The organism is Pedobacter sp. SYP-B3415, from assembly GCF_004138205.1.
In the GTDB taxonomy this organism is placed as follows: Bacteria; Bacteroidota; Bacteroidia; order Sphingobacteriales; family Sphingobacteriaceae; genus Pedobacter.
Genome location: NZ_RXNQ01000009.1, coordinates 1 through 55,108, shown reverse-complemented (window position 1 = coordinate 55,108; position 55,108 = coordinate 1). Strand labels below are relative to the sequence as shown.

The following is a 55,108-nucleotide window of genomic DNA, read 5'->3' as shown; positions in this document are numbered from 1 at the left end:
ATTTCAGATAAGGCAAGCAACCGGGGCAGGGCCTGATATTCTATTTTTGACCCGGGTTCGATGTATTCCGTCCACAGGTTAGCCTGCACCCCCTTAATGTATTTTTTCTGGTCATCATTCAATTCCTTTGGTACCGGATCATAACTATAGGCTTTGGTGTAGGGGGCAAAGCCGCCGATGGTTACCGGCTCATCAGGCGAATTGGATTGTTTATGATCAATGTACAAACCCTGCGAACCCGGCGTCATGATAACATCGTGGTTCTGTTTGGCCGCTTCAATACCGCCAGCCTCGCCACGCCAGCTCATTACCGTAGCGTTTGGTGCAAGCCCGCCTTCAAGTATCTCATCCCAGCCGATGATCGATCTGCCCTTGCCGTTGATATATTTTTCTATGCGTTGGATAAAATAACTCTGTAGCTCGTGCTCATCTTTAAGCCCTTTTTCTTTCATCAGCTGCTGACAAAATGCAGACTCTTTCCAATACGTTTTCGGACACTCATCTCCGCCGATATGAATGTACTTTGAAGGGAAGATGGCAATCACTTCATCGAGTACGTTCTGCAGAAAACTGAAGGTGTTTTCACTTGGAACAAAAACGTCATCAAAAACCCCGAACGTTTGCTGAACGTGTTTTCCTTTCCTTGAGCCCGCCCACGCGGTTTTGGGCCCTACAGGCGTATCGCGTTCCGGGAAACAGCTCAGTTCCGGATAGGCTGCGATGGCAGCCGAAGCATGACCCGGCATTTCAATTTCCGGAACAACCGTAATAAAACGTTCTGCAGCATACCTGACAACCTCTTTAGCCTGCTCCTGGGTATAAAAGCCGCTATGAGGCATCAGATCGTTGCCCGTTCCAGGGTAGTGCCCAATGATTGTACCCGCACGTGTACTGCCTACACTGGTCAGCTTCGGATATTTCTTTATTTCAAGCCGCCAGCCCTGATCATCTGTCAGGTGCCAGTGGAATGTGTTGATCTTGTAGGCGGCAAGGAGATCAATGTATTTTTTGATAAAAGATACAGGCTGGAAATGCCGTGAAACGTCAAGCATGGTGCCGCGGTAAGAAAAACGTGGCTGGTCACTGATCTCTGTGGCAGGTACACTCACCACGCTGCCGCTCTTTTCCGGCAGAAGCTGCATGGCCGACTGCACAGCGTAGAACAGGCCTGCACCTTTACCCGTCAGCGTAAACCTGTTTGCTGTGATTTTAATCCGGTAACCTTCCGCAGACAGCTGCTCTGCTCCCTCTTTCGTCAAAACAATCGCCTTCTGCCCCGCAGTGGCAGACTTAACCTCGCGCAGTGCAAAACCGGCATGGCTAACGATGTATGCATTCAGCAGATCGGCCATTCGCATGCCTTCTGCATCTGAGGCAGCAAGTACCGTCGCATTGTCCAGGATGAACTGCCCGCTACCCGGTTTTACCGAAACCGGCATAGGTATAATTCGCGACGTGGCAGCAGACTGCGCAAATGCTCCAGCCGACAGCAGAGCGAGACAAAGGAAGAAACTGATCTTTTTCATTGGTTTGGTGGTTTAGGTTGACTGTTTAGCAGGGCACTCCGGACCTGCCCATTATCTGGTCCGGAAATCTGACCGGGATTTAAATTCAGGCATGAAGATCAAACGCAACAGCTGCTGTGCGATTCAGCTCGGCAATTTTTGCTGCCGGATCTTCTGCTGCAAAAACGGCGCTGCCTGCTACAAAGGCATTGGCACCTGCTTTCTTTAACGCAGCAATGTTGGCAGTATCTACACCGCCGTCTACCTCAATGACCAGCGCTGCACTGCTGCCGCCGGCCAGCTGCCTCAGGGCAGCGATCTTTTTATACGTGTTTGGTATGAACTTCTGTCCGCCAAAACCAGGGTTAACCGACATGATCAGTGCAAGGTCCAGAAATTCCAATACGTCTTCCAGCAGCTGTACGGGCGTATGCGGATTCAGCGCCACGCCGGCTTTGCAGCCGGCAGCATGTATCGCTTCTATTGTGCGGTGCAAATGTGTACAGGCCTCATAATGAACGGTGATCACTTCAGCTCCCGCCGCTGCAAACCTTTCTATATAACGATCCGGATCGGCGATCATCAAGTGCACGTCGAGCGGTTTTCGCGCATGTTTTTTTACGGCCTCAATAACCGGAAACCCGAACGAAATATTCGGAACAAACATTCCGTCCATGACATCAACATGTATCCATTCGGCTTCGCTGTGATTCAGCATTTCTATATCACGCTGCAGATTACCAAAGTCGGCAGCTAATATGGACGGCGCAATAAGGTGTTTCATCTCGTAAATATATGGATTTGCCTCCAACCGGCGTACTTTCTCAGCTATGATCGGTAAACTGTGTGAATCGCATTTAAACAGGACTTCCGGCAAACAGAAAAGCCGCCCGGATTGGGGCGGCTTTAAAATATTAAGCTTTAGGAGCTGCTTCTGGCTTTGGCGGCCGTGGCAGCAACACTTTGCGGGAAAGCTTCATCTTTCCTTGTTTGTCAATATCAAGCAGTTTTACCTTCAGAATCTCGCCTTCCTTAAACACCCCGTCCATAGTTTCAAGGCGTGTCCAGTCGATTTCTGAAATGTGCAGCAAACCGTCTTTACCTGGCATGATCTCAACAAACGCACCGAAAGGCATGATCGATTTTACTTTGCCTTCATATACCTCGCCGATTTCCGGTTTGGCAGCAATGGCACGGATGCGTCCAACGGCAGCATCGATAGACGCCTTATTGTCTGCAAATACTTCCACGATACCTTTGTTGTCAACCTCTTCGATTGAGATGGTTGCACCGGTTTCGCGCTGCATTTCCTGAATGATCTTACCGCCTGGCCCAATCACCGCACCGATAAACTCCTTATCAATAGTAAGTGAAACGATACGCGGAGCATGCGGTTTGAAGTCCTCACGCGGTTCGGTAATGGTTTTAGCCATCTCACCGAGAATATGCAGACGACCGTCTTTGGCCTGGTTCAGCGCTTTTGTAAGCACTTCGTAAGAAAGTCCGTTTATCTTCAGGTCCATCTGGCAGGCTACAATACCGTTTTTGGTACCGGTAACTTTGAAGTCCATGTCGCCAAGGTGATCTTCGTCGCCCAGGATATCTGACAGGATCGCATATTTTCCGGTCTTTTCGTCGGTAATCAATCCCATCGCAATACCAGATACCGGCTCTTTGATTTTGATACCGGCATCCATCAGGGCAAGTGTACCCGCGCAAACCGTAGCCATAGAAGATGAGCCGTTTGATTCAAGAATATCTGAAACGATACGGATGGTGTAAGGGTTTTCTGATGCATCAGGCAGCACCTTTTTAAGCGAGCGCATAGCCAGGTTACCGTGACCGATTTCGCGGCGGCCGGCACCCCTGTTTGGCCTAACCTCACCGGTAGAAAAACCAGGGAAGTTATAGTGCAGTAAAAATTTGTTATAGCCGTTAATGAATGCACCATCGATCATCTGCTCATCGTCTTTAGAACCGAGTGTTACAGATGTAAGTGATTGTGTTTCTCCACGGGTAAATACCGCAGAACCGTGTGCAGCAGGCAGGTAACCTACCTCGCTCCAGATCGGGCGGATCTGCGTGGTGGTACGGCCGTCAAGACGGATGCCTTCATCAAGCAGCAGGTTCCGCACAGCATCATACTGAACATCATGATAGTAATGTTTAGCCAGTGCTTTTCTCAGATCTTCGGTATCTTCAGGCATGTTTTCAAAGAAATCGTTGATGATAGCCGTAAAAGCCTCAGAACGCGCTTCTTTGCTCGATGCGGTTTTAGCAACCTCATAAACCTGATTGTAGGTTTTTTCGTAAACTTCTTTCTTCAGGTCTTCATCATGATCTTCATGGCTGTAAAGGCGTTTCAACGTCTTCCCTGCCTCCTCCTGAAGTTCAAGCTGAACTTTACACTGCTGGCGGATGGCCTCATGGGCAAATTTCAAAGCTTCTACCATTTCTTCTTCAGAAATTTCGTCAGCTTCTCCCTCTACCATCACAATATCATTGGCAGAACCAGCTACCATAAATTCGAGGCTTGCGCGCTCCAGGTCTTTCAGGAATGGATTGATAACAAGTTGCCCGTCAATTTTAGCCACACGAACTTCAGAGATAGGCCCGTTAAAAGGGATATCTGAAACAGCAAGCGCTGCAGAAGCCGCCAGACCTGCAAGGCAGTCAGGCATGATGTTTTTGTCTGCAGAAATTAAAGAGATCATGACCTGTGTATCTGCATGATAATCATCAGGGAACATAGGGCGCAATGCGCGGTCTACCAGACGTGAGATCAGAACCTCGTAGTCAGATAAACGGGCTTCCCGGCGCAGGAAACCACCCGGAATACGTCCGGTAGCAGCATATTTTTCCTGATAGTCTACCGAAAGCGGCAGAAAATCAACACCTGGCTTTGCATCTTTCGCAGAGACCACGGTAGCGAGCAACATCGTGTCGCCCATTTTTACAACAACCGATCCGTCGGCCTGTTTAGCCAGCTTACCGGTTTCAATTTCGATCGTTCTTCCATCGCCCAGGTCGAGCGATTTTGTTATTACATTCATTTAAAATTAATTGTGGCGTGTTTTCCTCTTTCTACACACCGGTTATGTGGTAATTTTTGTTTGCAAAAATAAAAAGCCATTCCGAAAAGAATGGCTTTTGTTTGATAATATTGCGATTACTTAATGATATCCCTAAGCGATAAAGCTTTGATGATAGCACGGTAGCGCTCAATATCTTTTTTGAACAGGTATGCAAGAATCGCGCGGCGTTTACCAACGAGTTTCTGTAGCGATAACTGTGTAGAGAAGTCCTTACGGTTTTTCTTTAAGTGCTCTGTTAAGTGAGCAATACGGTAGGTAAACAATGCAACCTGACCTTCAGCTGAACCGGTGTTGGTCTCTACGCCGCCGTGAGTTTTAAAAATCTCGGCTTTCTTTTCTGAACTTAAATACATTCTTGAATAATATAAAAGCGATTAAAAATTAATTAATTATAGGGTGCAAAGATAAAGCTTTACCTCATTACTTGCAACTTGTTCAGCGAATTAATCGGCAGCCTGAATGCGCTGCAATGCCGGTATGTTCAGAAAACCTTCGCCGCTTCAATATGGCAGCCTGCAGCCCCGTGCTCTGCTTTACTCCGCTGCGCTGCGTGCCCGCGCCGCCCGGGTTTAGCCCACAACGTATCTACCCCGCATACTTCTCAAAAAGCCAAAAAATCAGCCTATCTTTGTTGCACCATGGAAAATAACCAGTACAGCATCTTCGAAAGTGAACTGCGGGTGCGCCCGGACGATATTGATATGTTCAATCATGTGCACAACAGCAAGTACTTTGACTATGTCCTGGCCGCGCGGTATGAGCAGATGGAAAAGGACTACAAAATGCCAATGGAACATTTCCTTGAAAGCGGATTTGGCTGGGTTGTAAAAACAGCTATGGTTAATTTCAAACGCCCGCTGATCCTGGGCGATGTGATTACCGTGCGCACCGGGATCATTACCATGAATGAGAAAGGCTGCCGCGTTCAGTTCGAAATCGTAAACAAAAAAACCGGCAAAGTTGCTTCAGACGGCTGGTTCGATTATGTGATGATCGATATCAATACAGGCAGGGCATGCGCAGTCAGCAGCGACATGATCGCGGCATACGCCATTTAATCGGCTATTCCTGCTTGTTCCGGCAGCCTTCCGCAGATTAATCTACAACATTTTTTCCTGTTTTTAATTATTTTGTCTAAGTTCGCTGCGCTAAAACCGCAATACCGATGACCGTATTTGCAGTCCGTTTGAGGTTCTAACCAACCGAGGACTCCTCCCCTCTTACCACCACCAATGCCCGGGTACTGACGTATCCCATCATTTTTATCTATTTTTTTATTTATTTAACATCCCCCCGTTATGACAAATTCTTTAAAGTCGAAAGGCAAAGTGTCTTCTTTTTTCGAGGTGCTCAGGCAATCGTTAAAAGGTGAAGAAACCGATCTTACAGAAATTGGTATCCGCCGCGCCATCGTACTTCTTGCCATTCCTATGATGCTTGAAATGATCATGGAATCGGTTTTTGCACTTGTAGACCTTTATTTCGTCGGTCACCTGGAACACAGCAGCCTGGCCATTCAGACCGTTGGCCTCACCGAGTCGGTACTTACTGTTGTCTATTCAATTGCCATGGGCATCAGTATGGCTGCCACGGCTGTTGTAGCCCGCCGGGTTGGCGAAAAAAAACCCGAACAGGCGGGTAAATCCGGCATGCAGGCAATTCTGATCGCCGTCTGTATTAACCTGGTGATCAGTGTGCTGGGAATGATCTTCGCACGGGACATTCTGCGCCTGATGGGCGCCAGCCAGGATGCCGCCGAACATGGCCAAACCTTTACGCGCATCATGATGGGCAGCACCATCTTTATTGTGCTGCTGTTTCTGATCAATGGTATTTTTCGCGGCGCCGGCAATGCAGCCATCGCTATGAAAAGCCTTTGGATTGCCAATATCGCAAACATTGTGTTATGTCCGCTGCTCATAAACGGACTTGGTCCGGTTCCCGCAATGGGACTTGAAGGCGCCGCCATAGCTACCACGATCGGACGCGCCCTTGGTGTGGTTTACCAATTGTTTCACCTCTTTGGTTCTGGCAATAAACTGAAGGTTAAACTTAATCAGATCCTGCCTGATTTCGTTCTGATCAGACAGATCGTAAAAATTGCCGCGCCCGGTGTATTTCAGTTCGTAATCGCTTCCTGCAGCTGGATTTTCCTTGCACAACTGGTGGCGACCACCGGGGGCGACCATGGTTCGGCTGGCTACCAGACTGCCCTGCGGCTCATGATGTTTTTCATGTTGCCTGCATGGGGTTTAAGTAATGCTGCAGCTACGCTCGTCGGACAGAACCTCGGAGCCCGACGCATAGACCGCGCTGAAGAAGCAGTCATGAAAACCATGGGCTACAACATCGCCTTTATGGCTGTAGTAATGGTGCTTTTTCTTGCATTTGGCCACCTGTTCGTGCGCATCTTTACAGAAGATATCCAGGTAAGAACAGTGGCTGTGCGCGCGCTGAAGATTATGAGTCTGGGTTTTATCATTTATGGTATCGGTATGGTACTCATCAGCACCTTCAATGGAGCAGGCGATACCTGGACACCAACCTGGGTAAATGTGTTTGCCTTCTGGGCATTTCAGATTCCCTTTGCGTACCTGCTGGCCAAATATTTTGATATGGGCCCTACAGGTGTATTCATTGCCATTCCTGTGGCCGAAGCAGGCATCTGCGTTGCCGCCTACATCTTATTTAAGCGTGGCAGGTGGAAGACTGTGCAGGTTTAAAGTAAAAAAAGACGAGCCTGACCTGGCTCGTCTTTTTCGTTTATAGACAGCCGGCCATAACTGAATACAAACTGTGGACATGTCAGGCACCGGGCAGTATATCTGTTGGCGCCAGCCTTGACTGTCGGTATTACGGCCGCAGCTGCAGCGATATATGTAAGAACTGGCGCTACCTGCCGATCGTTTCGTCGAGCAGCTCGGTATAAAAAGTTTTAAGTTCCACCCCCATAGCTGCCACCTGCTGTGGAATAAAACTGGTTATAGTTTGCCCCGGAATGGTATTGATCTCTATGAAATAAAACTTGCCCGTACCTTCTTCAAGAAAATAGTCGACTCGTACAATACCGCGGCAATTTAACCGGTCGTATATCTTTGTTACGATCCGTTCCACCCGCGCGCGCTCTTCATCCGTCATTCTTCCCGGGGTAATTTCTTCCGTTGCCCCCGGCGTGTACTTTGCCTCAAAATCAAAAAATTCATTCGCCGGAATAACCTCAGTCGCCGGAAGCACGCGAATAACGCCACCGCTCCTGAACACACCGACAGAGAACTCCCGGCCAGAAACAAACTCTTCGACGAGCACCTGGCTGTCTTCCTTAAATGCTTTGTCAAGTGCGGCTTGTAACTCGTCACCACTCTTCACCTTACTCATCCCGATGCTGCTTCCGCCATTGTTCGGCTTCACGAAGTAAGGCAATTTGAGTTTTTCCTTAACCTTCCCGGCAGCGTCTTCTGCATGCATCAACTGTACAGATTCAGCTACGCTGAGCTCTTCAATATCATGAACAATTGCCTTTGTGTACCCCTTATTCATCGTAATGGCAGAGGTCAGCGCATCGCAGGTGGTATACGGTATTCCGATCATATCAAAATAACCCTGCAACTTTCCGTCCTCGCCCGGCGACCCGTGAATGGCAATAAAGACACCATCGAAACGGATTTTGCGGCCATCGATGGTCAGCGAGAAATCATTTCGGTCTACCTCGATTTTAAGCGAATCTGCCGGTTCATAAAACCAGCCCTGCTGGCTTAACATAATTTTATACACCTCGAATCGTGCCGGATCAAGATTTTGTGCAATGGTAGCGGCACTTTTTACAGATACAACCCATTCGCCGGTTGTACCTCCTGTTAACAGGGCTATAGTTTTTTTCATTTGTTTGATACGTTGTCTCGACAAGTGTTACAGCCTGGATACCGGGCCGCTTAATACAGAATGGCCTGTTAATAATTTGGGCTAAAAATTGCTGTGAACAGATGTCGTTTCAAAAATATAAATTAACGCATCAGAATGGTTTGTAGGTGCGATAAAATATTTTAGCCTAAATTTGGGCTCAGAAAGGAAAAAACAGCAGTTTAATGTCAAAATTCGTCGAATATCTTAAAACAAAGTCTTTTAGAAATAACATCCTGGCAGCCATTGCGACCGTGCTGGTTCTGCTGTTTATTGCCTTTTACAGCCTGCGATTTTACACCAAGCATGGGCAGGGACTAAATGTCCCGGCCTTAAAGGGACTGAATTTTTCGCAAGCCGTTGCCAAGCTGGAGGAACTTGGTTTACGCTACGAGGTGGATTCGGTTTATATTATGGATAAACCGCCGGGAATTGTGATTGATCAGGATCCCGATGCCAGCACCTTTGTAAAAGACAACCGTACCATCTACCTGACAATTAATACCGGGCAGGCCCCGAATGTCAAATTCCCTGAAGTCGAATTTAAATCACTTCGGGAAGTCCAGGCCATTATTGCTGGTTTCGGTCTTAAAATGGGCGATACAACTTACCGCGCCGATGTAAGCAGGGATGTTGTACTTGAGGCGCGTTTTGGCGGACAACCCATTCGTGCCGGCGAGGTCTTGCCTAAAGGATCACGAATAGACTTTGTGCTGGGCGATGGCCGCGGAAATGAAGAAGTTGACATACCCAACCTGATGGGGTTAACTAAAGATGAAGCCTTGTTTTCACTGAAAGGTTCCATGCTGACACTTGGCGCCATCACCTATGAAGGCGAAGTCACTGACAGCGCCGCTGCCGTCATCGTAAAGCAGGAACCCACACTTACAGATTCAGTCTTCAAAGTTCCTATCGGCACAAGAATAAATATCACGCTGAAACAACAATAAACCAGAAACACTTTTATGACCCAAACGGAACAACCGAAAAAACCAAAAACCGGAGTAAAGATTCTTTTTGCTGCTGCAGTGATCGTATTGATTATCGGCGGCTATTTCGGTCTGAAACTATATAAAACATATTTTGCCGGTAACGTAACCGATAAGCAGCAATACCTGTACGTGCGCACCGGTTATTCTTTTGATGATGTGCTCAGAGACATCACCATGCAGCAAATTCTTAAGGACGAGGACAGCTTTGCGGCTGCCGCCGAAAAAATGAGCCTGAGAACGGCTATCAAACCCGGGCGCTATCGTTTAAAAAAAGGGATGACGAACCGCGCCCTGATCAATATGCTTAAGGCTGGGAATCAGGACCCGGTAAAACTCAAATTTCAGAATATCCGCAAAAAAGAAAACTTTGCCGCCTATCTGTCAAGGAACCTGGAACCTGATTCGGCTACGTTCATCAGATTGCTTGATTCTACAGATCTGATCAGCAAACACGGCTTCAATACCGAGAATATTTACACCATGTTTGTTCCCAATACATATGAAATGTACTGGAACATTTCTGCGCCCGAGTTTTTTGACCGGATGCAAAAGGAATACGATAAATTCTGGACTACAGAACGTAAACAAAAAGCCAAAGCGCTTAATCTTACACCTGTGCAGGTGAGCATTCTTGCATCTATCGTCGATGCAGAAGCGCTTTTTGATAAAGAAATGCCCATTATTGCCGGGCTTTACCTGAACCGCCTGAACCGGGGAATCCTCCTCCAGGCTGACCCGACCGTAATCTTTGCAAACGACGACTTTACGGTAAAACGGGTTACCAATGCTTTGCTGAAGGTATCTTCACCATACAACACCTATCGTTACGCCGGACTGCCGCCCGGCCCGATTATGATGCCAAGCATACGTGCTATAGACGCTGTATTGAACCGCGACGAGAATGATTATATCTACATGTGCGCGAAAGAGGACTTTTCAGGTTATCATGCTTTTGCTACTACCCGCGAGGAACACGAGAAAAACGCAAAAAAATACCGCGAGGCATTGAACAAACGTAATATTTTCAGGTAATGTATAGCCATTCTACAAAAATCCGGGTGCGCTACGCCGAAACAGACCAGATGGGTTATATGTACTACGGCAATTACGCACAATATTATGAAGTGGGGCGTGTAGAAATGCTGCGAAGCCTTGGCATGACTTATAAATCGATGGAAGAAAGCGGTATTATGCTCCCGGTACTTGAACTGCACTGCAAATTTATCCGGCCGGCGCGATATGATGAGGAACTCACCGTTACCACGACACTAAAGAAGATTCCAGGCGTACGGATTTTTTTCGAATACGAATTGTTTAACGAGCAGCTGGAGCTGATCAACATGGGTTCAACGACACTCGTGTTTGTTGATATGGAAAAAAATAAACCGACTCAGCCTCCGGCTGATTTTATTGAAAGGTTAAAAAAATATTTCGAATAACAGCTGCAAATGGAATGGGTACACCGGCAATTGCTTAAAATCAGGCTATACACTGTGTTCATTGAGTGGACCAAGCATTGTATATTGCCGGGTTTTAGTCCGCTGCCGCTGTACACCGTTGCCACCTTCTTTTTTAAAGAGATAGGCAAAGACTCTCTGGTCAACAAGGCTTCATCTCTGGCGTATAATTTTATGCTGGCCATTTTCCCGGGCATTATCTTTTTGTTTACACTGATTCCTTTTATCCCAAAGCAAGTGGGGTTTCAAAAACAGCTGATGTCACTGATCGTGCTCATTCTTCCTAACAACGCGTTCGAGGCCTTTAGTGAGACACTGGATGAGATCATCAATAAACAGAACGGCCGACTGCTCTCTGCTGGTTTTTTGCTTTCGCTGTTTTTCGCCACCAACGGCGTGCAGAATCTGATGACAGCATTTAATAAATCGTCTTTGATCATCGAAACGCGCAGCTGGCTGCGGCAGCGCATGATTGCACTGATTTTAACGCTGGTGATTGCCTTTTCACTGATTGTCTGTATTGCAGCCATGGCCTTTGGAGAGTTTCTTCTTACGTTCTTAAAAAACGAGCTGGAAATCACAGAAAGTCTGATTACTTATGCCATTGACTTTACGCGATGGGCCATTCTCGGGGTATTGTATTTCACAACGATCTCAATCTTATACCGCTACGGACCGGCCCATGCAAAAAAATGGCGTTTTTTTAGTGCCGGATCCTGGCTGGCAACCATTCTTGCCTTTCTGACAATGTGGGGGTTTTCGTTTTACATCAACAACTTTGGGTCCTACAACAAACTTTACGGCTCGATCGGAACGCTGATCGTCATCATGATCTGGCTTTACCTGAATTCCCTGATCCTCCTGGTAGGGTTTGAGCTTAATGCCAGTGTCGACCTTTCCAAACGAAGCGTAAAAATCATCAAACCAAATTTCAATGTATTCAAAAAAGCTTCCCCTGCGGGTGATAAGCGCTGAAGCAGAGAAAAGTTTAAAGTTGTAAGCTCAAACCTGAAAGTTGGTTATGTCAATCATGTTTGTCAGCATCACTGAGCAGCGACAGCACCACCTCATAAGCCGTTTTTTTCTGCCATTTAGCAATTGTCCAGGCTATAAAGCTGAGTGTAAATATATCACGATTATCAGGACTGTCGAGCTGACGTAAAACCGCTTCTTTGTACGTGTTATCGAATACTACGTCTGGCCTTTTCAAATACTTCTCTACAAGTGAAACGAAGATCAGAACGCGTTCTTCTGAAGTTTTTAGTAAATATTTCTTGTAGCGCCGGCGAAAGCTGTGTAGTCGCGACATGGTGAGATCGATATTCGAAAATTGCGCGTGAACCAGAATCTCCATCAGGTTTTTCCTGATCGTCCACAGCATACCCATTTCTTTCTCATACCAGGCATCGGTCCGGGTCAGTAAAGACAACTGTTTGAGGCTGGCCCGGTCATTACGCAATGCCAAAAACATGGTCAAACAGACACGCAGGTCTTCAACGTCTTCCGGCCTGGACTTGATTTTTCTAGTTGCAAGTGCATCCTGGAGAAGAGAAACCGCCCGCGCTGCAGCACCCGTGTAGAACAGACTAAGGGCTGCAAGCAGCTTGTAGCGAAGCTGAAAGAGCGTGTCGTAACGGCTATCGCTTCTCATCAATGCCAGCATCCTGTCCAGGTAAGCGTCGCAGGTGGCGAAATTCTTTTGTCGAAGATGGAAATTTGCGAGAAAATACAGGATTGATATATGATGGAACAGCGAGTAAGGCTTCCTGTCTGGCCTGTCTTCCAGGAATTTGTTCGTACGGTTTATTAAACGCTCTATCAGCGTATAATTTTGCTGAATAGCCGCATATTCATTCGCAATGAAAAGAATCTGGTAGATAGATTTATAGGTCAGTAGCTCCCGCAGGGCAATGCGGTATTTACGGATCGTTGTAATGATCAGGGCCGTCAGGTTGACAATTTTTCCTTTCAGCTGAATATGCTGCAGCTCTTGCCGTAAAAATGCATAAGCGACATTAAGCCTGGCTTCGCGCAGCATATCAGCCTGATTCGAAGTGAAACGTTCAGAGAGTGTCTCAAAGTTTTCCCCTTCAGGCAGATGGGCATATTGCAGTTTCAGCAAAAGAATTTCATTCAGCAGGTTAAACTGCTCCAGTTCCTCCGCTAATCGTTCAGCTCTACCCAGGCACTTGAAAGCGATTTTGACTATATGGTTTTCTAGTAAAAAACGCCCTACTACAAGTAAACGCAGTGCCTGGTGTGCATCTGAATGATTGCTTTCAAAGATTCTTTGTGATAAGAATAACAGCAGGTTGTCCTGAAATCTTTTGCGCAAGGCATGGTACGCATCTAGATTTTTATCGGGATCGTAAAGGCCTTTCAGACCTGGTATATCGTCAGTTTCTATCAGATTCAGCAAAGCCAGGTTTTTCACATCCTCCCGTTTGTTCCTGCGCTGCAAAAACTGTATGAAGCGCTTTTTATCGGTCTCTGTTAGCAGGTTAAGTAGTTCTGAAAGTGGTTCCATTGACGGCATATAGGATTCGTTGAAGATATACAATTCCTGATATATCGTCAGTAATTAAGAAAGGTTGTGTTTTTCCCGACCCGTGCACACCCGAAATTCGCTTTCATATTAATCACCAAAATCAAATCATTATGGAACCGCTACACAACAGAACTGAAGAACATCCAGGCGCACTTAAACAGGGCGCAACCGTTAAAAATCCATTCAAGCCAACAGCTGCCTTTGTTGGCGCATCCTGGTTCGCACTGCTGACCGGTACAACAGGTTATTGCATTGGTTTATGGAATGCCGCTATGCAGTTGAATGAGAAAGGTTACTATTTCACCATTTTATTATTTGGCTTGTTTGCCGTTATCTCCGTCCAGAAAAGTGTCCGCGACAGATCTGAAGGACTTGCTGTTACCGACCTGTATTATGGCCTGAGCTGGTTTGCCACAATATCTGCTATGATCCTGTTAACCATAGGACTTTGGAATGCGGATATTACGCTGAGTGAAAAAGGCTTTTATGCTATGGCGTTCTGTCTCAGCATGTTCTCGGCCATTGCCGTACAAAAAAATACCCGCGACGCAAAGATGTTTGCCGACAAAGATTTGTAACGTAGCGGTTGCCGCCCCGCAGCGTCTTGCCTGGCAAGCCTGCGGGGTTTTTTGTTAAGGAATGTGGGGTTTTCTTTCTTCAAACGTCCATTTACTTTTTCCTCTTATAATGTTCGATACAATCCGGGTAGCAAGAAAAGTGGTAATCAAGAGATCGCTAAATCAGCAGGCCTGGATCAGCGCATCTGCCGGTATATTTAATACAGCTTACGAATCATACATAAAATTGGTTTTCTTTTTCCTGAGAAAATCTCCGATTTTCTTGAGCGATTACCGAGAACAGCACTAAGTTTATTTTCTGATAAATTCATCTGATCCGTGCGGAATCTGATAGCTTGGAGCTGTTGGAATAAGCCATTGCTTATGATTCTTCGTTCACGATTCAATCGCTTGCCAGAAAATTATCTCCGTGCGAAGCAGATGCCTACCGGACACCAAGGCTTCATCCTAGTAAATTATAAGCATGAAATGCATTTTTTCACCCTCTGTTTGAAGCAATTACCTAAAAAGCGCTAAAAAATAAGGGACTCGGTTTGCAGATTTACCTCTTATTTGTACTTTTGCGGCGGAGAGTTGGCAGAGTGGTCGATTGCGGCAGTCTTGAAAACTGTTGACTGTTACAGGTCCGGGGGTTCGAATCCCTCACTCTCCGCAGAACGTAAAATAGGCCGTCACAACGGCCTTTTTGCGTCTTTAGCCACTAGCGGGGACACAGAAGGGACAAAAAACCTGTCAAAAAAAATGTCTCTAAGAAAGTCTTATAGAAGAGCTAAAATCTATCGTGGCCGTACCGGTTCCCCGACTGAAAAATGGCACGTGTGGTACAGTTATCGAAATCCAATCACACTAAAATTCGAACGGTTCAAGGTCTACGAAGAGCTGAACTACATCAAAGATCATAAAGAGAAGGAAGAGTACGCCAAAGATCTCGTAACAGATACGAACGTCATGCTCCGGATGGGTTATACCCCGTTCGCAGTAGATAAGAGGACAGAGACGCTAATTGACGATGAGAAGATAGCCATCGTCGAGGCTGAGAAAAACAAAGCCGACGATCCGCAGCTTATAGAAGCATTCGAAATCTTTTTAAAAGCTAAGCGCCTGCTCAATCTGGATAGTGATACCATCACGACGTATTGTAGCTACATTTCAAAATTTGAGAACTATCTCTTTACAACCAGGCGTGCAGACATCCATGTGAGAGATTTGACCGCCGGCTTCCTGAAAGATATGCTAACCTGGTTAAGTGACCATCACAAGTGGAACCCGACAACCTACAACAACCATTTACGGTTTTGTGGAACCCTTGCCAACTGGTTCTCCAGGAAGCCCCGTCAATGGGTGAAGAAAGATGATTTTGTGATCAGCAAGGACGAAGAGCTTGAATTCAAAACCGCCAAGCCAATGAAGCATCAGTACTTCGGAGCAACAGTCGCCGACCGGGTAAAGAAGGAGATGATCAAGATCCCGCAGCTGGAGTTCTATTGCAAATTCATTTACTATTCGTGCATGCGTCCTGACGAGATCCGCGAGCTTGTTATTGAAAACGTGGATATCAAGGGCAGGTACATCAAAATTGTTGGAAAAACGAAAAGTAGAACGATTCCCATCTGCGATGAACTTGCCGCTTTGCTCGAAACTCTTAACTTGGATCAGCATCCATTGTCCTCTTTTGTAATTGGAAAGGATGGCCAGACGGCGCGCATAAGGCATAGCGAGGGATATTTTGCCAGGCTCTTCAGGGAGTATATTCGAAAGCCACTTGAACTGAGCGAAAACTTCACCCCCTATGGCTGGAAGCATACCCGCGTAGTGGATCTGCTAAACGCAGGTTATTCAGATGCCGAAGTCAAAAATCTAACCGGTCACACCGATACAGAAAGTTATGATAAATATAAGCGTGACCTTGTAAACTATATGCATACAAGGCTAAGAGGGCAGACGCTCGGATTTTAAAACAGCTTGAAATTATATTGGCCGCTAACCTGCTTTGTAAACCGCTTCGTTTCAAAATGGTACTTGTAGTTCGCATCGAAGGTCATGCGGCCAACTTTTAACCTCAGCCCTGGAAATGCATTGAAAGTGCGCTGATCGATATCATACCCGGCCCCTGCATGAACGCTCAGGCTGATCGCGTTTTCCGGCTGATCAAAGCCAATATAATGAACATCGCTAATGGTGAACCTGGGGTCATCTGTAATAAAGCCTAACCGGTCGCGCTTCTTCCCTAAGCCAAAGAGTCCGGACCTGCGCCAGAACTGCGTAGCGGTAAGACCGAACTTGCCAGATACATCAGCTAATCCGTGATCACTGGTGTCTGCGGGATTTACCGGCGGATAAATTGTAAATGCCAGGTGAGGATCCTTGTAATATTTGATCTGCCGGTTCTTTTCATCAACCGTAGCGCTCAGCTTTAAATTATCGGCCGTCAGCTGTGCATTCAATTGAGTTAGGGATTTCACCTGGTTCTCCTTAATCTCCAAAGCCATAGCAGACGTATCTATAATGTTCTTTTTGCCTTTGAAAACTGGCTTACCTGGAGGCACGGTCTTACCGTCAATATCGTATTCTGATATCTGTCCTGAGGCGGAGACCTGTTTTTTGATTAGGGTTGCCTCAGTATCGATCTGCTTATGGATCTTATTTTCTTTTGCTTTGAAAGCAGCAATCTCCCGCTCGTTTGCTTGAATAGCAAACCACTGATAAATGTTATAGCCGATGGCTACTGCAAGGACTATCCAGCCCAGATATGTTAATGCTTTTTTCATAGTTAGTTTTCTTTGCCCTCGACGATGCGCTTTGCTTTTTCACCCAGCTTTTGCCGTATCGTGGAGTCGAGTTTTTTCTTTTCTACCTCTTGCTGGTAGATTACGCCGTTCTTGACGTATATAGCATCGCGCAGTTTGTCGGAGTTGCCTTTCTCCTGCAGGTAAAGATCCCGCCATACCTTTACTTCTGTTTCACAACCGACTGGTTTCTGAAGCAGCTTGAAGGTGAGGAATACACATACAGAGAAAAGTACCACGGCCGTTGTGGCCCATGGATACTTCTGCATTTTTTCGGGTGTTGGGATCTTGATCTGGCTCATTGATTAAAGGAATTCTACCCGGCTAAGCCAGGAGCGCATAAACTTTTCTTGCTTCTCGTTTTTGTCGGCGATAGTTAGGTACCTGGCGCCCTGCAGTATGTTGAGCACCTTGAACACGAGCTTTGCAGACTTGTGGGTATTGATGGTCTTAAGCGTTGCAGGTCCGATTGCGCCATCCACAGAGATATTTGGATAGTCGACCTGGTTCCGGTTGAGAACATTTAGAGCAGTCTGCAGGAACCTGGCTGCAATCTCAACACCCATATTTACCCCTGTATCAAACATCTCTTCCGCGATGCTCTGATCAACGATCTGATCCAGCTTATTCACATCCCAATAAGCGACCTTGTAAAATGAGCGAACCAGCTCCTGCAGGGATCGGTCATTCTTCATGACTGCGTCGCGCCCTGGCTTACTCTTGTGCTGATCAACCAGGCGCCAGCCTGCCCATGCCGGGTTATGCTTACGGGCAATCCCCATATATGTTTCGCCGCCGGTATCATCTGGATCATTTGCGTATCCTCCTTCGACCACCATGGTCTTCGCGAATGCTGTTTGAAAGTTTGCCATTATGCCAATATTGAATTTAAAATTGTAGTTATAGTCCCGCCCATCTTGATGCCACCGGCATCATTCGGGTGAAGATCATCTGGTAGATAAGTTGCGCGGTTCTCGTAAGTGATACCAGACAATGAGTACATGTCCAGGCACGGAATTCCGAAAATGGCCGCGCATTCCTTGATTACTTCGGAATACTGCTTGAGAGAAAAGCCAAGAGTGTTAACTGTGCCGCGTGGTTCACCGCGCTGGATCGGCGTACAGATCAATACCGGTACCGCGGGATTCTGCTCCCTAAGCACCCTGAATGTATTGTAAACAGCAGAATAAAACTGCATGTCATCATTTAGAACCGCAGCGGAGCCCAAAGGCTTATTTGTCCCATAATCGTTTGTACCTCCAGCGATAAGGATGCAGTCAGGATTCTGACCAACAATCCCGGTAACCCGGCTCCGTATGGTTCCATTGACATTATTTACGTAGCCGCTACCGGATTCGGCACGCATAACAATCGTGCAGCCTGTCCTGGCTGCTATGTTATTGGTAACCCTCAGCTGCTTCATGATGCTGTCACCATCTACAACCACACGTTTGTTCTTTAGCGGACCGGCTGGGACGAAAGTATTAATTAAGGCCTTGGCAATTTCATAACCGAAGGCACTATTATCATAAACGACAAAAGGGTTTATCGCGCTTCGGTTCCGCAGAAACGTAAAGTTGTTTACATGCAGATCGATCGGCTTGCCCGCCCCTGCAGATCCTACCCAGCAGTTCACAACGTACGCAACGGAGTTGGCTGGGAAATCAGCTGTGTTCTTAACTGAGATACATACCCAGTCGCCTGCTATAGCTTCCACCGTACTCAAGGTTTCTGAGTTGGTTTTAGTTGCCCCAACAATGAGTTGAACCTGCGTGAACTGAACCTGCCTCTGCAGTACCGAATTGTCAGACCTGTTGATCTGCATGTAAAACCCTATGTTGGCGACATTGGCGGTGTCAAGGATTTTCTTATTGAACCATGCACTGACAACAACTCGTTCTGCGATACTCACAGGGATTGCCCTGATTGCATATGCGTTCTGACCTGTTGGCGCCGTAACTTTTAAAGCCTGCTTTGGAAACTCGAACGGTAAGGATCCTGGAGAGGGAGCAAATGCTTTGGTATGGTTTGCGGATGGCAATGACCAAAAATCTATATTGGCACTTCCTTCAAACAGTTCGTTGAACCACTTGGTATCAACTGTTAGAAAGGGCTTCAGGTCATCCTTAGTAGCTGCAATCTCCATCACCTGTTCAGTGACAAACGCACTGTTATCATAGGTTCCGTACGGCTTTAAGCTGGATACTCCCTTAACCAGAGTAAGGTTTGCCCATGTTGCGGTATATGGCGCTGCAGTTGTTGATCCGACAACGTATGCGTTGAAAACGAAGAAAGCCAGGTTCGCCAGAAAATCCTGATGATTCCAATAAAGGAGATATGCCCAGTTGCCATTTACAGCTTCGATGCGTGATGTAAATTCACCGTTGGATTTGGTAGTACCTCGCACCAGGTCGGCTTTGGTGAAATAGACCGGCCTGTTGGTAGTGGCTCCTCCTGCAACTTCCATCTGCCCAAATACAGCAAACTGGCTAACGTTCGGTTGATCAAGCGTCGGGATATAGAACCACCCGCCACAAGCAATGCGGTCCGTGCTGACAGCGGAAATCTTTCTACCGATATAACCATTTACCCCGGCGTTGACAGTAAGCTTGATCTGCTTTTTGTAAAGAAACCGGCGCCTGGCTAACCACTCGTACGACATCGTGACGCCTGCCCCTTTTGTCCAAAACGCTTCATTATTATCGCCGGCCTTCAACTCGTTAAAGACTTTTGCCTCTATCGGATTGAACTTGCTTGATTCGTTGGATTCCAGCCACCGATCTATCTGCGCTCCGAATGAGGCATTATCGTAGACAAGAGATGGATTGATCACGGAGACACCTTTCAGCAACGATATGTTCTCAACATAGAAATTATAGGGATTGGCAATCCCGTTACCCTTCATGTAAGGATTAATAGCAAAGGCAGTTGTACCTGCAGCCATGTGCCCGGTATTCCACATTGAGATGAACACCCAGTCACCGGCAACCTGCTCAATCCTGGAAGAGAATTCGAACGACGTTTTGGTAAGCCCAATATTCGCGGGAGTCAGCTCCAGGCGAAGGAACTGTACTTGCCGCGCTTCAGTGGTGTTACCGATCACTTGGCCATAAAACCCAAAGCCTTCATTATTTGGAACGTCAAGATCCGGGATATGAAACCATGCTCCCATTACTAAGCGATCAGCTGCAACAGCCGGGATACGATAAGTAATGAACGCCGGTGTATTAGCCGGCGCGGTCATCTTGATGGCCTTTTTTATAAATGGGAACGGCAGAATGCCCGGCGGGTTTTCAAAGGTAGTGGTAACGCCTGGGTTATTGGTCCAGAAGGACAGATCATCGTTTCCGATCGCTACCTCATTATACAGCTTGCCATAATGAGCTGTCTGATCAAACGTTTCCTGTAGGCTGGTCTTGGTTGCAAGCGATGACAAATCAACCTCGACCGGTACTTCGAGAGAATCCCAGATCTGTCCATCCCAGAACAAGACACCAAGGTTGCTTTCGATGACAATGAGATTTTCGTTGTTAATATGATAGGTTCCGTTACTTACCAGGTAGCTGCCTTTTTCCGCAGGCGTGCCGAGGTCATCACCATCCGTAAAGAAACCTCTTAGCGGCATGCCGGCAATGATCCCTCCTAATGTGTTGCGAAGCTCCTGGAATGTTATCACTCGGTTCTGATCTTGTTGAACAAGCGAAAAGAGTTCTTCGCCGGTCAAGGGACCAGCGACCGGATTCTCAGATATTTTTTTGCCAATAATTGGCAGCTGGTTTATTTCCTGCATGAATGATCACGATTATTGACCGCAGAGATGCGAGCCGTTGAGCGAATGTTATTTGTCTTTGTTGTGCAGCCGCTACGCCATAGCGGGTATTGCTGTCGATTGGTATCCAGGTAAAGGATTACGTCAGACCAGTGACTGAACGCCATGCTGCGCGCATCCTGATATTTAGCCGTGATCTGCGACTGGCTGGCCGGTTGCGAGAATTGATTTACCTTGTTCACAAAGCCTGCGTTGGTATGCTTCATGTTGTCGTTCATCAGGAACCGGGCATAACTGAAATATGCAAGAACTGTTTTAAGGCCGTTGAAAGCAATTGCATGCCCTTGTGAGGTGTTATAAGTCCCGCCACTTAAAAGTGTCTGGTACGAATCAGGCGAAGCCAAAACAGCATAAAAGAATTCGACACCAAGCAAGTCCTTCAGTTCGACCTGTTGAGCTTCGGCGATGAACGGCTCAACCTTGTTGATGTCATCTATTGCCTGAGCGATCGGACGGATCTCCCGGATATCAGCTGTTGTTATTAGCAGGTTCATTTGTCTGGGTGTTTACAAGTGAAGCGGCCTGTTCCTCAGTCAGACCAAATAATAATTTAAGGGTGTTGATCTTCTGCGAAGGCTGCAGCGCTCCCTCCAGTATCTGCACCAGTGCAGTTGTACCACCGACACCCAGGCGCTCAGAAAGCAGCTGCTCGTTGGATGTGGTATCTTCCTGCTCCGGCTGACCTACCAGGGCACGGCGTTCGTTTTTCGTAAGGTCCGGAAGAAACTCAACCGGTATGGTATCTGCAGATGTGAAGTCGATCGCGCGGATCGAGAAGTCTTTAGCAACGTTGATGTCGGCCGCAAAGTTTCCAAACAGCAAGGTGGCAGTCTCTTCAAATACGATCCGCTCCCGGCTGGTCTGCTGATTGTAGAAGTTCACCGCGTCAGCGATCTCCGTTGCCGTACCAAGCTTACCAGGTATCAAACCATTCAGCAGGACCGGCGGAATACCGAAGCATTCAATGATCGAATCCTTCGCGGTCCGGACCGTGACTTCAAACTTCTTGTCAGCATCAGTACTGGGAAACGCTTTGAGCTCCGGAATCTCTTTGTCGTCTTCGACCTCAACGTACATGATCTGCGTCGAGTTGTTGGCGCCCTGGAACTTTTTCAAGTCATCTTTTGTAGCCTGCAGCTCGGCCTCCGATTCGGATTTGCCTTTTCCAATAAAGAGCACATGATCGAGAAAACCCGATCGAACACTGTTGTTCCGGAACACTTTGATCTGCGCGTCTGTATCAACATCTTCCAGTACCGGATCACACGACGCTAATGGGTATTCATCGCCATCAGCACTATACCAAAAGATCTGTCCCTTCCAGTTTTCAATTCCACCGGCAGCAAGGATCTGCGCTTCAATCTCTGCAGGATCTGAAGTAAACCGGTCATACCAAAGGATATCTTCCTTTTTGATCTGCTTGCGTTTGCGCTTACCCCAGTCATCATAAACCGCGATCTGGTTCTTGTGCTCCTTGTTCTCTGCAGATGCAAGCCGGCAGTCCTCAAATGAAATGATGTTTACCTCAGTTACCTGGTACAACCCATTGTAATTTACATGAGCTGCAAAGCCTCGCAACATGCCCAGATCATTGGCCCATTTGCGCAGCAGCTTATCCGTAGTAAGTTTACGACCGCTGTTGATCCTGGCTTTGAAAAAGGTGGTATTGATGAATCCTTGCCCCTCAATGAAACGGGCATACCGCTCCACGCAGCGGGTGGCCGTGCCGGAAGCACTGACCATTTCCCGGATGCGTGTAGGGTAGGCATTATCAATGTCATAATTGATAATGCCGAAGTTGTTGTTCTCCTTTTGAACAAGGCGCTGCTCGATCTGTGCAAGGACGACTTTCACCTACTATTCCTCCTCAATCTTTACAGTGTCGCCTACCTTGAATCCCTGTGCTGCCAGCTCAGGATCTTCGTCCAGATCTGCCTGAGTCAGGACTTTTGTAGCCGGCTCTTCCGGAAGTGATTCCGTCCTTTTCTTTGCAGCCTCTACAACCGTCTTGCGGGTGTCTTTACCCAGGAAATCCTGTACTTCCGCGCGGGTCGTAGCCGCTTCGATTTTGGCAATCAGATCAACAGCTGCAGCAGGTTTTGCCGGAGCTTCATCAGCAGCTTCTTCCACTTCATCTTCGACTTGTTTGCCGGCGATGATCTGAAAGCTTCCTTTCAATGCCGGCCGTTCCTTCAGCAGATCCTTCGCGATCGCATCGGTCAGGTTGTCGTTTGTGTAAATGTCCGGGCTGCCGAAGACAGACACCTGGTGTCCTTCTTTAAGCAAATACTTTTTTTCGCTCATTGGTATAAATTTTAAAGGGTTATGTAAAACTTTCATCAGCTTCAGGAATGCCTGTTCATGGCATGGCCCGCAGCCTTGGGTGTAATGTTCGCCGAATACCTGGTAATAAGTTTCCTGCAGCAGCGCTATGCCTTCAGGGGTTTTGGCTGCCACCTCGATGCGGCGATCATCGACTTGCTGGATCTGGGATAATAATTCTTGTGAGATCATAAGGATTAAAAAACGGGGCATCGCTTCTGCAACCGCCCCGCCTTAACATGTACACCCTGAACAAAAACTTAAATCTTAATCAGCCAGGACCAGCGCATTCAGGGCTGTGCGCGTTGCCGTGTAGCTGTAAGTTGCAGGCTCACCTGCAGTGACGGCAAAGGTTGCCGGCAAATGCGATTCGCGTGCCGTATCTTCCTGACCGAAGTTGATATCGTAACCACCATCAAGGTCCGCGTTGTTGATGTCTCGCTCATTCTTGATCAGGATACCACCACGCTCCAGGAAGTAGACTTCGAAGATTGAATCACCAAACTGATGATTGTTCTCCACGATCACCACGGCCTTGCTGTAACCGGCTTTCTCAAGCTCAGCCTTAAGCGCTGCAGTGTTGGCCATCAATGGTACACCGACAATCTGCTCATAGCTGTTCTTGTACTTCTTCCGGACCAGCTTTGCCGAAGCAATCACACTGTTCGGCGGGCCTTCCCAATAGATGGCTTTAGCGCCAGCCTTCAAGGTGATCGACCGGATGATCTGGGGATTGGTAACATCCCTGGTCAGAGTATCGATGTCATCAAAGTTGATGATCACCAGACGGTCTTTCGCGCCGCCGGTCATAGGCGTCATGCAATTGAATGCCTGGTTCGCCAAAATTTTTCCGCATGTACTCATATCTCTGTCCTCCTCTCTTAGTATGCGAACATCAAACGGAAGTCCTCAACGATCTTCACGTCCATCTTGTAACCACCTTTGATGTTTGAAGTCTCTGACATTTCATCGTAGAACACGCGGAAGTCAGCGTAGCCTTTGTCTGCATCGAAGCCGATCTGCATGTTATTCTTGTTGATGGCCAGAGCACGGTGAGGAAGATTCCATTTCGTGCCATTGTTCTGATCAGCCTGGATGGTGCGATCCCAGATGTCATAGATGAAAACCTTTTTACCTAATACTATCAAGCTTTCTATTCCCGATTCTTCGCGGGTATAAGCGAGCTCGATTTTATCGTTGTTAAGACGTTCCATCATGTACTGATCAGCAAGGGAACGAGTTGAAAGGATCTCATAGTTCGGATCAGCCCTGAACCTCGTATCAGCTTTTACAAGAAGTTGCTGGAAGATTTTTGTGGCAACGCGATTCGCTGTATCTTCCTCGTCGAACATCTGATCTGCGTAAGTTGCTCCAGCATTCTTAGCAATTGTAATCCTTTGCTGTGGCCGTGCTGCAGTGATAGCGAAAGCCTGTTTGAAAAAGCCGTCCAGATGGTTGTAGTCAGTAAGATCTGTACCAGCTGTAAATACTCCACCGTTAGCAATCAGCTTTGCTGTAGTGTCAGCAAAATAGCCTATACGCAAGATATCTTCACCAGCAGCATGAGCCACTTCATTAACCAACCACTCGCTGAATATTTCAGTAACGGTAAGATCGGGATACTCTTTGGCTTTCTTCTTATAATAGACCATGAAGGTCTTATCGAATTGGCTGTGGCATTCTGATAGCCAGATCTTCATCTGAACAGGATCCCAGAATTTTTCCGACAAAGGAATGTTTTTCGAAGTCTTTCCTTGACCGCAGCCGGGATCCTTCTTGGTAATTTTACTCAGGTGACCGAAAATAGCTATCTGCTGTTTAGCAACGATATCTTCGATGACCAGGTGATTCTGATCAAGTGTCGGGTTAGCGTAGAGCTCTTCAAAGATCGCCTCGGCGAACGCTCTTACTTCTTCGCCATTGAACGTTAAATCTTCAGGATTGATAATTGCCATTACTTGGATCCTCCTTTATTTTTGTCAGGCTTCACGAAACGAACTTGGCCAGACTGTGGTGAACGGAATTTGGTTGTTTTGCCATCGCCTGCTGGTGGCGTGTGGCTGCCTTTCAAAGCTTGTAGGCGTTTGGTGGCCGCATTGATTGCAACGATCGATTGCTCATTCTCTGCTCTCAGAGAAGCATTCTCTTCTTCAAGGGCCGTGATCCTGGCCTGCATCGCATCGACTGTTGGCTCTTCATCATCGTCCGCATCAACGATGGCGGTAACAGCGCCATCGGCTACGGTAACCACGCGACCATCTTCCAGTGTGTAATCACCATCAGCTGCAGCGATACTCAGCTCCTCGTCGGTAAAGACGGCTGTGCCTTCGGCCAGGTCTCCGTCATAGTAAATTTTGGTGCCGTCCGAAAGCGTACTTTCGGCAGCCTGCACACCTCCGACCAGGGCCATGAGTGCTGCAATAGCTTTTCCGGCAAGCGTTTTCTTGCTCATATGAATTGATTTTTTATTTGCTTTGGATTGGGCCGCAGGAGAAGCAGCTCTGTTGAAATACGCGACAGCCTTAAGTGGCTCATTGACTTCGGTGATAAACCCAAGCGCCATAGCCTCTTCAGCATTCATGAAGGTTTCCACATCCATAAATGCTTTTATCTCGTCAGCATCTGCACCGGTTACCTTGACGTACAAGTCGAGGATCTTCTGATCAGCTTCTCGGATAAAGTCAGCCATCTCCTGATAGTCGTCGGCGTTATAACCTGGCATTGTGAAGGGATCCGCCCAGGCGTTGTGAATCATGAACTCAGAGTTTTCGTTCATCTTGCGAACAGAGCCAGCCAGACAGACCACGGTTGCAATAGATGCGCACTTCCCTTCCACAATGGTGATAATGGTTTTACCGGAGTTGATCAGGGCATCATAGATTGCAAAACCTTCTGTTACATCGCCGCCGCGGGAGTTGATATGCACGATGAATTCGTCGGCATCCGGATTGGCATTGATGATGTCGACAACGCTGCGCAGGTTTACACAGCCCCAGTCAGGCGCATCCTTGCCCTGATAATCGAAGATGTCACCGTAAACGTAAATGTGTGCTTGTTTGGCCATCAGATATTATACATATATGTATAATTCAAAGATGAGTACAAAAAGCGTTTGTGTGTTTCCGCGAAAAGGTGGAAAGTATTATATTCCAAAAATTTTAACGCTATGACGAGATTTTCGCAACGGATGGGAATAGTACCAATGTCTAAGGTACTTCAGGTCGATTCCATGGATAATGATCTTCGGAACTCTTTATGGAATATTTTTGACGTCCTAGTTGTAAGGAAGATAAAGCCCTCAGGCTATTCAGAGTCTGCAAAGTGGACCAAGCTTCGGGTAAATTGGATAATGCATTTCGAGAAGAAAATTTTAAGCTCTCAAAGCACAGAGCCAAGTTCATTTGAATGGGAAATGAAAAATGTGTTCATCAAGGGAGAGTGGTGGAAAGTGTACGATGCAATCCAATTTATGATCGATATTGGCTCGATCTCGTCAGATGAGATTCATTATTACAATACCATTTTGGAGCGCGAATCGAGTGCATATCGGATAATTGATAACCTGATCGTACCAATAACAAATGAAACGGAAATAGGTACGATTGAAACAGCATCGACTATCGGAGACTTAAACCAAGATATAGCCGGTGTCAGCGTCCATCTTCGAAAAGCACTCTCTGAACTATCTAATAAAACCGCTGTTGACTATGCGTTGGTTATAAGAGAATCCATTAGTGCGGTAGAAACCATAGTGAAAGCAATCACGAGCGAAAACACTTTAGGTGCCGGCTTGAGAAAAATAGAGCATCGGGGCATCACAATTAACTCGCAGCTCAAGGAAAGTTTCAATAAGGTGTATGCGTACTCTAATGATCCAGAGGCAGGGATTCGCCATGCTGTAATGAGCGGGCATCAACCGGCGGATTTCGAAACTGCGAAATACCTGTTGGTAACATGCAGTGCATTCATAAACTACCTGTATGGCATTTCCCAGAAAGCGGGAATGTTCAATTCGAATTCATCACAGTAACTGTCAATCCATCGCTCTGATCGCTTTATAGATAGTTGTTTTCTTTACCCCGAACTGTTCTTCGGCGTCGGTAATAGCCTGCATACTTTTGACGCCACACTTCCGCCTGGCATCCATAAACAAATAGATATCCCGGTAAAGCGCTATAGTCGGCGAGATCATGCCGACCCTGCAAAGATGCTGAAGCGTGTATCCGTCACGCTCCAGCTTTAAAATAGTATCAATCAATTTCATTAGTAGCTTACCCTTTCATCAACATTAACCTGCTTTGCCTGGGCATCCGTGACGTCAGCCACGTTCACCCAGATCTGCGGGAAGTTTTGGACCAGAGCCTGGGCAACGGCCTCACCCATTTCCTTTGGATCATACTGCGGCACCGGCGAGACCAGACTGCTATATACCCCGCCTTCAGCCATGGCCGGCATGTAGTATGAAACCGGTGCGCTGAATGCACGGCCACCACCGGCAACGTTCATAGCAGACAAGATCGGACCGAACATTCGCGTACTACGCGCATTGATCACTGACTCACCATTGCTCAGCCTGGCATTGATGGAATCGCTTGTTCCGGTACCGGGCCCATAGACCATACCATCACCAGTATGGATACCGCCGCGATTGAAGCCTTTGAGAACAGTAGCGGCGATACTTGCAACGCCCAAGGCTCCTTCAAGGATGATCCCGAATCGCTCACCACGAGCCTTCATCGAATTGGCTAAGGCAAGCGCGGGGCCAACAAAAGGCACTGCTGAAAGCGTAGCATTTTGAAGCTGTTCGGCTACACGATTGGCCGAAAGAGCCTTCTGAGTTTGAAGGGCTATCGATGCAACAGCCAGTCCCTTCTCAAGTGCGAATGCCAACTTATACAAAACAGTTTGTTGATTAAAGGTGCCTTGAACGATGCTAAGCCCCCTAGAAATTGAATCTATTTTACGCTGTTCAAACTGCTCCTTAGCTTCGGCCATCTGTTTTTCACGATCGACATATGCCTGGGCATGCGCTTCCCTTTCACTTCTTATAGTTTGGGCAAACGTTGATTCCGCTTGCTGTTGTTGGAAACGGTATTTTTCCTGAAGGGCTTGCCGTTGCGTCTCGGTAAGATCAAGCTGAGCCAGTTCCATCTCCCGCTCTTTTTCGATTAGCGCCATTTTAAGCTCATAATGGCGCTGCGCGTTATCAGCAACTGTCTCAAGTGCCTGCTCAAGACGCTGTTTATCCAGTTCATCCTGCTGTGCTTTTGCATCCGCAGCGGCCCTGCGATTTATTCCCGCAATCTCCTGGACAAAAATTTCGTCAATTAACTTCAGCTGCGCTTTGTTGCCTTTGGCCTTGGCGACTTGCTCTTTGTATTTGCGGTCAGCCTCAGCAATCTCACTGTCGAAAGACGACATCCGCTTCTTGTCCAACTCAGCAAGCTGACCGGTAAGCTCTTTCGTATATGCAAGTTCTTCCTCCAGTTGCCGCTTACGCTCTTCTGCGACTTTCTTAGCGGCATCAGAAGCTTTCTTGCCATCGGCTTCCCTTTTTTGCTTCGCCTTTTCGGCTTCGCTATCAGCTTTGTCTCTAGCCTTTGCTGCTTCTTCGTTTGACCATTTATTAAACTTTGCCTCTTCGACCATCCGCTTTGCCTTCAGCTCCCTAAAACTTTTTTGCTCTTCCTCATTCAAGACCTTCCCCGCATCGATTTGCTTGCGGCGTGCGTTCAACTCATTATCTATCTGTTTTAGAACCAACTCATGCACCTCTTTCTCCTTATTACCTTGCGCGTTTAGCAGATCTATTCTGTACTGGAGGCCTTCATTCGTTCTTGCGACAGCATCATACATAGCATCTGCTGCCTTTCGGGCCTGGCTATCCACGAAACCGAAGTATTCCCCGACCATTTTAAGGCCTTGCCATAGTAACCGCATGGGTAAAAGCAAATAATTGATCACAGTTTTCAACACAGTACTCCGATCTATGAATCCAGTAACTGCATTCTTTACTGAATCAAAATTTGCTATAAGCATCCCTATCAATATTACAATAGCGCCAATTCCAGTACCTGCAAGTGCAAGACGGAACAACTTCAAAGACCCTGTAGATTTGCCTACGGCAAGGCCGTATGCCAATTGAACGCCAATATTTGCTTGGGTTGCAATCATCTCCGCTTTTTCCCACGCTACCACTGCTCCCTTTGCGATTGACTTTGCGTTCGTGGCCACGGTATTTAAAGTTACCGCAGCTGCTATCGCTTTTTCCATCTCAGCCTCATCGGCTCCAAGAAAATTGGCTACAGATACCGCAGCGATCGTCCCTTGGATTGCATCATTCAGATCGTCGTATGATTTTTTAATGTTGTTCTTTGGTTCTTTGTCTCCAAACTCATCAATCTTACCTAACGCTTTCTGCATGTCCGTATTAAGTTGCAAGACTGCATCGTTTAATTCCCCGACCTGATTAATAGGGGTACTCAGTCGAAGCTGTTCCAAGTTTTTAATTTTTGTCGTTATGTCAACGACTGTATGGGGAACCTGCGCAAGAATTTCGTTGAATTTTTCGACAGAGAACACGGTATCCTTCGGAATAGGCTTGATAGGTTCCGGATAGTTCCCAACGTTCCTTCGAAAATTCAACACTTTCTCTTCCGCTTTCTTCAGCTCAGCTGTAACCCGGGCTGTCTCCCGGGCAATGTCCTGCCCCTCCTCGGAGTACTCCCGACCTGCATCCGCCAATTCTCCATACTTAGACGTCAATACCGACAGTTCAGCCTTCAGCTGGGCAAGCGATCCAAACTCACCGGCACCACCAGCCTGAACGGCCTTTTCAAAATTCGCAGCATTGCGCTGCGCCTCCGCATACTCAGACTTCAGCAGCTTCAGATTGGCCGCATTGTTCTGATATTCGATCGTCGCCTCCTGACCTGCAGCTTTAAGCTCCTTCTGCCTGGCTATAAGCTCACTCACTTGCTTCTGCGTTTCCGCCGCTTCCTTTACAAAATCTTCTTTTCTTAATCCTAATTCCAAAAGGATCGTCTTTCTAAAATCTGCCATAGCTTAAAGTCTTATTAGTTCCACCTTGGTCGGGATCCCGTCCTGGTAGTTGTTTATTTTGTTCACATAGAAATAGGCCGCATGCTTCCGCAGGAAAACCGGAACGAAAAAATCGAACTCAGCGATATCGGTTTCATTCAGCCGAATGCTTTCAGTAATGCGCTTTGACTGCCGCAGCGTATGCGCCAACTCCACGTACCTGGTGGCCAGGATCTGATCGAAGCCTAAACCATTGGCAAGCCCCTGGTTGTTAAAGTAAGTGAAGGGAAGCGCCACATATCTGAACTGCTTATCTGCAGTATCTCCCTGATGGTAGACCACCGGGTTTGCAGCATCATTGTCCATCCGGATGATTCGCAGGATCCGCTGTTCCGTCTTGACCGTAAAGTCTACTTTGTTTGCCTCCAGATCTGCAGCACTGATCTTTGCAATCTTTGCTACAGGATATCCCTGCAGGCGGTAAACCGTTTCCGATGCTGCATAGATTGAAGTCACGACCGTTTTACTTGCAGCTAACGTCTGATCATCGATCGCCAGGCTCCCAGTACCTAAGCCTTCCGGTACCGTTTCATCTTCCTTCATGGCGAACGTATTCACCTGGGCATAGCTGCCTATGCTAAATTCACGCTGAGCCACCGAACCGGCATCGAGCTTGTCGCTCCAGTCTTTGGCCAGCTGTATGTTGCCAACCAGGTCCGCAAACGACCTGAAGGAAACTGTCTTTTTCAAATTGTCGGTTTGCACGATCACGCAGAACCGGTACATCCAGTTCTTCAGAAAATCTTTGATGCTGTGATCAGGAAGCACGGACTTGATCGATACCTGGGAATTGTAATACGCAATCCCTGGCAATACCTGAAAGAATGATCCTGGTTGAATGTAGAAACTCCGGTGAAAGCCCTGGTTGTTTCTAAACCCCCACAGCTGCAGGTAATCGCCGGCATCAAAGGGAATATCATCGGTCTGAAACTCTAAGGTCGCTATCTCGTCATCTACTACACTACCAGTACCGTGCGATATCCACACTGGCACACTGCCAATGCCAGGCATTTGGGTTACCTGACCGTTCTTTTGGATGCCAATGGTAAAGGGTGTCGGCTTACCGGTATTTGCTTCAGCCAGGATCTTGACTGAAAGCTTGACGGTCCCGGACTTTTTGAACGTATACCGGTTGTTTTCCCAGCTGCCGCCATTATTGTCGACACCAGCATTCGGCATCGTGATTTGAAAGAACTGGTTTGAAAGGTTAAACTGGCTATCAGTCTTTACTGTCTTCAATACGAAGGATCCACCAGCCTTATCAGGTTGCTCCAGCTTCTCACCGGAAAACGGCAGTATCTCATTTAGAAAGTCCGGATCGCTAAAGACATCCCCAACCGGTTTGAAGCCGGTGCGCTTGATGATCCTGTCAACGATGGTATGAACGAACACGGCCGGGCGCTGCGCTCTGCAGTCAACCAACCGGTTATTGTTAACCAGGTTACCGTAATCTACGATCGGATAGATGTAGCCGCTCGTATTGCTTAGAGATGCCAGAATCGTTGCCCTGTTCCAAGCGTGATCAAGTGATGGCAGACCGAACTTTGCTTCAAACTCGGGGGTGAACAGATCCTTTATACTTCCGTCGAGCAGGTCAAAGAACTCAACATTCCCTGACAAGATCTTCACCTCAATAAATTCGTTCACTGCCTCAATGCTTGCCTGACCTACCGGTATCACTTCCACACCGTTTTCAATGTACTTCGCTGGCAGCAGGCGATATTCTTGACCCGCACTCAGGGAAACGTCACCAGGTAAACCAAGTGCCTCCATATTATTCTGCGTTGCCGGCAGCTTGAACTGGTTGGTTGTATCTCCCTTCACCTTATCGATGCTGCCGATATCGTTAATCTGCTTGGTCATGGCCACCGTGGTCTTATCGCTGAAGTCCATCAGGCGCCCGTTTATGTATAGCTGCCCCATATCAGTTACTTTGGATATTGATAGATGGAAGGATAAATGAGAACTCCAGATCTGCTACACCGTCTTTGGTCTCATAAGCAGCTGAGGTCTGCTCAACCTGCACCGTCAGCCACCTAACCGGCTGCTGCCCGATTAGCATCAAAACCTTTGGGGAATAGATCACCGCGCGTAAGCTCAGGAAAGTCTCCAGATCGACCGTTGCACCAACAGTAACCTTGTCAGATGCTTCTTTGCTGATCGTCTCAGTACTGGAAAAGGTTGTGCTCAGGTTCTCAGCATACACATCATACGTCTTGATGTTGCCTGATGCAAGCGTAACCTTTTGCGTTCTTTCAAACAGCCAGTAATCCCAGCCGCCAAGTGTGTTGATCCAAGCCAGGTACACCGGTTTGTCTCTGCAAGCATTGTCAATGATCACCTTCTTTTCCTCGGTCAATGCCGTGTAAACCCCGTTATCCATCCGGCCGATACTTACCCTCTTAAAGATTCCGCTGAAGATCAGGTCAGACACCATCAGGCGATGAATGCCAAGCGCCTTGCTTATCGGTTCAAAGCCTTCATACTGCTGCTCGATCAGAACTAGCGAATTATCTTCGTTCATCAATGCCGTATCATCCTGGTTCATCATGATCGTGAACTCAGGCAACTGGATCACCTGGCCGTTTACATCAAGCAATGTCTCTGACAGGTATAGATCATGACCTAAGACAGCGTCCGAGTAAATGAAAGAAAGGTCAAAGGGATACCCAACAAACCAGCGCGCGGTCTTAAAGGTTGTCAGAAATCTTGCTTTCGCAGCGCCAGCTGGATATGAGGGAAACAGTACGTATTGACCCATGTTACTACCCAGCTGATCACCCAGCTGCTTTGCTGAGTTGGTGAAATAGTAGGCCTCAGGTACCTGTGTCCATGGCGCTGTATCAACGCCATCCCACAGCTGCCGGTAGAAAAGCTCGAAAGATCCTGCAGCATTAAGGTCTCTCCAGTTGACAGCATCATAATTGAAGTCGTTGCGGCTGCTTACCAGGTTCTTGAGCTTGCTTTGGATGTTGCAGGTAACAATGCCGGCAGGATCCGGAGAGAATGAACCCAGTACCACATCCTTGATCGGACCGATGCCGGTCTGGATCTTAAGTTCAATGCGATAGTTCACTTTTGCCTTGGTGATCACGAAGCCATTTGATGCAGATTGCTCCAGCCATGGCGTATCGAGCACCACATTCTTGCCTACCACCTCAACAACACGAAACGTTCCCTTATACTTTTCGCTCTGAACGATGATCGTACCGCCATTCTCCACACCTGCAGGGTTTGATTTCAGTACCAGGAGCGGCTTCTTATCCGGAGCATTGGCATTCGGAAAAGGAAGGATGCCCTCAATCTCGTAATCGCGGCGCATAAACTTGAAGATGATTGGATTGTGCGCTGCTATCCACTTAGAAACGTTGCCAGCTGACACCTCAAATGCCGGCGTTTCGAACAACATCTGAAACTTTGCCCGGATAGTAAAAGCCTTTCCATCCTGGAAGCTGGTTGTGTCCTTCGCATAGGCCATGTAATCACCTGGAGCAAGATTCTCGAACACATTTGAGTTCTGCCAGGTCTGGCCGTCGATCGAATACTGTATAGGTCCGAAAGAAGATACCGCCTCGATCGTTGCAGATCCATCGTTTACAAACTCCTGCGTCTGATCAGTCGCTGTTACCGATACAACCCTGATCTTTTCCTGACCAGGTGCAACAATCTGGAAGCTTTTAGCTGCCCAACAACCTCCTGATATCTCCTGAACGTAACCGTCATAAGTTCCAGGAACATCAAACACCTTCGCATTAGATGCTGAGTAGTTTACTCCGTCAAACGAATACTCCAGATTGTTGATATCGGTGAAGCCGGCAGGAATGATCTGCGCGGTCATGCCATTGACCTCAATAGACTGCACATAGAGCGTACAGCCCCCGCCGCCATTGTATCCGCACGACTCTGAATTTAGATCAAAGCTGCTTGAGGCGTACGGATATTCGTTAGATGCAACGGTGGAAACCTTGGTAGTTCCGTCACAGAAGTCATAGATAGCAGATCCTGAAATATAACCGCGGTTATTATTACCTGGCTCCAGATCAGTTATGATGCCGCCAGTTGATTCGATCTGAATATCGTAAGGGGCCACCCGGTTAACGAAAACAATGACCTGAGTGCCATTGCCACCGGTAAAGATTGAGAAGGTGTCGATGAATTGATAGTCTGCCATGGTTATGGAAATAAGAGTGAAGCGGTCTCCCGCAAATATTTTGTTGCCAGCTTCTCGCTGAAGTCATTTATGTTATCCTCCCGGATGAAGTTGCTCAGCACGCCCGACTGCCCGCCCTGCTGGTAAAGCCTGGATCCACGCTTGCGAAGGGAGTGAGCCAAAGCATACGGGTTTAGCCTCAACCCCTTTGCTGCCATCCATTCAATCAGGGCATCAACCAGGCTGCTGTATGATTGCTCCTGCGCTTCCTTTGGGCTGGTACCGTACTCCGTCCGGATAATATTGGCATCTGCCCTTAGCTGCGCACCGATTGATGTCGTGATCAGCGTCTGGATGCTGTCGATCGTGCGCCCGGTGGCGACTCTTCCCTGGGCGATACTTTCGTTCCGGATGTTGTCTGCAAGCCTTTCAAAGAATTCCCTGATCAGCTCGCTGTCTGGATTGAAATTGCTCATGGACAGTTCGGTCTGATATCATTTATCTGGACAGTTATGTTGGCAATGATCCCGGAAAGGTTCATGTCGAACAGATTGATCACCTCAATGAATTCATGTTCCGAAACGTCCTTTACTGCAGGATGATTCAATAAGCTGTTAAGGAACCTATCGGCAACTGTCTCCATGTTCTTGATCACCTGCAGGTGTTCATCAGTCTCCCATTGCAGCTGCGAAGCATCAGCAAACAGAACCTCGATGTAGTAGCTGGGAGTACCGAAGCCGGCCCGGGTTCTGGTGCGTCTGGATCTGATCGGCATTGACAGGTAGCATACCGGTAAGATGGTGGCCGATGACTGGTCCTGAATGTTCTGGTAGTCCTTGGGACCATGGTAAAAAGTGAGACCTGCCGCAGCAGAAAGTTCCTTTACAATGTCTGAAATATACATATATGTATAATTTAAGTTAAAAATAATTATTTCTTGCGCATGATTTCTGCATATCGCTCCTGATAATTAACCAGGTCCTTATTCATCATCAGCTTTACAAACACCTTCTCATATCGCATGCGCATGATATCGTTCCATCTTGCGATATCGCCACCCGCCAGTACATCAACGGAATTGAGCAGCCCGTATTTATCCATGTTTCGGATGCCTGCCTGCAGCTGCTCCGGCTTAAGCTTGCCGGTTAGCTCTCGTCGCTCGTGGTCGATGATAGCGTATAATTGCTTAAAAAAAAACCTGCGATCGGCATCGCATGCTTGGCAGGTAAGGTTTTCATCAAGTCGATGACCGTCTCCACCTTTTCATCGTCGAACGGCTCACCTGTGATGATTGGATAGAAGTAAATGGCCAACGCCTCCGGCATGATCGGCAGCAGGTTGATATCACCGGCATCGGATGGATCTACATGACGGACCAACTCTTCCAGGGCAACCTTTTGACCGAACGTTTCCAGTCTTAGATCTGCAGGTACCCTGGCAGCGAAACGATCGAATGTTCCGGTGTCATCACCTGGTAGCCGGAATTCAACTGATGTCGGTACCGGATAAACTTTGAAGTCGGCTTCTACCTGCAGGAAGCTCAGCATTGATTCGACTTGCTGCCAGTAGTCAAGATCAGTCGCCGATAAAATCTCCTTCTGGGTTAAACCGGTAATGATGCTATACACCTCAGCTTTCCGATTCTTGGCATTCGGATCCAGCTTGCTGATATCAATGAGCTGGCCGAGGGTAAGATCTCCCCAGGCGGTTGGCACCTTGAGGTCTTTGTAATAGACTTTGTCCTTCTTGTCTGCGAAGGCTATTGTAATAGGTATCTTCATACGAGTGAGTATTTTGGTTTTTTAATCGGCTTGAAGTAAGTGAAGAACATCCGTAGCATCAGGCATGTGGCGTTATCTGGTGAGCTCCCTATCAGCTCAATGATCGACTTACGGTCGATGATATCGTCCTTACCATCACCGTCCAGGTTCTTCTTTTTGATGACGGATAGCTCCAGGGATATCTGCTCCTTAAGTTCTGGCTCGCAACCTTCCAGGTACATTCCACCGGCATTGACCAGGAGCGCCAATGCAAAGTACATCTGCGCCCGTTTGTTGGCATAGTTCTCCTTTTCGAACGGTGTTGACTGGTTAAGGAACTCCTGGCATTTGAGATGATCCACAACGCCGCCACCAATGCCATCAGCATCAACCACAACCCGGGACATAGGGACGTTGTACTTATTGGCCAGGTCCTTGATCTTCTGTTCCACGACATCGGTACCGGCTTTAGTGAGGGTATGCCGTTCAAAGCAGACAAAGCCATCCCATACATAGATCTTGGTTGCATCCTTTCCTTGTCTGGCCACGTCGACAGTAATGTACCTGATACCGGTCCGCAGCACATGCTGGTTGGTGAACAGGTCGTTGATATTGATGTACGGCATGATAGCCGCGGGATCATCATCGTAATCCCAGTTTCCTTTCAGCAGCCTTTCCTTCCTGGCTACGTCCTTGATGGATAGCAGGCCCTCAACGTATCCAGATTCGATAAATGGGTTGTCGGATACCAATGACTGGATGAACACCTGGTAGTCGAGCAGCATGCCCTTCTCGGCAGGCTTGAAGAATTCCCTGTATAACCAGTTCTTTTTAGGATTGCAGGTAACGAACAGCTTCCGGGCCAGACGGTGCCGGTCGTTGTTCATACGACCTACACGAGACTTGAGCGTATCGAAGGCACCGAAATGACATTCACCACCCTCTTCCATCCAGCCACCGGTGTACTCAAGGGAGCCAAACCGTTCGAATAGTGGATCCTTCTTCGGCATGTACTTGAGCTGCAGCAGGTCGATCTGCGATCCGTTGGCAAACTTGATGCAGTGACCTTTCTGCAGGTACTGATAATCTACACCCCGAATGAATCCGTATGTCTTGGCCACCCGGTGAAAGGTAAGCAGGGTCGTGCTTTCAATCTTGTTCAGCTCGTCCCTGCCGATGAACCATTTGGTTTCGGGATACAGGTAAGCACTGAAGAGCACCCAGGCACAGCCGGTCCATGTCTTGGCGCCACCTGCAGCACCACCGTATACAATCTCGTTGCTGCTCTGATCGGTAAGGGAACGAAGTGCAGCCTCCTGTTTTAGGTGCTTGTAACGCAGCTCACCCTTCTCATTTACGTATGCATCGCCCCCATCGCGCACGGTAATGAAATCGAAGTCGCCACGCCGGAACATTTCGGCATTGACGTCCTTTTCATCGATATCAAGGAGCGCGTCAAGTGTCATCTTTATGAAGGGTTACGCAAAGATCTTTTGAGAGCTGCTAATGCTTTGAGCTGATCATCGGTAAGGTTGCTCATGTCGATGGATGTCTGGGTAGCGATAGGCGCACCATCAGGCCCTGATAGCTCGACCTTATCGATTACGATGCCATCAATCTTTGCCATGGAATCAAGGACCTTATTGATGGCGCGTACACCTGCAGGTGTTTTCTTCAGCACCGGATCCATGTCCTGAATGAGCTTACGCTTGCGGCTTTTGTAGTAAGCTTTGAGGTGCTCAGTATCGAACCTGGTACGCTCGCGAAACTCTTTGAAGGCATCGGAATAGTACCGCTCGACAGTGCGTTCAGATACGTCCCATTCGGCAACACCTTTAGCCACGATATCCCGGTGACTGAAGTCATCAAGGATCCACTCCTGAATTTTGCGCAGGCGCTTCAACTTCTCTAGCTGGGAGACTTTTACAGGTTTGTTTGATAGGCTATCGGACATTGTCGGTGAGTGCAGGCTGGTACATACGCAAAAATATACATATATGTATAATAATCGAAAGATTTTTTTTTCACGCACCGACAGATTATGACGGGGTATTGGTAAATGGGGTTACCATCGTTATATTTGAGTAAATCTGAATTACATGTTTCTCAAAATTGCTACATCCATAGCCTTGGCTTGTTGTCTCGCCTGGCTATATCTGGACCGATCGGTTCAACCAGTTGTCGCCGTATGTATCTCCTCCCTAGCTCTTTGCTATGCTATGTTCAAGCCTGGCGATTCGAAGGCAGAACAACAAAAGACCATAAATAAATTCAATGTTAATACCGGAAAAGATTCCAATGTCAATCAGAGTGCCGGCGATATAACGATTAACCATGGCAAAGATGTTAGGAACCGATAGCAGCAATTCGGCAAGCGGGGGCGATCAATCGCAGTTCAATCAGGCGCAAACAATTAACAATAACAATTATGGTCTATCGTATTCGGATGTGAAAGAGCTGTTTTTGGATCTATTTAGATCAAACTTTATAGATCTTAAAAACGAAGCAGCCAAGATAGCATCTGAACGCGCTGAAGAAATTACCACCAAACTAGTTGAAAGACTTCAACAAGAGAATCAGGGGGCGCTTGACGAGTTTAAGCAACCGGGCATGCAAGATTCATTATTCAATGCTCAGAAAGAATATGCCAAGGCCGGGGATCCAGAACTTGCCGACATGCTTGTTCAAATGTTAATCGACCGGGCAAAATCTCCAATTAGGAATCGAAGACAAGCTGTTTTAGATGAAGGTTTGAGGCTAGCCCCTAAATTGTCAATCCACCAAATGGATTTATTAACTATCACGCAGCATTTCTTTTTGACGAAACAGCTTCTTTGTAAAAATTTCGACGGGTTAATGGAACGATTGGAACCGCTATTTCAATTAGTTAATCACGTCAATATTGCTGAAGTCAATGCAGACATAGAATTTCTTGAGTACCTCGGGCTTGTCACGAAAATAGTCGGTTCTTTTAACCCTTACGAGAAGTTGGTACTGTCAAATTACCAAATCTACTTTGACAAAGGATTTCAGAGCAATGAATTAGAAAGATTCTCATCAGCTGGATTGAATGCACATCTGATACCAAGTTTTCATGTTCCTGAAAATATGATTCTTGGATTCGAATCTAAAGATCAGATCACTCCTTTTCTGAGTCAATATGGTTACCCTGAACATGAATGGCCCGATATTTTGGCATTACACGGAGGCAACCTTCTGACCGAAGATGAAGTTGTTAGATTATTAAGCGATCGTTTTCCTGGATATGTGAAGCTTCGTGAGATATTCAATAACACAGAGTATAAAAATTTCAATTTGTCGCCAGTTGGGATTTCGATAGCGCTTGCTAACTGGCAAAGGCGTACTGGAGTAATATCAAACCTAGCAACTTGGGTGGGGTGACAAACATAGTCAAATTCCCGGCAGACTTCGGCGACTACCGTGCTATCATGAGTCTCAATAGAGAACGCGGCGGCCAATCTTATCAGATCATGGCGAACGATTATTACCTGGGCACAATTGTCTTTAGGACCCAGGAAGGCGCTGCTGGATGGAGGGTGTTCTTTACCAAAGACACACCGAAGAGCAAGTTCAAAACGGACGGGTTTGGCATGGATGACTTTCAAGCTTTAATTGACCGGGTAGAGGAAAATGAAAAAGCCGCTACTCGAAGGTAGCGGCCTGATTAAGACCCTTACGGGGTCATATTCATCCCTGTCTCAAATATAACAATTAGAGCTTTTAATTTGTGCCATCCGCTGACGTTTTTTTAGCAGTCATAATACTAAGCATGAAAAAATCAAAATGATATGTTCATAGATAAATCCTGGTTTGAGCCCTTTGACTCTGGTGTCTGGGGGAACGTTTCGGAAGTCGCTACGGTCACTGCCGCTATTGTTACCCTGTTATATTTAAGAAAGACACTCAACTCGCAATTAGAGGTTCAAAAAATGCAGCAAATGATCGCAAGGATTGAAAGTGAGAAATTTCTTGAATCTATTCGTCCTAAGCTATCCCTGGCATACGCAAACTTTGGGCATAGTTCGGTACGGATAGTAGTGAATGTTCAAAATAATACTGCTAAAGAAATTAAAATAACGGCTTCACTATTACGCGGATCGGAAATAGGTATTGATGAAACATCAACAATTTATTCACACTCTGAGTTGAATCCTGACAAGACCTATGACTTCTGGCTAAGATACCCTGAAGTGGCTTCAAATTTCGATAGGCCTTGGTTCACTACTACAATCAGTTATAAGGATCAATATGGCACAACGTATGAATCATCACTAAAGGTTCACTTCGCTCAAGGGACATTTGATATAAAACAGGAAAGCACATCCAAAAGGACAGGGCTGCCAAATTTAAATGACTGGATGCCTTAGCCAGTCGACCGTTATTCTGTGCACTCATCTTTTTGTAGCCGCGATGCCGCCTTTGAGTATATCCTTCATCTTAACCTCAAGCTCAGTTTTGATGGCATGTTCTATATCGGGTGTCAGATCGGCCAGATCCTTAAGTATCCAGGCCTGGAACTTCTTCTTGCCTCTGGAGGCTGTGGCCACGAAATATACTTTCCCTTCTGGCGCATGCTTGCCTTTGTGAACACGTGTCTTTTTAACGGCGATCTTGATACCGGAGTCGATCAGCGCTTCGGTCATCAGAGTATTGAAATCAAATTGTTTCATGATGTGAATTGTTAAAAGCCCCAGACGAGCATTGCAGCGTCTCTGGCGTGATTACTTGTTTTCTTGATCCATCCGGTCAGCTTAGCAAAGTATGCTGCTGTGACCTTCGTGGTGCCCTTTACGGGGGCGATGAATTCGTGCGGGATCTCCTTTGCTACAAGGAAGTCCTCCCAGGCACCGCAGTCCCGTTTTACGGAGCCTGCACCTTGCTGCTTGGCTTCGGCACGAGCACCGAACCATTTGCGCTGCCGGGCATCTTCTACCCTGACCATGGTGATCAGGGACCGATAGCTGATGACGAGCTCAAAAGCTTCATGCAGCAGGCAGGTACGGACCTCTTCCAGCTGCTTGGTTGATTTGTTGTAGATGGCAACGCCGGTGTTTACACCAGGGTCAATGCCGATGATGATCTTACACATCTTGTTTGTGAATTTGACTGATATCGCGCATGCTCTCGATGCCGGTACGGGCAACCTCTGCTAAGGCGGATAAGTTGTCTAAAACTTGGCTTCTACTTTCAGCATCGCCATTTAAGGCAGCTATGAACTGAACCATTGTTTGCTCGTATAATTTGTCGACCTCTGCGATCGCCTTGTTAAAATCCTCGTCTGTCATTACTGTTTGTTTAAGTTGTTCACCATGTGCTGCCGCAGCTGCTCAGTGTATTGTTCATTGTCTTGCCGGTACTGGTCCGCCCGGCCGCGGTTCTGGAGCTCCTGCCCGTACTTGATCTGATCATGCTGCCGGTAGCTGATGGCGTCGGCCTGATCGGCCCGGGCATTCGAATACTGCTCGAGCCAGCTCAATATAACCTGGCCATCAAGCCGGTCATACTGTTTCCCGTAGACCCCGCGCTTTGCCTGTGAAAAGCAATACTTGAAGTCTTCAGGCTTCAGGTACCAGTAATCTTCGATGATCAACTGGACGGTTATCTTAACCTGCTCATCGTTCATGTTTTTGCCCAGGTTGAAGAAGGTGACCAGGTCACTGACCATTACGTTGAGTACGGCCATCAGGATCAGGTTTCCCTTGTCACCAAAGTCACTGCGGATCTTGGCAAGGGATGGCGTTTGTGCTTTCAGGCAATCATCAATCGTTCGAGGTGCCAAACTGGCGTAGAAACTCTGCGGATTTTGCAGCAAGATCTCGTACACCGGATTGCTTTTGCTCAAAGCTTGCTGTTGGTTTTTGTTGTGCTGCAGGTTCATGTCTCAAAATAATTTCGTCGTTCCAGGATTTGTTGTTGATGTAGGTTTCCGGATTCTTCCGGTACTGCTTGTTTGGTTGTGCGGCTATGTACTGCGGCAGGTGCTGCTTGATCAGGAGCCGCTCCGACTTGCGGAGCTTCTCCCATTTTTTTTTGATTTTGCTTTTATCACCAACCTTCTTGTCGAAGTCGTTCCAAAAATCTTCAAAGGCATAGTCATCGGCATCTACCTCGATGATGGCTTCAGCCTCATCAGGTATTGTTTCAATGTTTACTTGTTTCTTTGTTTTAGGGTTTAAGGGTTTATTTATGTTTACAGTGCCGTGCATAGTGCCAGTATCGTGCTCCGTCACGTGCCGGTATCGTGCTTTATCAAGTGCCGTATACAGTGCCCCATCAATTTTTGATAAAGCAACTACGTTAGCAGTCCATTGATTTTTGCTTTCTTTCACTACATACACAAAGCCCCATTCAACCAGATCATTGAATACTTTCTTATAAGTGTTCGGCGATGATATGCCGGCTGCCGCCATAGTCTGATCGCGCGGTGCACCGAATTGAGCAGCCCATCCCATCCTGTTATTCAGCTCAACCAACCACAGATACATAGCTGTATGGTTACCCGAAACCTTGCCTTGATTTTCAAATGCAAAGTCGAACCAGGCCCGGGTGAACTGGTATGAAGAGGATTCTGATTTATTGTTGCTCATTCGGTATGATTATGCCAGTCGGCTCTTTTGTGCTTTGTAATTGTAGATCTCTTTCAGCATCTCCACATACTGCTTGTGGTTGATGCATTTGACCAGGCTGCGGGGCTGCAGTTCGATCTTACCCTTCATGATCTCATGATCGTAGCCATGTGTATTTAGCATGGTGATCACGGCCAGGACAAAGTTCCTGTCGTAAGCAAAGTCGATGTAGTTGCGGTACTCCTTCAGGATACCAGCCACGTCTTTGGCAAAGGCGTAATTGCTTACGTCTACCACACCTTCACGTAATGCAGGGATATTCCGGCGCCCGTCTGAAGACAGGAGCATCAAGGCCGTGCTGGGCTGGATAAGAGGATTCTCACTAAGGAAGGCACTGAGGCGGTCAAAGCCGTTTCTCTTCTCGATCGTCCAGTAGTTGATGTAATCCATGGTGTTCCAGTTCTTCGCATTGCTGTTGATAGCTGCTATATCCTGTTTGCCTACCTGGTTGTCGATAACGAAGTAGATCGGTACCCCTAATGCCTCAGCAGCACAAAGTCGGTGCTGCCCGTCAATCACCTCCAGCTGCTCATTGCAGATGATCGGGTTTAAGTGCAGGAGATTCTTTTCAGCGATCGCTTTGATCAGTTTGCGCACATGTCTGGTATCTACCTCACGATTGCTGATGATGGACTTGAACTGATCATAATTTATTGTTGATTCCATTATGCAGCACCTCCCTTCAGTTCTTTGATACGCGCATCGATTTTGGCTTCCCGGCGCTCGCGGATTCCTTGCTGATCAAGCTGCATCCGCCAGTACTCCGGATTGCACCAGACCTGCGCCATGTTGAACGTTACGCCAAGATTGATACCTCCGGAAGAGATACCGGAGAACTTGTTGTAAAGGGCCCGGCGAACGATCAAAGCTTTGACCTCGTCCGATGCCTTACTGATGGCTTCGAACAGCTGCTGTCCACCGGTATTGTATGCATAGAATGTTGACGGCAACCCAAGCAATTCGTGTATCTTATTTTTAAAATTGCCGTATCCGAGATTCTCATATGCAAGTACGATCAGGGCATTCATCTCGCGCGGATCCAGCGGCTTGGTCTGATCAGTCATGATGCTATGATCTTTTAGATGGTCAACCAGCTTCTTCATAACCTTCTCGTTGTCGAGCTCGCGGCCACGCTTTTTCTTTTGCTCCTGATCAGCCACCTGCATATCGATCGAGGGCGGGCCACTTTGAGTACCTAAGGCCCTATTGGAATATATCCTCACATAACCGAACCGCATGCTGTATACATCATACACCCTGGTAACCACTCCGTCAGAGATCTTCTTTTTAAAGTCGGCAACTTCCTCGTGGTATTCCGCTTCAGCATCCTTTTGCGCCTGGTTGAACTCTTCATCTGTCTCAAAATCTTCACGGTCAACATTGTCTCGCTCAGGCTTATCAACCCATGTGCATCCTTGATAATTTAGGAACATGTGGCCGTCCTGTTTGAGTTGCTTGCAAAGGGACGACTCATTGTACGCGTAATTGATCAGTTGAACATCAGGGTCGGCCAGTGCCCTGTCGAGGTCGATCTTTGCCTGAGCGTCGCGCTTAATGGAAAAGCACTTTGGATCGGTACAGGTGGCGGGCTTATCGTCTTCGAACATCACGATCATGCAGGCCGAATTTTTAGGGCATGTCGTGCAGGGAGTTGCCACACCGGCAAAGCCTGGCTCAGTAATGTCGAATGTTGCCTTTGACAGATCATTTGTCGCATGAGTTCCTACCCATTGCTTTAGCGAACTTAAAGTGCCGGCACCTCGCTCCCAGTAACCGGGCTCTTTACCGAACTTCTGCTCATACCACACAGACTGAAAGTCTGGCTGCAGGCGAGCCAATACTTCGGCGTGGCCGATCGGCAGCTCCTCTGATTTAGACTTTGCTTTCAAGTCATCCGTCAGGTCATTCAGCAGCAGGCGTCTGGCCACGAACTGATTGCCCTTGCCGATCTTTGCAGCGATATCCGTTAGGCTGTAGTTCATGCTTTTGATCATGAACTTAAAAGCTTCAGCCTCTTCCAAGGGATGCACATCTTTGCGCTGCAGGTTCTCTGTCACCATCATCTCCATGGCTTCCTGATCGCTCAGGTCACGGATACTGGCTGGCACTTCGGTAAGCCCTGCAGCAATGGCTGCATGATACCGGCGTTCGCCGCAGATCAATTCATAACCGGAACCCAATACATATGGCCGGAGTGTTAATGCCTGGATCACTCCAAGCTTCCTGACGGATTCCGTCAGTTCCGCAAGCGCATCCTGGTCGAAGGTCTTGCGGGGGTTTAGTTTATTCACGCGGATCTGATCCAGCGGAACGAACTGCAGCGCCGGGGCGCTGATGGTTTGTACGTCTTGTTTTTTTCCCATGTTCTGGTAATTGATTATATCAGTGGCCAGGGCTGTAGTAAAGCCCTGATCGATTAGGCTGTTTGTTCGTTTGATAAGGCGAGCGGCATTCTTTTCACCGGTGAAGATCCTGTCAACATCTTCGGCAGACAGGTCTATTGCGCGGTCACGCACCAGCGTGCAGATCTGCATCAGGTTCGCATGACCGCCGGCGATCTTGCGGAAGGCAACGATCTGATCATTGAAGCGCTGCATGCGGTCGCTGTTGAGGTATGTGTCAGCCCACTCTATACACTCATAGCACAGATGCCACGATACACTGTAAGTTGCATGACACCGGTAGGCCTCTACATTCTTTTTGAAACACTTCTCGCAGGTAACATCGCACTCGATTGTGTGAGACCTTGAAGCTGCGCACGGTCCGCAGATCACGAAGTTTGCAAAGCACATACTGAAGCCGGTTCGAACTTTCGAATCACACCAAAGGCACAGGCGATCGCCACCTTCGGTACCGACATCTTCTGCAGTCTTTTTCTCCTGTAGACCGAAATCTGAAAACCTGCTCATACCTTACTTTTGATTGAATAGGTTGATCAGATCATCGATCACGCTCTCCTGGACCTGCTCTTCTGATCCGGTGACGTTGGCCACCATGACACGTTTGCGGTCAATGATCTCATAGATTTTTTCGTCAATCGTTTCTCTTCCCAGGAAGTAAAAGCAATTCACAGAATCTTGCTGGCCGATCCGGTGACACCGGTCTTCACACTGATCCATGATCGCAGGGTTCCACCATTGTTCGATAAAAGCCACACGCGAAGCTGAAGTAAGGGTAAGGCCTACACCGGCAGCGATGATGTTGCCGACGAATAGCTTGCATGACGGATCATTCTGGAACGTATCGACAGCTGCTTGCTTTTGCTTTTCGTTGTCATCACCGGTTACAGTTACGCAGCCGGGAAAACGTTGCTTGATCTCTCCGACGATATCCTTCAAGTAAGCGAAGAGTACAAGCTTTTCGCCTGATGCGATTATGTCCTCAACAAAATCAAATACATCCTGCAGCTTGCCGCGGGCGCTGATGTTTTTAAGGATCCCCATCTTGACCATGATCTCCCCGCGCATAGCCCGCTCAACCCGCTCGTCATCGGCGTTCTGATACTGGATCAGGTAGTTCATTAGATCAGCTTCCGCAGCTACATATTCCTTTCGGTTATCAATCTCGCAGTACACGATCTGGCGCATCTTTGCAGGAAGATCTTTCAGTACCTCAGACTTGTCCCGCTGGTAGAAGCAGTTGGTTCGCAGCTTATAGTTGAGCTCCTTCAAGTTGCTTGCGTTATTGGGACCTGCACAGTAGCGGTTTATAAAACCTTTGTATCCGCCAAATGGATCCAACTGATCAAGGATGCCCAGCTGTGGTACCAGTTCGACAGGCTTGTTCATCACCGGCGTACCGGTACATAGCAGGATAATATCCTTGCCGTTGGCCAGGCCTTTTACAAATTTGGTCTGCTGTGTACCGAAGGATTTGCAGCGGTGGCTTTCATCTACGATCACCGACTTGAACATCTCAACCATCTGCTGCTTGAAAACGATATCCTTTATGGTCAGCCGCTTCTTTTCACCCTTGGCCGGCATGCTCTTTACAAAGAACTTTTTCAGGCTTTCGTAGTTAACGATGAAAACATCCGCGAGCCCTGCCTCCCAGTAGCGGGGAAAGGTCGTCCGGATGTTGTCGGTTAACACCATCGCCTTTTTGCTGGTCCACTTCTCAGCCCACTCCCGGCGCCAGTTCTCCTTTAATGCTGACGGGCACACCACGATACAGGGAAAGGCATTGTAGTGCAGGACCGTTGCGATCGCTTGCACAGTCTTTCCCAAGCCTGGCTTATCGCCGATGATGGTACGCTTCTTTTGGATGGCGTAAGCAACGCCTTGCTTTTGATACGGGAACATCTCCATCTTTAGCGGGATGTCCACCTGCAGCTCAGGCATTGCCGGGATATCGAACTGCTGCTCAACCGGCAAACCAAATGTAAAGTTGTTGGCATAGGCAAAACGTTCAACATCGATCCGATTGATAGCCGGAACTTCCCAGCATTTTTCGCCAGCATTCCACCGGCGCCCGGGCAATGCTTTTACCTTCTCAATAAGCTTGGGGGAATAGTCAAACTTGATCTGGAAAGCTGAATTACTTTGAAGGATGTATCCGCTCATGATTTATTCACTTATGGTCATGAACTCTCCCTTTGGGTAGAATACCCGAAGTTTCGAGAAATCCCGTTCGTCATACTGAAATGAGAACCGGTCTGCCCGGTCCATGAAGGGGATGGTAAACTTTTCGATGAACACGCCGCGCGCGCGATCATAGCTTGATGCCTGGACACGGACCCAGTGGTCTTTCATGCACTGGCCCTCATTGTTGTAATGGGATTGCCCGAAGGTGAAATAATAGTTGTTCATATAATGTGGTGGTACGTTACGTTAAAAAGACCGCGGAAATAGGCCATAACCGCGGCCCGCATAAAAAAGCTCAGTTCACGAGGCTGAAGGAGAAAGAACGATTGCGGTTGTGAGCCGTCGCGGAGTGTGGGGGATTCGAACCCCCGGACTGCTAACCATAGCCACCCCGTCAAGTGGTGCCCGGCTCCGGACCAGCATCTGATCCGGGGCAAGGCCTTACCCACTGAAATATCTTATTCGATTTTTGTGACCTTCTTACGGCCACGTTTCTTTGGTTCTGCAGCAAGCTCTTCGACGCCGTCATCGCTTAGGCTGAGTTCTGCCTCCATCTCGTCTGCGAACATCTCCAGCTGGCGCTTCGGTGCTTGCTTGCCCTGGTAATAAAGGTTTACCTCTTCCTGGAGCTGATAGGCCGCTGAGGCCAGATCAGTGATATGCAGGTATGATCCATCTGTCCATTTGACAAAAGGCGTGTTGATATTCATGGTCAGGCCACTTACTAAGATTCTGGTGGCTGTGATAGTGATACCTTCATGATCTTCTTCTCCGCCGATGCTGAAGCCTTTTACGGTAAGACTTTCGAATTCATCTTCCAGCCCGGCACCTTCCGCTTCCGGAAGCTCGCAGATCAGAGCAACGTGAGGTGTCAATGCTTTGAAGGCGTTTACAAGATCTTCGTGCGCGATCCAGTCGCATTTGATACCCTTATGCTCACGGTGCGCACGGCCTTCCATGGTTTCCATCAGGCCGATGTTTTCCACTACCATATCGGCAGTGATTGATGCTTTGACAATTCTATTCATGTTGTAATTAATTGTGTTTTAAGAAGGGGGAACCGCACTCCCTGCTCGGGCTCCACGATCACCACATGCCCGCTTTCCGATATCACCGTCACGCGGTCCCCCTTTTTGCCGTAGCGTTTGCCTTTTTTGAAGCTGCTGTAGATATCCTCAGACAGGTACGCTATCCGGTTCATCTAAGGCAAAGATTTTCGTGTCTGTAATTAAGGCGCGATGTTGGTTAACGAACCTTATGAGATCCTCTACCCAACGCTGCAGCCTGGGTATATCGCGGTCTGGATTAAATATGTATTCCTCCACGTAGATATTCGAGAAGTCAGTCGCGTGGTAGCGAAACGTTTTGATGTCTAATCCTTCAGAATGAAAGCAGTAAGGGTAAACCAAATGCTGCGCATTGTTCAGGTATTTCGGAAACGTATAGCTTTTAGTCGTCTTGATATCAGCAATTGTGTCTTCGATCAGCTCGTCAAGATTTCCATAGATCTCTACCGGTCCGAAGATTGTCGGAAGTATGGCAGAGACTCTCAGCTGAGGCACCGCTGCTGCATAGGTCACTACGAACTTGTCTACTATGTCTACCGGGAAATCGAATATATACTGAACTCCCTCGCGGCTTGTATAGTGATAGGTATACACCTCTTTTTTCCGAATAGTCTGCTTATAGATATTAGGATCTGACGGCAGTTGATCTTCAATCCCGAACCGCTCAATTAAATAATCTACCAACTCATTAAAAGCAGTCCCCCGATCAGCAGCTTCGGAGACAAACGGCACCCGGTTCAATTTATCTATGAACTCCTGGAACGCGTTGTCTTGTTCACTCTGTAGATACCAGCTATAGGCATCAAGGAGGGTAGCGTAAAATTTATACCTGGGTGTCGTCATGGTTAGTCTGCGTTAAGTTCTTCTACGAAAAGATTTTTCTGTGTTGCTTTTGGAATAGATGGTGTTTGCACAGATTTAGGAGTTGCCTTTTTTGACTCAGCCTCCACAACCTCGATCACCTGTTCGGGTTGAACATCTTCTTCGCTTACCTGCGTATCAGCACCATCAGATTCCGGTGCTTCGACATCGGTCTCAGGTGTCTCCGTTTCCACGATGTCCTGTTCGGGAGCTTCCTCTACTACAGGATCGCTAAACTCACCGCTTTCTTTATCGAAGGAAAGTCCGAGCTCTTTCACTTTCTTCCCGAAAAGCCTGCGCGCTTGGTATTTGGAGTCCCATATGTGTTCGATGTTGTCGATCCAGATGACGAAAAGATTTGCATCTTCTGCGTTTTGCAAACCATCAACTGCCTTAGCGATAAGATCAATCAGGTCATTGTATTCTTTCGCCTTTTCCTGGCGCTTAGCTAAGTTCTTAGCATATGAATCGAAGATGGTCGAAAGCAGGATGTTGGGAGTTGTTTCTTCCAGTTCAGACACTCCGATAACGGGATCAAGCTGGCAGGTATTTTTGCCATAGTAGCGCTCTTCCGGATCGAATGATATCGTACGCTGCTTTCCGATAGCCTGCATGTATCCAACCAGGTCAAGTTCTTTGATAAGATCTCCCGATGACGATCCACCGATTTCAGGACGAACAATTTTTTGGTCTCCGTTTTTTTCTTCAGTGTCGTGAGCAACGAACACCAGGTGCTTTTTCATGATTGCAACCTTCTTGAGGAAATTTTTGAATAGTACCTTGCGTGACCCATATCCCTGTAAGGTCAGTGCACCATCAGCGCGGCCGAGCTTTGGATCATTCTTGATCAGATATTCAGACATGAAGTCCAATGCCTTTCCAGCTGTATCGATAACTAATGATTGGTAAGCGCTGAGATCTTCGTTTTCCAACAGATCTATCACGTCTTGCCAACTGGAGATTTGAACAGTGTCTGTTTGGTGTTCTGTCCGAACGCGATGTACGCCTCCGTCAAAATCTAATAAAAGGGGTCGAGGGGCTGACAAGCCAAGGGTTGTTTTGCCAAGGCCCGGTTGTCCATAAATTAGGGCCTTAATGAATGCCTGAACGTTTAGTTCGGCGGGTTTTTTAATGAGTGACATGGGTACGTTATGAATTAAGGGTGCTTAAAAGAACTGCGAGACAGACGGCTGCGATGATCAGCATGCCGATTACAACTCTGTCGCCTTTGATCATCTCTTCTTCGGTGATCGGGCGTTGGTAAGGTTTCGGATCAAGATCACTGTGATCATGTAGTTCCGGTAGGTCTTTGTGGTCCATTTGATTTTACTTTGGTTGGTTGGTTGATTATTCTGTTTGCTACAAGAATGAGCTGCTGCCCTGGTCCTAGGTCCTTGTTTACCTCTCTAAAAATGTATTCAGTCCAGGCGTTGAAGCCGGGCATCGGATTGTTCTTGTCATAGTCGACCGGATACACCGTCCGCTGAATTGATCGATGCTTTCTCATGAGCTAAGCTCCTCCCTGTGCTGAAAAAGTCTGATCGATCCATTTGCCGTGTCCAGGCAGTTTTGAATGTCCCTCATGGCCACGGCCAGATCTGTTTCCTTTTCGCCGTGCCTGGCGAAGATTGTGTAGTAGTCAGAGTTCTCCAGTGATTTGTACCGGTTCACTGCTGACTGCAGGTTCTTCAGGCACTTCTCGTAGTGGATCATCTCTTCGACTGCGCGGTCGATCTTGATCTGAAGGTTGTCTACGTTAATCGACATGGCTGCTCCTTTCATCTTCGCGCCTGGCTTCGATCTCCGGCCGGACATAGTGGTCGAAATACTCATGCTTGCAGGTGCTGCTGCAGAAGGTCCCGTAAGCGCTCTTCTGCTTTCTCTTCACCGGCTGCCGGCAGAAGCTGCAGAACTGGATAGCGGGGAAAAACTTGCGCATTATTGTCTCGAAATTGATTAGCGGCTTCACGCGATTTGCTTTGGCGATCAGGCTCAGATTGATTACTTTTGTCATAGTACGTTATGTAAAGTCCTTCGGGGCGGAAAGTCGGTGGCTGGTACCTACCGGCTTTTTTATTGAAGTTCCTTTGTGATTCTCTCGATATACTTCTCTTCTGTATAGCCCAGTGCGATCAGCTGATCCTTGTATTTTTTCCAGGCCTTCCGGATATCAGCCTGATACATGGCCACCACATCTACTTTGGGTTCCTCAGGCTTGGCTTTTTCGGGTTTCAGATACGCTACCTTCATGACTGCCTCCAGATAATTAGTTTGCCGGGTTTGCTGACAGAGTCTGTCGCGTACACCCGATTAGGGTATTTCAGTTTCAAGTCACGGCTGATCAGTGGATAAATGGCTTTGCCATTTTTGATATCGGTCTCGATAGCGGTGTACTGCTCAGCAGATCTTTGCTCCTCTTCGGTGACTATGCCGCCCAGTTCGTTCATCCAGGAGAATCTTACGGCAGGTGGTGTAACTTCCTTTACTTTCAATGTTGTCATTATATGATGCCTCTTTGTGTTAGCCAGTGAATGATTTCGCCTTTGCTCTGCAGTCCCATCTTCAGGCGAATGTTTTTCCAATGGGTCTTTACTGTCATCTCAGCCATGCCGAGCTCAATGGAGATGATGCGGTCCGGAAGTATGGCAAGCTTGGCCACATCCATTTCTGTTTTGGTGAGGAAGATTCCAGAGCGGACCATGATGGCGCTGCAGGCAATGCCTTCAAACTCGCAGGATCCACGGTGCCGGCAGGGTACGTACTCAGGTGCTGACAGGGTACCGTTCTCGCAGATATCGGGATCTGTATTGAGCGCCCCAAATTGGCACATAGTAAATCGCTCAAGCTTTGCCTGGTCATCGGTACCTACCATCTTTTCTATAGCGGCTTCGACCTTGGGCTGACTGTTCATGCTTTTACGCAGCAGATCGAGAGCGTATGCAGGGGAATCTGCAAGGTCTCTCATGATGCCGTCGGTTATAAACTTCGGCCTGTCGTCGAGTGATAAAAACTCCCCTCCTTTTACGAGGCCTCCGGGGATGCGGTTGATGGTCATTGTTCAGCGTTTTTAGTGGTACTACTTGTTAGGTATTGCGTTCAGCACCTGTTTTATTCTATCTTTGTTGTGTTGACAATACAAATATCAATAGAATTAAAATCTATCGCAATAGATAAATAGAATTTGATAGAAAAAATATTGTAACTATTTGATTATTAAATAGAATAATTTTCTAATGACTCCAATTAAGGAGAGGCTGGTTGCCTTCATAAAAGAGATAAAGCTTGATAACCGATCCTTCGAACGGCAGGCAGGGTTATCAAATGGGTTCGTGAATAATATCGGCGACTCAATCAGACGGTCTTCCTTAGAAAAAATTTCTAATGCCTTTCCAGAACTTGACCTGTCCTGGTTAATATCAGGTCAAGGTAGCCGTACAGCCCTTACCAATATAAATAATGCACGTCGCGTCTCAGAGATTGTTTATCCACTGGAAGACCATGATGGCAAGTTCGCTGAGACCTCAGACGGACAGATCAATCTTATCATCCCAATAGTTTATGAATATGCATACGGCGGCTTTCCTGGAGGATACCGGGATCCGGAATACATGGACACATTGGTACGACAAGCGATCTCAGTTGAAAAGAAACATTCAGGTAACTATGTAGGATTTGAGGTAATAGGCGATAGCATGGAAAACCTTACCTCAAGAGATAATATAGTGACAAGCATATTCGAAGGATCAATAGCAGTTGGAAGGGAAGTTCAGCGCCAACATTGGCAGAGCAGGTTACATAGTCACCGGTGGAACGCGTTTATTGTGGCTCATCGGGATGAGGGCCTTACCTGCAAGAAAATCATTGCCCAGGATCTTCGAGAAGGAACCATCACGCTTTCAGCTCATAACCCCGACAAAGTGCGGCATCCTGATTTCACCTGGCATCTTGATGATATAACTGCTATCTTCAATGTCGTCAAGGCTATAACTGACATGTAAACCAAAACCAATCTATATGAGAAAGCTCTTAACCGGCCTTATAGCTTTAAGTATTGCGACGTCTTGCTCAAGCGAATCCAAGTTTCAATCTGGAATAGACCAATTTATTAAAGAAAATTCAAATGATCCTGCAAGCTATGAATCAGTCAGTTTCGGAAAGATCGATACACTGAGAGACTTCACAAGCAACCCGGAGTACAAAGCCCTTAAAGCGAAGAGCGACCGATTATATTTAAAGCCTGACACGGCTATCGGCTCAGAAGCGCAAGCGGATTTAGACAGTATGTTTGTTATCGGCCAGAAATTAGATAGCCTTCGGGCAACAATTCACGATGCTCCAGTCTCGGGATACACTGTTGAGCACTCCTTTAGAGCTAAAAATGGAATGGGAGCGCTCATTCTGAACAGATGGATATTTTCCTTTAATAAGGATTTTAAAGTCACTGATGCAGTTCCAAAAGACAAGTACACTAACAAATAACGACTATGAGAACTAAATCGCTAATATTTGTGATATTGTCACTGATCCCTATTGTATCGTTTTCACAAGGAAGGTCTAAAGAAGACTGTAAAACAGAATCCATACCGGGCTCATCTTTGAAGTACGTGTCCACTAAGACGTCAATTGGAAAGTTCATGATAGCCAAGCAATCTGACAGCGTCATTGTCACTTACATGACTAAGCCCTTACAAGCAGCATTTCTATCGACAAGGTCCGACGTCCAATTGAAGCTTGATAGCGTTATATTTATTTTTGATGATCAATCTCTTATCGGAAGAAAGGCCGTAGGATTCGGCACTGCTCCGAATTTGGTTCAGCTGAAACCACAATATAACTATGTTGTTATGTCGGTCGTTTTAAATAAGGATGCAGCCGAAACCTTTAGAAACAAAAAGTTAACCGCTTTCAAGATTATTGGTGAGAAGGATAGTGAAGGCGGCGACTTCCTGAACGAAAAAAACAGAAACGCTTTTCAGAAAGCATTTTACTGTTTAGCAGATCTATGATAGAAAACACTTTATTGATTTTACCTGGCCTGCCTGAATTAGTTTCCGGCGCGGCTGTCGTTTTCATAATTATTTATATGATTGGAGTTCGCTCCTCTAAAAAGTCGGGAAACAAGGCTTTCGAAAAGATAGCAAGGAGCAATGGCTATGCACCGCAGTCCGAGGTTGATGCCGCCAAAGCAGAGATCAGGCGGCTTGCCGCACTCTCTCAAAAACATAAAGAAAGTATGGAAAGGGCTTATTCTGAAAACCGTCGGAGCATCTTCAGCAAGCCCGATCCGCGACCAATCCCCAAACAAATCGAAGACTTAAAAGCCGATTTCGAAGCCGGCAAGATCTCGGAGATTGAATACGACCGCCGCCTTAATGATTTACTTGACCAGCTATGACACCGAATGAGCGCCTGGCCAGTGTCATGAAGGCCAACCACATTCCGCAGGAAGATCTTGCCGCTGAAGCGGGTGTCTCCCAGCCTACGATCCATCGTATGGTCAAGGGTACACAGAACTTGAACTGGAAAGTACTGGCCGCGCTCAGGCAGAAATACCAGGTTGATATCAACCTTTTTTTTGATAGTGCGAACCAGAGTCGCGGGGACGTCCCGGGGACAAAAACTAAGCGTAAGCTATGAAAGAATCATCGAATAGAGCTCAGAAACGGCATTTGGCGGAGAATAAAGGGAATCCCTCACTCTCCGCCATCAAAAAACGAAGCCCGACGAGAGTCGGGTTTTTTGTTTTACGGCGATTTCGCCAAGCCGGCACGGCTTGAAGCGGAAGGGCCGGAAAACAAAAAATGGGATCAAGCAAATAATCTGGGGGGATGGATTAATAAGTTTTAGTTTTGTGGTTTAAATGAATGACTTGGAAACTGAACTTTTAAAGCTATTACTCCCACCAGACTTAGTGGATCAATTTGAACTTA

62 protein-coding genes and 1 tRNA gene (1 of these 63 cut by a window edge) are annotated in these 55,108 nt (G+C 47.3%); 18 read left to right on the top strand and 45 right to left on the bottom strand.

Annotated elements, in window-relative coordinates; all coding sequences use genetic code 11:
* The 4 genes from EJV45_RS05620 to rpsO form a co-directional block, all read right to left on the bottom strand.
* Positions 1–1,526, bottom strand: the 5' portion of a protein-coding gene (locus tag EJV45_RS05620) for a beta-N-acetylhexosaminidase (RefSeq protein ID WP_129714688.1). The gene continues 376 nt to the left of window position 1, outside the view; the window shows 1,526 of its 1,902 coding nt (coding positions 1–1,526); its start codon is at positions 1,524–1,526; the stop codon falls past the left edge of the window.
* Between the two features lie 85 nt (positions 1,527–1,611).
* A complete protein-coding gene (gene rpe, locus EJV45_RS05615; protein ID WP_129714687.1) occupies positions 1,612–2,289 on the bottom strand; it encodes a ribulose-phosphate 3-epimerase in 678 nt (225 codons plus the stop codon).
* 130 nt (positions 2,290–2,419) lie between these two features.
* Entirely contained in the window at positions 2,420–4,558 is a 2,139-nt protein-coding gene (pnp, locus tag EJV45_RS05610) for a polyribonucleotide nucleotidyltransferase (RefSeq protein WP_129714686.1), read from the bottom strand.
* A gap of 116 nt (positions 4,559–4,674) precedes the next feature.
* Complete coding sequence (gene rpsO, locus EJV45_RS05605) at positions 4,675–4,953, bottom strand: 30S ribosomal protein S15 (RefSeq protein ID WP_129714685.1); 279 nt, start codon at positions 4,951–4,953, stop codon at positions 4,675–4,677.
* 285 nt (positions 4,954–5,238) lie between these two features.
* On the opposite strand from rpsO, the gene EJV45_RS05600 reads away from it, so the two are divergent.
* The gene (locus tag EJV45_RS05600) at positions 5,239–5,658 is read left to right on the top strand and encodes a thioesterase family protein (protein ID WP_129714684.1); all 420 of its coding nucleotides are present in this window, start codon (positions 5,239–5,241) and stop codon (positions 5,656–5,658) included.
* Positions 5,659–5,898: 240 nt separating this feature from the next.
* Entirely contained in the window at positions 5,899–7,323 is a 1,425-nt protein-coding gene (locus EJV45_RS05595) for an MATE family efflux transporter (protein WP_129714683.1), read from the top strand.
* A gap of 169 nt (positions 7,324–7,492) precedes the next feature.
* Here EJV45_RS05595 and EJV45_RS05590 read toward each other — a convergent pair whose 3' ends face one another.
* Positions 7,493–8,479: a D-alanine--D-alanine ligase gene (locus EJV45_RS05590; RefSeq protein ID WP_129714682.1), complete on the bottom strand. Its 987-nt coding sequence runs from the start codon at positions 8,477–8,479 to the stop codon at positions 7,493–7,495.
* Positions 8,480–8,682: 203 nt separating this feature from the next.
* On the opposite strand from EJV45_RS05590, the gene EJV45_RS05585 reads away from it, so the two are divergent.
* The 4 genes from EJV45_RS05585 to EJV45_RS05570 are packed head-to-tail and all read left to right on the top strand — an operon-like array spanning position 8,683 to position 11,921.
* Positions 8,683–9,447 carry a PASTA domain-containing protein gene (locus tag EJV45_RS05585; RefSeq protein ID WP_129714681.1) on the top strand — a complete coding sequence of 255 codons (765 nt, stop codon included), beginning with the start codon at positions 8,683–8,685 and terminating at the stop codon, positions 9,445–9,447.
* A gap of 15 nt (positions 9,448–9,462) precedes the next feature.
* A complete protein-coding gene (gene mltG / locus EJV45_RS05580; RefSeq protein WP_129714680.1) occupies positions 9,463–10,521 on the top strand; it encodes an endolytic transglycosylase MltG in 1,059 nt (352 codons plus the stop codon).
* Positions 10,521–10,928, top strand: coding sequence for a thioesterase family protein (locus EJV45_RS05575; protein WP_129714679.1), 408 nt, complete (start codon positions 10,521–10,523; stop codon positions 10,926–10,928). Before mltG ends, EJV45_RS05575 begins: the two co-directional genes overlap by 1 nt.
* Positions 10,929–10,937: 9 nt before the next feature.
* Entirely contained in the window at positions 10,938–11,921 is a 984-nt protein-coding gene (locus EJV45_RS05570; protein ID WP_129714678.1) for a YihY/virulence factor BrkB family protein, read from the top strand.
* A gap of 49 nt (positions 11,922–11,970) precedes the next feature.
* On the opposite strand, the gene EJV45_RS05565 is transcribed toward EJV45_RS05570, so the two are convergent.
* Positions 11,971–13,473, bottom strand: coding sequence for a hypothetical protein (locus EJV45_RS05565; protein ID WP_129714677.1), 1,503 nt, complete (start codon positions 13,471–13,473; stop codon positions 11,971–11,973).
* A gap of 131 nt (positions 13,474–13,604) precedes the next feature.
* On the opposite strand from EJV45_RS05565, the gene yiaA reads away from it, so the two are divergent.
* The 3 genes from yiaA (at position 13,605) to EJV45_RS05550 (ending at position 16,028) form a co-directional block, all read left to right on the top strand.
* Positions 13,605–14,072, top strand: coding sequence for an inner membrane protein YiaA (gene yiaA / locus EJV45_RS05560; protein ID WP_129714676.1), 468 nt, complete (start codon positions 13,605–13,607; stop codon positions 14,070–14,072).
* A gap of 567 nt (positions 14,073–14,639) precedes the next feature.
* Positions 14,640–14,724: transfer RNA gene (locus EJV45_RS05555), tRNA-Ser, on the top strand.
* An 89-nt stretch (positions 14,725–14,813) separates the two neighbouring features.
* A complete protein-coding gene (locus tag EJV45_RS05550; protein WP_129714675.1) occupies positions 14,814–16,028 on the top strand; it encodes a tyrosine-type recombinase/integrase in 1,215 nt (404 codons plus the stop codon).
* On the opposite strand, the gene EJV45_RS05545 is transcribed toward EJV45_RS05550, so the two are convergent.
* The 10 genes from EJV45_RS05545 to EJV45_RS05500 all read right to left on the bottom strand — a co-directional run bounded on the left by EJV45_RS05545 (position 16,025) and on the right by EJV45_RS05500 (position 26,073).
* Complete coding sequence (locus tag EJV45_RS05545; RefSeq protein ID WP_129714674.1) at positions 16,025–16,840, bottom strand: hypothetical protein; 816 nt, start codon at positions 16,838–16,840, stop codon at positions 16,025–16,027. The two genes, EJV45_RS05550 and EJV45_RS05545, sit on opposite strands and share 4 nt — an antisense overlap.
* Positions 16,841–16,842: 2 nt before the next feature.
* The gene (locus EJV45_RS05540) at positions 16,843–17,160 is read right to left on the bottom strand and encodes a hypothetical protein (RefSeq protein WP_129714673.1); all 318 of its coding nucleotides are present in this window, start codon (positions 17,158–17,160) and stop codon (positions 16,843–16,845) included.
* A 3-nt stretch (positions 17,161–17,163) separates the two neighbouring features.
* A complete protein-coding gene (locus EJV45_RS05535; RefSeq protein WP_129714672.1) occupies positions 17,164–17,730 on the bottom strand; it encodes a glycoside hydrolase family 108 protein in 567 nt (188 codons plus the stop codon).
* Entirely contained in the window at positions 17,730–20,648 is a 2,919-nt protein-coding gene (locus tag EJV45_RS05530) for an SGNH/GDSL hydrolase family protein (RefSeq protein ID WP_129714671.1), read from the bottom strand. Before EJV45_RS05530 ends, EJV45_RS05535 begins: the two co-directional genes overlap by 1 nt.
* Complete coding sequence (locus EJV45_RS05525; protein ID WP_129714670.1) at positions 20,636–21,181, bottom strand: DUF6712 family protein; 546 nt, start codon at positions 21,179–21,181, stop codon at positions 20,636–20,638. Before EJV45_RS05525 ends, EJV45_RS05530 begins: the two co-directional genes overlap by 13 nt.
* A complete protein-coding gene (locus tag EJV45_RS05520) occupies positions 21,156–22,541 on the bottom strand; it encodes a hypothetical protein (RefSeq protein WP_129714669.1) in 1,386 nt (461 codons plus the stop codon). Before EJV45_RS05520 ends, EJV45_RS05525 begins: the two co-directional genes overlap by 26 nt.
* 3 nt (positions 22,542–22,544) lie before the next feature.
* Positions 22,545–23,201: a hypothetical protein gene (locus EJV45_RS05515; RefSeq protein ID WP_129714668.1), complete on the bottom strand. Its 657-nt coding sequence runs from the start codon at positions 23,199–23,201 to the stop codon at positions 22,545–22,547.
* A 75-nt stretch (positions 23,202–23,276) separates the two neighbouring features.
* The gene (locus tag EJV45_RS05510) at positions 23,277–23,828 is read right to left on the bottom strand and encodes a hypothetical protein (protein ID WP_129714667.1); all 552 of its coding nucleotides are present in this window, start codon (positions 23,826–23,828) and stop codon (positions 23,277–23,279) included.
* A gap of 62 nt (positions 23,829–23,890) precedes the next feature.
* Entirely contained in the window at positions 23,891–24,964 is a 1,074-nt protein-coding gene (locus EJV45_RS05505) for a hypothetical protein (RefSeq protein WP_129714666.1), read from the bottom strand.
* Entirely contained in the window at positions 24,964–26,073 is a 1,110-nt protein-coding gene (locus EJV45_RS05500) for a head maturation protease, ClpP-related (RefSeq protein ID WP_129714665.1), read from the bottom strand. The genes EJV45_RS05505 and EJV45_RS05500 overlap by 1 nt, the downstream gene beginning before the upstream one ends.
* 102 nt (positions 26,074–26,175) lie before the next feature.
* Between EJV45_RS05500 and EJV45_RS05495 the strand changes: the two genes are divergently transcribed.
* Positions 26,176–27,039 carry an AbiJ-NTD4 domain-containing protein gene (locus tag EJV45_RS05495; protein WP_165304990.1) on the top strand — a complete coding sequence of 288 codons (864 nt, stop codon included), beginning with the start codon at positions 26,176–26,178 and terminating at the stop codon, positions 27,037–27,039.
* Between the two features lie 3 nt (positions 27,040–27,042).
* Here EJV45_RS05495 and EJV45_RS05490 read toward each other — a convergent pair whose 3' ends face one another.
* From EJV45_RS05490 to EJV45_RS05450, 10 genes are read right to left on the bottom strand one after another with little or no spacing between them, the layout of a single operon-like run.
* Positions 27,043–27,273 carry a hypothetical protein gene (locus EJV45_RS05490; RefSeq protein ID WP_129714663.1) on the bottom strand — a complete coding sequence of 77 codons (231 nt, stop codon included), beginning with the start codon at positions 27,271–27,273 and terminating at the stop codon, positions 27,043–27,045.
* Positions 27,273–30,071, bottom strand: coding sequence for a hypothetical protein (locus tag EJV45_RS05485; RefSeq protein ID WP_129714662.1), 2,799 nt, complete (start codon positions 30,069–30,071; stop codon positions 27,273–27,275). Before EJV45_RS05485 ends, EJV45_RS05490 begins: the two co-directional genes overlap by 1 nt.
* A 3-nt stretch (positions 30,072–30,074) precedes the next feature.
* Positions 30,075–32,033, bottom strand: coding sequence for a hypothetical protein (locus EJV45_RS05480; RefSeq protein ID WP_129714661.1), 1,959 nt, complete (start codon positions 32,031–32,033; stop codon positions 30,075–30,077).
* A 1-nt stretch (position 32,034) separates the two neighbouring features.
* Positions 32,035–34,281 (bottom strand): hypothetical protein, encoded by a 2,247-nt coding sequence (locus EJV45_RS05475; RefSeq protein WP_129714660.1) that lies wholly within the window; start codon positions 34,279–34,281, stop codon positions 32,035–32,037.
* 2 nt (positions 34,282–34,283) lie between these two features.
* Positions 34,284–34,736, bottom strand: coding sequence for a hypothetical protein (locus EJV45_RS05470; RefSeq protein ID WP_129714659.1), 453 nt, complete (start codon positions 34,734–34,736; stop codon positions 34,284–34,286).
* On the bottom strand, positions 34,733–35,164 hold the full coding sequence (locus tag EJV45_RS05465; RefSeq protein WP_129714658.1) for a hypothetical protein: 432 nt from the start codon (positions 35,162–35,164) through the stop codon (positions 34,733–34,735). Before EJV45_RS05465 ends, EJV45_RS05470 begins: the two co-directional genes overlap by 4 nt.
* Before the next feature lie 26 nt (positions 35,165–35,190).
* Positions 35,191–35,361 (bottom strand): hypothetical protein, encoded by a 171-nt coding sequence (locus EJV45_RS19440; protein ID WP_165304989.1) that lies wholly within the window; start codon positions 35,359–35,361, stop codon positions 35,191–35,193.
* A gap of 44 nt (positions 35,362–35,405) precedes the next feature.
* Positions 35,406–36,041 carry a hypothetical protein gene (locus EJV45_RS05460; protein ID WP_129714657.1) on the bottom strand — a complete coding sequence of 212 codons (636 nt, stop codon included), beginning with the start codon at positions 36,039–36,041 and terminating at the stop codon, positions 35,406–35,408.
* Positions 36,038–37,486 (bottom strand): phage terminase large subunit, encoded by a 1,449-nt coding sequence (locus EJV45_RS05455; RefSeq protein ID WP_129714656.1) that lies wholly within the window; start codon positions 37,484–37,486, stop codon positions 36,038–36,040. The genes EJV45_RS05460 and EJV45_RS05455 overlap by 4 nt, the downstream gene beginning before the upstream one ends.
* Before the next feature lie 2 nt (positions 37,487–37,488).
* Positions 37,489–37,974, bottom strand: coding sequence for a hypothetical protein (locus tag EJV45_RS05450; RefSeq protein WP_129714655.1), 486 nt, complete (start codon positions 37,972–37,974; stop codon positions 37,489–37,491).
* A gap of 380 nt (positions 37,975–38,354) precedes the next feature.
* On the opposite strand from EJV45_RS05450, the gene EJV45_RS05445 reads away from it, so the two are divergent.
* The 3 genes from EJV45_RS05445 to EJV45_RS05435 all read left to right on the top strand — a co-directional run bounded on the left by EJV45_RS05445 (position 38,355) and on the right by EJV45_RS05435 (position 40,408).
* The gene (locus tag EJV45_RS05445; protein ID WP_129714654.1) at positions 38,355–39,422 is read left to right on the top strand and encodes an LPO_1073/Vpar_1526 family protein; all 1,068 of its coding nucleotides are present in this window, start codon (positions 38,355–38,357) and stop codon (positions 39,420–39,422) included.
* Positions 39,419–39,697: a hypothetical protein gene (locus EJV45_RS05440; protein WP_129714653.1), complete on the top strand. Its 279-nt coding sequence runs from the start codon at positions 39,419–39,421 to the stop codon at positions 39,695–39,697. Before EJV45_RS05445 ends, EJV45_RS05440 begins: the two co-directional genes overlap by 4 nt.
* A 132-nt stretch (positions 39,698–39,829) precedes the next feature.
* Complete coding sequence (locus EJV45_RS05435; RefSeq protein WP_129714652.1) at positions 39,830–40,408, top strand: hypothetical protein; 579 nt, start codon at positions 39,830–39,832, stop codon at positions 40,406–40,408.
* Positions 40,409–40,432: 24 nt separating this feature from the next.
* Here the strand turns inward: EJV45_RS05435 and EJV45_RS05430 are convergent, their stop codons facing one another.
* The 19 genes from EJV45_RS05430 to EJV45_RS05355 all read right to left on the bottom strand — a co-directional run bounded on the left by EJV45_RS05430 (position 40,433) and on the right by EJV45_RS05355 (position 52,233).
* Positions 40,433–40,711: a hypothetical protein gene (locus EJV45_RS05430; RefSeq protein ID WP_129714651.1), complete on the bottom strand. Its 279-nt coding sequence runs from the start codon at positions 40,709–40,711 to the stop codon at positions 40,433–40,435.
* An 11-nt stretch (positions 40,712–40,722) separates the two neighbouring features.
* Positions 40,723–41,130, bottom strand: a complete 408-nt coding sequence (locus EJV45_RS05425) for a hypothetical protein (protein WP_129714650.1) — start codon at positions 41,128–41,130, stop codon at positions 40,723–40,725.
* On the bottom strand, positions 41,123–41,326 hold the full coding sequence (locus tag EJV45_RS05420; protein ID WP_129714649.1) for a hypothetical protein: 204 nt from the start codon (positions 41,324–41,326) through the stop codon (positions 41,123–41,125). Before EJV45_RS05420 ends, EJV45_RS05425 begins: the two co-directional genes overlap by 8 nt.
* Positions 41,326–41,820, bottom strand: a complete 495-nt coding sequence (locus EJV45_RS05415; RefSeq protein ID WP_129714648.1) for a DUF6633 family protein — start codon at positions 41,818–41,820, stop codon at positions 41,326–41,328. Before EJV45_RS05415 ends, EJV45_RS05420 begins: the two co-directional genes overlap by 1 nt.
* Positions 41,801–42,628, bottom strand: coding sequence for a hypothetical protein (locus tag EJV45_RS05410; protein ID WP_129714647.1), 828 nt, complete (start codon positions 42,626–42,628; stop codon positions 41,801–41,803). Before EJV45_RS05410 ends, EJV45_RS05415 begins: the two co-directional genes overlap by 20 nt.
* Positions 42,629–42,637: 9 nt before the next feature.
* A complete protein-coding gene (locus EJV45_RS05405) occupies positions 42,638–43,333 on the bottom strand; it encodes a ParB N-terminal domain-containing protein (protein ID WP_129714646.1) in 696 nt (231 codons plus the stop codon).
* On the bottom strand, positions 43,333–45,576 hold the full coding sequence (locus EJV45_RS05400) for a ParB/RepB/Spo0J family partition protein (protein WP_129714645.1): 2,244 nt from the start codon (positions 45,574–45,576) through the stop codon (positions 43,333–43,335). Before EJV45_RS05400 ends, EJV45_RS05405 begins: the two co-directional genes overlap by 1 nt.
* Positions 45,577–45,579: 3 nt before the next feature.
* Entirely contained in the window at positions 45,580–47,229 is a 1,650-nt protein-coding gene (locus EJV45_RS05395; protein ID WP_129714644.1) for a DEAD/DEAH box helicase, read from the bottom strand.
* Between the two features lie 3 nt (positions 47,230–47,232).
* Entirely contained in the window at positions 47,233–47,475 is a 243-nt protein-coding gene (locus EJV45_RS05390) for a hypothetical protein (protein ID WP_129714643.1), read from the bottom strand.
* 233 nt (positions 47,476–47,708) lie between these two features.
* Positions 47,709–48,278, bottom strand: a complete 570-nt coding sequence (locus EJV45_RS05385) for a hypothetical protein (protein ID WP_129714642.1) — start codon at positions 48,276–48,278, stop codon at positions 47,709–47,711.
* Complete coding sequence (locus EJV45_RS19435; RefSeq protein WP_165304988.1) at positions 48,275–48,451, bottom strand: hypothetical protein; 177 nt, start codon at positions 48,449–48,451, stop codon at positions 48,275–48,277. Before EJV45_RS19435 ends, EJV45_RS05385 begins: the two co-directional genes overlap by 4 nt.
* Entirely contained in the window at positions 48,426–49,160 is a 735-nt protein-coding gene (locus tag EJV45_RS05380) for an HNH endonuclease (protein ID WP_129714641.1), read from the bottom strand. Before EJV45_RS05380 ends, EJV45_RS19435 begins: the two co-directional genes overlap by 26 nt.
* Positions 49,161–49,162: 2 nt before the next feature.
* A complete protein-coding gene (locus tag EJV45_RS05375) occupies positions 49,163–50,320 on the bottom strand; it encodes an ATP-binding protein (protein ID WP_129714640.1) in 1,158 nt (385 codons plus the stop codon).
* Positions 50,321–50,327: 7 nt separating this feature from the next.
* Positions 50,328–50,498, bottom strand: a complete 171-nt coding sequence (locus tag EJV45_RS19430; RefSeq protein WP_165304987.1) for a hypothetical protein — start codon at positions 50,496–50,498, stop codon at positions 50,328–50,330.
* Positions 50,499–50,681: 183 nt separating this feature from the next.
* Positions 50,682–50,945, bottom strand: a complete 264-nt coding sequence (locus EJV45_RS05370; protein ID WP_165304986.1) for a hypothetical protein — start codon at positions 50,943–50,945, stop codon at positions 50,682–50,684.
* On the bottom strand, positions 50,935–51,192 hold the full coding sequence (locus EJV45_RS05365) for a hypothetical protein (protein ID WP_129714638.1): 258 nt from the start codon (positions 51,190–51,192) through the stop codon (positions 50,935–50,937). The genes EJV45_RS05370 and EJV45_RS05365 overlap by 11 nt, the downstream gene beginning before the upstream one ends.
* A gap of 59 nt (positions 51,193–51,251) precedes the next feature.
* The gene (locus EJV45_RS19425) at positions 51,252–51,428 is read right to left on the bottom strand and encodes a hypothetical protein (protein ID WP_165304985.1); all 177 of its coding nucleotides are present in this window, start codon (positions 51,426–51,428) and stop codon (positions 51,252–51,254) included.
* Complete coding sequence (locus EJV45_RS05360; protein ID WP_129714637.1) at positions 51,425–51,679, bottom strand: hypothetical protein; 255 nt, start codon at positions 51,677–51,679, stop codon at positions 51,425–51,427. Before EJV45_RS05360 ends, EJV45_RS19425 begins: the two co-directional genes overlap by 4 nt.
* Positions 51,679–52,233: a helix-turn-helix transcriptional regulator gene (locus tag EJV45_RS05355; protein WP_129714636.1), complete on the bottom strand. Its 555-nt coding sequence runs from the start codon at positions 52,231–52,233 to the stop codon at positions 51,679–51,681. Before EJV45_RS05355 ends, EJV45_RS05360 begins: the two co-directional genes overlap by 1 nt.
* 178 nt (positions 52,234–52,411) lie before the next feature.
* Between EJV45_RS05355 and EJV45_RS05350 the strand changes: the two genes are divergently transcribed.
* The 5 genes from EJV45_RS05350 to EJV45_RS05330 all read left to right on the top strand — a co-directional run bounded on the left by EJV45_RS05350 (position 52,412) and on the right by EJV45_RS05330 (position 54,815).
* The gene (locus EJV45_RS05350) at positions 52,412–53,176 is read left to right on the top strand and encodes a hypothetical protein (RefSeq protein WP_129714635.1); all 765 of its coding nucleotides are present in this window, start codon (positions 52,412–52,414) and stop codon (positions 53,174–53,176) included.
* A 16-nt stretch (positions 53,177–53,192) separates the two neighbouring features.
* Positions 53,193–53,657 (top strand): hypothetical protein, encoded by a 465-nt coding sequence (locus EJV45_RS05345; RefSeq protein WP_129714634.1) that lies wholly within the window; start codon positions 53,193–53,195, stop codon positions 53,655–53,657.
* A gap of 155 nt (positions 53,658–53,812) precedes the next feature.
* Positions 53,813–54,184, top strand: a complete 372-nt coding sequence (locus EJV45_RS05340; protein WP_129714633.1) for a hypothetical protein — start codon at positions 53,813–53,815, stop codon at positions 54,182–54,184.
* On the top strand, positions 54,181–54,573 hold the full coding sequence (locus tag EJV45_RS05335) for a hypothetical protein (RefSeq protein WP_129714632.1): 393 nt from the start codon (positions 54,181–54,183) through the stop codon (positions 54,571–54,573). Before EJV45_RS05340 ends, EJV45_RS05335 begins: the two co-directional genes overlap by 4 nt.
* On the top strand, positions 54,570–54,815 hold the full coding sequence (locus EJV45_RS05330; protein ID WP_129714631.1) for a helix-turn-helix domain-containing protein: 246 nt from the start codon (positions 54,570–54,572) through the stop codon (positions 54,813–54,815). Before EJV45_RS05335 ends, EJV45_RS05330 begins: the two co-directional genes overlap by 4 nt.
* Positions 54,816–55,108 lie beyond the last annotated feature (293 nt).

What these genes read in the sequence shown, in the direction of transcription:
- EJV45_RS05475 (WP_129714660.1), bottom strand. Translation starts at nt 34,281, where the DNA reads ATGGCAGACTATCAATTCATCGACACCTTCTCAATCTTTACCGGTGGC.
- EJV45_RS05420 (WP_129714649.1), bottom strand. Translation starts at nt 41,326, where the DNA reads ATGACAGACGAGGATTTTAACAAGGCGATCGCAGAGGTCGACAAATTA.
- EJV45_RS05455 (WP_129714656.1), bottom strand. Translation starts at nt 37,486, where the DNA reads ATGACACTTGACGCGCTCCTTGATATCGATGAAAAGGACGTCAATGCC.
- EJV45_RS05590 (WP_129714682.1), bottom strand. Translation starts at nt 8,479, where the DNA reads ATGAAAAAAACTATAGCCCTGTTAACAGGAGGTACAACCGGCGAATGG.
- mltG (WP_129714680.1), top strand. Translation starts at nt 9,463, where the DNA reads ATGACCCAAACGGAACAACCGAAAAAACCAAAAACCGGAGTAAAGATT.
- EJV45_RS05435 (WP_129714652.1), top strand. Translation starts at nt 39,830, where the DNA reads ATGTTCATAGATAAATCCTGGTTTGAGCCCTTTGACTCTGGTGTCTGG.
- EJV45_RS05360 (WP_129714637.1), bottom strand. Translation starts at nt 51,679, where the DNA reads ATGACAACATTGAAAGTAAAGGAAGTTACACCACCTGCCGTAAGATTC.
- EJV45_RS05445 (WP_129714654.1), top strand. Translation starts at nt 38,355, where the DNA reads ATGGCAAAGATGTTAGGAACCGATAGCAGCAATTCGGCAAGCGGGGGC.
- EJV45_RS05425 (WP_129714650.1), bottom strand. Translation starts at nt 41,130, where the DNA reads ATGTGTAAGATCATCATCGGCATTGACCCTGGTGTAAACACCGGCGTT.
- EJV45_RS05585 (WP_129714681.1), top strand. Translation starts at nt 8,683, where the DNA reads ATGTCAAAATTCGTCGAATATCTTAAAACAAAGTCTTTTAGAAATAAC.
- EJV45_RS05500 (WP_129714665.1), bottom strand. Translation starts at nt 26,073, where the DNA reads ATGGCCAAACAAGCACACATTTACGTTTACGGTGACATCTTCGATTAT.
- EJV45_RS05525 (WP_129714670.1), bottom strand. Translation starts at nt 21,181, where the DNA reads ATGAACCTGCTAATAACAACAGCTGATATCCGGGAGATCCGTCCGATC.
- EJV45_RS05330 (WP_129714631.1), top strand. Translation starts at nt 54,570, where the DNA reads ATGACACCGAATGAGCGCCTGGCCAGTGTCATGAAGGCCAACCACATT.
- EJV45_RS05395 (WP_129714644.1), bottom strand. Translation starts at nt 47,229, where the DNA reads ATGAGCGGATACATCCTTCAAAGTAATTCAGCTTTCCAGATCAAGTTT.
- EJV45_RS05350 (WP_129714635.1), top strand. Translation starts at nt 52,412, where the DNA reads ATGACTCCAATTAAGGAGAGGCTGGTTGCCTTCATAAAAGAGATAAAG.
- EJV45_RS19440 (WP_165304989.1), bottom strand. Translation starts at nt 35,361, where the DNA reads ATGGATAAATACGGGCTGCTCAATTCCGTTGATGTACTGGCGGGTGGC.
- EJV45_RS05505 (WP_129714666.1), bottom strand. Translation starts at nt 24,964, where the DNA reads ATGGCAATTATCAATCCTGAAGATTTAACGTTCAATGGCGAAGAAGTA.
- EJV45_RS05380 (WP_129714641.1), bottom strand. Translation starts at nt 49,160, where the DNA reads ATGACGACACCCAGGTATAAATTTTACGCTACCCTCCTTGATGCCTAT.
- EJV45_RS05495 (WP_165304990.1), top strand. Translation starts at nt 26,176, where the DNA reads ATGACGAGATTTTCGCAACGGATGGGAATAGTACCAATGTCTAAGGTA.
- EJV45_RS19435 (WP_165304988.1), bottom strand. Translation starts at nt 48,451, where the DNA reads ATGAACCGGATAGCGTACCTGTCTGAGGATATCTACAGCAGCTTCAAA.
- EJV45_RS05510 (WP_129714667.1), bottom strand. Translation starts at nt 23,828, where the DNA reads ATGACGCCTATGACCGGCGGCGCGAAAGACCGTCTGGTGATCATCAAC.
- EJV45_RS05410 (WP_129714647.1), bottom strand. Translation starts at nt 42,628, where the DNA reads ATGAGCAACAATAAATCAGAATCCTCTTCATACCAGTTCACCCGGGCC.
- EJV45_RS05405 (WP_129714646.1), bottom strand. Translation starts at nt 43,333, where the DNA reads ATGGAATCAACAATAAATTATGATCAGTTCAAGTCCATCATCAGCAAT.
- EJV45_RS05365 (WP_129714638.1), bottom strand. Translation starts at nt 51,192, where the DNA reads ATGACAAAAGTAATCAATCTGAGCCTGATCGCCAAAGCAAATCGCGTG.
- rpe (WP_129714687.1), bottom strand. Translation starts at nt 2,289, where the DNA reads ATGAAACACCTTATTGCGCCGTCCATATTAGCTGCCGACTTTGGTAAT.
- EJV45_RS19425 (WP_165304985.1), bottom strand. Translation starts at nt 51,428, where the DNA reads ATGAAGGTAGCGTATCTGAAACCCGAAAAAGCCAAGCCTGAGGAACCC.
- EJV45_RS05460 (WP_129714657.1), bottom strand. Translation starts at nt 36,041, where the DNA reads ATGAAGATACCTATTACAATAGCCTTCGCAGACAAGAAGGACAAAGTC.
- EJV45_RS05570 (WP_129714678.1), top strand. Translation starts at nt 10,938, where the DNA reads ATGGAATGGGTACACCGGCAATTGCTTAAAATCAGGCTATACACTGTG.
- rpsO (WP_129714685.1), bottom strand. Translation starts at nt 4,953, where the DNA reads ATGTATTTAAGTTCAGAAAAGAAAGCCGAGATTTTTAAAACTCACGGC.
- EJV45_RS05390 (WP_129714643.1), bottom strand. Translation starts at nt 47,475, where the DNA reads ATGAACAACTATTATTTCACCTTCGGGCAATCCCATTACAACAATGAG.
- EJV45_RS05465 (WP_129714658.1), bottom strand. Translation starts at nt 35,164, where the DNA reads ATGTATATTTCAGACATTGTAAAGGAACTTTCTGCTGCGGCAGGTCTC.
- EJV45_RS05595 (WP_129714683.1), top strand. Translation starts at nt 5,899, where the DNA reads ATGACAAATTCTTTAAAGTCGAAAGGCAAAGTGTCTTCTTTTTTCGAG.
- EJV45_RS05535 (WP_129714672.1), bottom strand. Translation starts at nt 17,730, where the DNA reads ATGGCAAACTTTCAAACAGCATTCGCGAAGACCATGGTGGTCGAAGGA.
- EJV45_RS05515 (WP_129714668.1), bottom strand. Translation starts at nt 23,201, where the DNA reads ATGATCTCACAAGAATTATTATCCCAGATCCAGCAAGTCGATGATCGC.
- EJV45_RS05575 (WP_129714679.1), top strand. Translation starts at nt 10,521, where the DNA reads ATGTATAGCCATTCTACAAAAATCCGGGTGCGCTACGCCGAAACAGAC.
- EJV45_RS05400 (WP_129714645.1), bottom strand. Translation starts at nt 45,576, where the DNA reads ATGAGCAGGTTTTCAGATTTCGGTCTACAGGAGAAAAAGACTGCAGAA.
- EJV45_RS05545 (WP_129714674.1), bottom strand. Translation starts at nt 16,840, where the DNA reads ATGAAAAAAGCATTAACATATCTGGGCTGGATAGTCCTTGCAGTAGCC.
- EJV45_RS05540 (WP_129714673.1), bottom strand. Translation starts at nt 17,160, where the DNA reads ATGAGCCAGATCAAGATCCCAACACCCGAAAAAATGCAGAAGTATCCA.
- EJV45_RS05430 (WP_129714651.1), bottom strand. Translation starts at nt 40,711, where the DNA reads ATGAAACAATTTGATTTCAATACTCTGATGACCGAAGCGCTGATCGAC.
- yiaA (WP_129714676.1), top strand. Translation starts at nt 13,605, where the DNA reads ATGGAACCGCTACACAACAGAACTGAAGAACATCCAGGCGCACTTAAA.
- EJV45_RS05480 (WP_129714661.1), bottom strand. Translation starts at nt 32,033, where the DNA reads ATGGGGCAGCTATACATAAACGGGCGCCTGATGGACTTCAGCGATAAG.
- EJV45_RS05470 (WP_129714659.1), bottom strand. Translation starts at nt 34,736, where the DNA reads ATGAGCAATTTCAATCCAGACAGCGAGCTGATCAGGGAATTCTTTGAA.
- EJV45_RS05370 (WP_165304986.1), bottom strand. Translation starts at nt 50,945, where the DNA reads ATGTCGATTAACGTAGACAACCTTCAGATCAAGATCGACCGCGCAGTC.
- EJV45_RS19430 (WP_165304987.1), bottom strand. Translation starts at nt 50,498, where the DNA reads ATGGACCACAAAGACCTACCGGAACTACATGATCACAGTGATCTTGAT.
- EJV45_RS05490 (WP_129714663.1), bottom strand. Translation starts at nt 27,273, where the DNA reads ATGAAATTGATTGATACTATTTTAAAGCTGGAGCGTGACGGATACACG.
- EJV45_RS05335 (WP_129714632.1), top strand. Translation starts at nt 54,181, where the DNA reads ATGATAGAAAACACTTTATTGATTTTACCTGGCCTGCCTGAATTAGTT.
- EJV45_RS05600 (WP_129714684.1), top strand. Translation starts at nt 5,239, where the DNA reads ATGGAAAATAACCAGTACAGCATCTTCGAAAGTGAACTGCGGGTGCGC.
- EJV45_RS05355 (WP_129714636.1), bottom strand. Translation starts at nt 52,233, where the DNA reads ATGACCATCAACCGCATCCCCGGAGGCCTCGTAAAAGGAGGGGAGTTT.
- EJV45_RS05375 (WP_129714640.1), bottom strand. Translation starts at nt 50,320, where the DNA reads ATGTCACTCATTAAAAAACCCGCCGAACTAAACGTTCAGGCATTCATT.
- EJV45_RS05565 (WP_129714677.1), bottom strand. Translation starts at nt 13,473, where the DNA reads ATGGAACCACTTTCAGAACTACTTAACCTGCTAACAGAGACCGATAAA.
- pnp (WP_129714686.1), bottom strand. Translation starts at nt 4,558, where the DNA reads ATGAATGTAATAACAAAATCGCTCGACCTGGGCGATGGAAGAACGATC.
- EJV45_RS05485 (WP_129714662.1), bottom strand. Translation starts at nt 30,071, where the DNA reads ATGGCAGATTTTAGAAAGACGATCCTTTTGGAATTAGGATTAAGAAAA.
- EJV45_RS05345 (WP_129714634.1), top strand. Translation starts at nt 53,193, where the DNA reads ATGAGAAAGCTCTTAACCGGCCTTATAGCTTTAAGTATTGCGACGTCT.
- EJV45_RS05530 (WP_129714671.1), bottom strand. Translation starts at nt 20,648, where the DNA reads ATGCAGGAAATAAACCAGCTGCCAATTATTGGCAAAAAAATATCTGAG.
- EJV45_RS05340 (WP_129714633.1), top strand. Translation starts at nt 53,813, where the DNA reads ATGATAGCCAAGCAATCTGACAGCGTCATTGTCACTTACATGACTAAG.
- EJV45_RS05385 (WP_129714642.1), bottom strand. Translation starts at nt 48,278, where the DNA reads ATGAATAGAATTGTCAAAGCATCAATCACTGCCGATATGGTAGTGGAA.
- EJV45_RS05450 (WP_129714655.1), bottom strand. Translation starts at nt 37,974, where the DNA reads ATGTCCGATAGCCTATCAAACAAACCTGTAAAAGTCTCCCAGCTAGAG.
- EJV45_RS05550 (WP_129714675.1), top strand. Translation starts at nt 14,814, where the DNA reads ATGTCTCTAAGAAAGTCTTATAGAAGAGCTAAAATCTATCGTGGCCGT.